Source organism: Streptococcus pseudopneumoniae, from assembly GCF_001073085.1.
In the GTDB taxonomy this organism is placed as follows: Bacteria; Bacillota; Bacilli; order Lactobacillales; family Streptococcaceae; genus Streptococcus; species Streptococcus pseudopneumoniae_M.
Genome location: NZ_JVFV01000033.1, coordinates 57,672 through 113,271, shown reverse-complemented (window position 1 = coordinate 113,271; position 55,600 = coordinate 57,672). Strand labels below are relative to the sequence as shown.

At 40.5% G+C, this 55,600-nt stretch carries 46 protein-coding genes and 3 pseudogenes (1 of these 49 running past the window's edge); 43 read left to right on the top strand and 6 right to left on the bottom strand.

Annotation, left to right across the window (positions count from 1 at the left end; translation table 11 throughout):
* The 13 genes and pseudogenes from ADH90_RS11475 to pyrE form a co-directional block, all read left to right on the top strand.
* Positions 1–183 (top strand): hypothetical protein (locus ADH90_RS11475; RefSeq protein WP_204373582.1); only part of this gene is annotated, 183 nt, incomplete at its 5' end.
* A gap of 77 nt (positions 184–260) precedes the next feature.
* A pseudogene (locus ADH90_RS11810) lies at positions 261–411 on the top strand (YSIRK-type signal peptide-containing protein); the annotation flags it as partial.
* A gap of 227 nt (positions 412–638) precedes the next feature.
* Positions 639–7,091, top strand: a pseudogene (locus ADH90_RS07530) (SIALI-17 repeat-containing surface protein); the annotation flags it as partial.
* Positions 7,092–7,843: 752 nt separating this feature from the next.
* On the top strand, positions 7,844–8,032 hold the full coding sequence (locus ADH90_RS11645; protein ID WP_049530711.1) for a hypothetical protein: 189 nt from the start codon (positions 7,844–7,846) through the stop codon (positions 8,030–8,032).
* Between the two features lie 32 nt (positions 8,033–8,064).
* A complete protein-coding gene (locus tag ADH90_RS07520; protein WP_049530700.1) occupies positions 8,065–8,652 on the top strand; it encodes an ATP-binding cassette domain-containing protein in 588 nt (195 codons plus the stop codon).
* Between the two features lie 3 nt (positions 8,653–8,655).
* Entirely contained in the window at positions 8,656–9,840 is a 1,185-nt protein-coding gene (locus ADH90_RS07515; RefSeq protein WP_049530699.1) for an ABC transporter permease, read from the top strand.
* Between the two features lie 205 nt (positions 9,841–10,045).
* Complete coding sequence (locus tag ADH90_RS07510) at positions 10,046–10,747, top strand: ABC transporter ATP-binding protein (RefSeq protein WP_049530698.1); 702 nt, start codon at positions 10,046–10,048, stop codon at positions 10,745–10,747.
* 1 nt (position 10,748) lies between these two features.
* Positions 10,749–13,454 (top strand): ABC transporter permease, encoded by a 2,706-nt coding sequence (locus ADH90_RS07505; RefSeq protein WP_049530697.1) that lies wholly within the window; start codon positions 10,749–10,751, stop codon positions 13,452–13,454.
* Between the two features lie 95 nt (positions 13,455–13,549).
* Positions 13,550–14,902: a UDP-N-acetylmuramoyl-L-alanine--D-glutamate ligase gene (gene murD, locus ADH90_RS07500; protein WP_049530696.1), complete on the top strand. Its 1,353-nt coding sequence runs from the start codon at positions 13,550–13,552 to the stop codon at positions 14,900–14,902.
* Between the two features lies 1 nt (position 14,903).
* Positions 14,904–15,962 (top strand): UDP-N-acetylglucosamine--N-acetylmuramyl-(pentapeptide) pyrophosphoryl-undecaprenol N-acetylglucosamine transferase, encoded by a 1,059-nt coding sequence (locus tag ADH90_RS07495; protein ID WP_049530695.1) that lies wholly within the window; start codon positions 14,904–14,906, stop codon positions 15,960–15,962.
* Positions 15,963–15,971: 9 nt separating this feature from the next.
* A complete protein-coding gene (locus ADH90_RS07490; protein ID WP_049530694.1) occupies positions 15,972–17,270 on the top strand; it encodes a cell division protein FtsQ/DivIB in 1,299 nt (432 codons plus the stop codon).
* Positions 17,271–17,510: 240 nt separating this feature from the next.
* The gene (gene pyrF / locus ADH90_RS07485; RefSeq protein ID WP_049530692.1) at positions 17,511–18,212 is read left to right on the top strand and encodes an orotidine-5'-phosphate decarboxylase; all 702 of its coding nucleotides are present in this window, start codon (positions 17,511–17,513) and stop codon (positions 18,210–18,212) included.
* 31 nt (positions 18,213–18,243) lie between these two features.
* The gene (gene pyrE, locus ADH90_RS07480; RefSeq protein WP_049530690.1) at positions 18,244–18,876 is read left to right on the top strand and encodes an orotate phosphoribosyltransferase; all 633 of its coding nucleotides are present in this window, start codon (positions 18,244–18,246) and stop codon (positions 18,874–18,876) included.
* Between the two features lie 71 nt (positions 18,877–18,947).
* Here the strand turns inward: pyrE and ADH90_RS11220 are convergent.
* A pseudogene (locus tag ADH90_RS11220) lies at positions 18,948–19,137 on the bottom strand (IS3 family transposase); the annotation flags it as partial.
* 624 nt (positions 19,138–19,761) lie between these two features.
* Between ADH90_RS11220 and ADH90_RS07475 the strand changes: the two are divergent.
* From ADH90_RS07475 to manA, 14 genes are all read left to right on the top strand, one after another.
* A complete protein-coding gene (locus ADH90_RS07475; protein ID WP_049530688.1) occupies positions 19,762–20,568 on the top strand; it encodes a hypothetical protein in 807 nt (268 codons plus the stop codon).
* Positions 20,569–20,589: 21 nt separating this feature from the next.
* Positions 20,590–21,837 (top strand): toxic anion resistance protein, encoded by a 1,248-nt coding sequence (locus ADH90_RS07470; protein ID WP_049530686.1) that lies wholly within the window; start codon positions 20,590–20,592, stop codon positions 21,835–21,837.
* A gap of 328 nt (positions 21,838–22,165) precedes the next feature.
* Positions 22,166–25,534 carry a type I restriction endonuclease subunit R gene (locus ADH90_RS07465; RefSeq protein WP_239682000.1) on the top strand — a complete coding sequence of 1,123 codons (3,369 nt, stop codon included), beginning with the start codon at positions 22,166–22,168 and terminating at the stop codon, positions 25,532–25,534.
* 158 nt (positions 25,535–25,692) lie between these two features.
* Positions 25,693–27,201: a hypothetical protein gene (locus tag ADH90_RS11640; protein ID WP_065427221.1), complete on the top strand. Its 1,509-nt coding sequence runs from the start codon at positions 25,693–25,695 to the stop codon at positions 27,199–27,201.
* Positions 27,194–28,423, top strand: a complete 1,230-nt coding sequence (locus tag ADH90_RS10630; RefSeq protein WP_065427219.1) for a restriction endonuclease subunit S — start codon at positions 27,194–27,196, stop codon at positions 28,421–28,423. Before ADH90_RS11640 ends, ADH90_RS10630 begins: the two co-directional genes overlap by 8 nt.
* A 61-nt stretch (positions 28,424–28,484) precedes the next feature.
* Complete coding sequence (locus ADH90_RS07450) at positions 28,485–30,086, top strand: type I restriction-modification system subunit M (protein ID WP_049530685.1); 1,602 nt, start codon at positions 28,485–28,487, stop codon at positions 30,084–30,086.
* Positions 30,087–30,499: 413 nt separating this feature from the next.
* Positions 30,500–30,895, top strand: a complete 396-nt coding sequence (locus tag ADH90_RS07445; protein ID WP_049530683.1) for a CopY/TcrY family copper transport repressor — start codon at positions 30,500–30,502, stop codon at positions 30,893–30,895.
* 10 nt (positions 30,896–30,905) lie between these two features.
* A complete protein-coding gene (locus ADH90_RS07440; protein ID WP_049530682.1) occupies positions 30,906–31,277 on the top strand; it encodes a cupredoxin domain-containing protein in 372 nt (123 codons plus the stop codon).
* Positions 31,278–31,286: 9 nt separating this feature from the next.
* Positions 31,287–33,509 carry a heavy metal translocating P-type ATPase gene (locus tag ADH90_RS07435; RefSeq protein ID WP_049530681.1) on the top strand — a complete coding sequence of 741 codons (2,223 nt, stop codon included), beginning with the start codon at positions 31,287–31,289 and terminating at the stop codon, positions 33,507–33,509.
* Between the two features lie 323 nt (positions 33,510–33,832).
* Entirely contained in the window at positions 33,833–35,608 is a 1,776-nt protein-coding gene (spxB, locus tag ADH90_RS07430; protein ID WP_049530679.1) for a pyruvate oxidase, read from the top strand.
* Between the two features lie 361 nt (positions 35,609–35,969).
* Positions 35,970–36,125, top strand: a complete 156-nt coding sequence (locus ADH90_RS11405; protein ID WP_162837481.1) for a hypothetical protein — start codon at positions 35,970–35,972, stop codon at positions 36,123–36,125.
* Between the two features lie 42 nt (positions 36,126–36,167).
* Positions 36,168–36,515 carry a VOC family protein gene (locus ADH90_RS07425; protein ID WP_049530678.1) on the top strand — a complete coding sequence of 116 codons (348 nt, stop codon included), beginning with the start codon at positions 36,168–36,170 and terminating at the stop codon, positions 36,513–36,515.
* A gap of 187 nt (positions 36,516–36,702) precedes the next feature.
* The gene (locus tag ADH90_RS07420) at positions 36,703–38,142 is read left to right on the top strand and encodes a 6-phospho-beta-glucosidase (protein WP_049530676.1); all 1,440 of its coding nucleotides are present in this window, start codon (positions 36,703–36,705) and stop codon (positions 38,140–38,142) included.
* Between the two features lie 120 nt (positions 38,143–38,262).
* Entirely contained in the window at positions 38,263–39,207 is a 945-nt protein-coding gene (gene manA / locus ADH90_RS07415) for a mannose-6-phosphate isomerase, class I (RefSeq protein ID WP_049530675.1), read from the top strand.
* Positions 39,208–39,249: 42 nt separating this feature from the next.
* On the opposite strand, the gene ADH90_RS07410 is transcribed toward manA, so the two are convergent.
* A complete protein-coding gene (locus tag ADH90_RS07410; protein WP_049530673.1) occupies positions 39,250–40,590 on the bottom strand; it encodes a sodium-dependent transporter in 1,341 nt (446 codons plus the stop codon).
* Between the two features lie 230 nt (positions 40,591–40,820).
* On the opposite strand from ADH90_RS07410, the gene ADH90_RS07405 reads away from it, so the two are divergent.
* A complete protein-coding gene (locus ADH90_RS07405; RefSeq protein WP_049530672.1) occupies positions 40,821–41,561 on the top strand; it encodes a MerR family transcriptional regulator in 741 nt (246 codons plus the stop codon).
* A gap of 120 nt (positions 41,562–41,681) precedes the next feature.
* Here ADH90_RS07405 and ADH90_RS07400 read toward each other — a convergent pair whose 3' ends face one another.
* From ADH90_RS07400 to ADH90_RS07385, 4 genes are all read right to left on the bottom strand, one after another.
* Positions 41,682–42,137, bottom strand: coding sequence for an 8-oxo-dGTP diphosphatase (locus ADH90_RS07400; protein WP_049530671.1), 456 nt, complete (start codon positions 42,135–42,137; stop codon positions 41,682–41,684).
* 10 nt (positions 42,138–42,147) lie between these two features.
* Complete coding sequence (locus ADH90_RS07395) at positions 42,148–42,669, bottom strand: DUF1697 domain-containing protein (RefSeq protein ID WP_049530706.1); 522 nt, start codon at positions 42,667–42,669, stop codon at positions 42,148–42,150.
* Between the two features lie 38 nt (positions 42,670–42,707).
* Positions 42,708–43,886: an NAD(P)/FAD-dependent oxidoreductase gene (locus ADH90_RS07390; protein WP_049530670.1), complete on the bottom strand. Its 1,179-nt coding sequence runs from the start codon at positions 43,884–43,886 to the stop codon at positions 42,708–42,710.
* Positions 43,887–44,113: 227 nt separating this feature from the next.
* Positions 44,114–44,959: a DegV family protein gene (locus tag ADH90_RS07385; RefSeq protein WP_049530669.1), complete on the bottom strand. Its 846-nt coding sequence runs from the start codon at positions 44,957–44,959 to the stop codon at positions 44,114–44,116.
* A 124-nt stretch (positions 44,960–45,083) separates the two neighbouring features.
* Between ADH90_RS07385 and ADH90_RS07380 the strand changes: the two genes are divergently transcribed.
* The 15 genes from ADH90_RS07380 to ADH90_RS07310 all read left to right on the top strand — a co-directional run.
* Positions 45,084–45,641, top strand: a complete 558-nt coding sequence (locus tag ADH90_RS07380) for a TetR/AcrR family transcriptional regulator (protein WP_000840875.1) — start codon at positions 45,084–45,086, stop codon at positions 45,639–45,641.
* Between the two features lie 18 nt (positions 45,642–45,659).
* Positions 45,660–46,127 (top strand): deoxycytidylate deaminase, encoded by a 468-nt coding sequence (locus ADH90_RS07375; RefSeq protein ID WP_000136981.1) that lies wholly within the window; start codon positions 45,660–45,662, stop codon positions 46,125–46,127.
* A gap of 86 nt (positions 46,128–46,213) precedes the next feature.
* Complete coding sequence (gene upp / locus ADH90_RS07370) at positions 46,214–46,843, top strand: uracil phosphoribosyltransferase (RefSeq protein WP_000517029.1); 630 nt, start codon at positions 46,214–46,216, stop codon at positions 46,841–46,843.
* 172 nt (positions 46,844–47,015) lie between these two features.
* Positions 47,016–47,606 carry an ATP-dependent Clp protease proteolytic subunit ClpP gene (gene clpP, locus ADH90_RS07365; RefSeq protein WP_000613459.1) on the top strand — a complete coding sequence of 197 codons (591 nt, stop codon included), beginning with the start codon at positions 47,016–47,018 and terminating at the stop codon, positions 47,604–47,606.
* A gap of 75 nt (positions 47,607–47,681) precedes the next feature.
* Positions 47,682–47,951, top strand: a complete 270-nt coding sequence (locus ADH90_RS07360) for a YlbG family protein (RefSeq protein WP_049530668.1) — start codon at positions 47,682–47,684, stop codon at positions 47,949–47,951.
* A gap of 87 nt (positions 47,952–48,038) precedes the next feature.
* Positions 48,039–49,199 (top strand): ABC transporter substrate-binding protein, encoded by a 1,161-nt coding sequence (locus ADH90_RS07355; protein WP_049530666.1) that lies wholly within the window; start codon positions 48,039–48,041, stop codon positions 49,197–49,199.
* A 115-nt stretch (positions 49,200–49,314) separates the two neighbouring features.
* Positions 49,315–50,184, top strand: a complete 870-nt coding sequence (locus ADH90_RS07350; protein ID WP_000941435.1) for a branched-chain amino acid ABC transporter permease — start codon at positions 49,315–49,317, stop codon at positions 50,182–50,184.
* 3 nt (positions 50,185–50,187) lie between these two features.
* Positions 50,188–51,144 (top strand): branched-chain amino acid ABC transporter permease, encoded by a 957-nt coding sequence (locus tag ADH90_RS07345; RefSeq protein ID WP_000662278.1) that lies wholly within the window; start codon positions 50,188–50,190, stop codon positions 51,142–51,144.
* The gene (locus tag ADH90_RS07340) at positions 51,144–51,908 is read left to right on the top strand and encodes an ABC transporter ATP-binding protein (protein ID WP_049503117.1); all 765 of its coding nucleotides are present in this window, start codon (positions 51,144–51,146) and stop codon (positions 51,906–51,908) included. The genes ADH90_RS07345 and ADH90_RS07340 overlap by 1 nt, the downstream gene beginning before the upstream one ends.
* Positions 51,908–52,618 carry an ABC transporter ATP-binding protein gene (locus ADH90_RS07335; protein WP_049530664.1) on the top strand — a complete coding sequence of 237 codons (711 nt, stop codon included), beginning with the start codon at positions 51,908–51,910 and terminating at the stop codon, positions 52,616–52,618. Before ADH90_RS07340 ends, ADH90_RS07335 begins: the two co-directional genes overlap by 1 nt.
* Positions 52,619–52,994: 376 nt before the next feature.
* A complete protein-coding gene (locus ADH90_RS07330; RefSeq protein WP_049530662.1) occupies positions 52,995–53,651 on the top strand; it encodes a CBS domain-containing protein in 657 nt (218 codons plus the stop codon).
* Between the two features lie 128 nt (positions 53,652–53,779).
* On the top strand, positions 53,780–54,070 hold the full coding sequence (gene rpsF, locus ADH90_RS07325) for a 30S ribosomal protein S6 (protein WP_049530661.1): 291 nt from the start codon (positions 53,780–53,782) through the stop codon (positions 54,068–54,070).
* Between the two features lie 11 nt (positions 54,071–54,081).
* Entirely contained in the window at positions 54,082–54,552 is a 471-nt protein-coding gene (gene ssbA / locus ADH90_RS07320; protein ID WP_049530660.1) for a single-stranded DNA-binding protein SsbA, read from the top strand.
* Between the two features lie 32 nt (positions 54,553–54,584).
* Positions 54,585–54,824, top strand: a complete 240-nt coding sequence (gene rpsR / locus ADH90_RS07315; protein WP_000068664.1) for a 30S ribosomal protein S18 — start codon at positions 54,585–54,587, stop codon at positions 54,822–54,824.
* A gap of 350 nt (positions 54,825–55,174) precedes the next feature.
* On the top strand, positions 55,175–55,600 hold the 5' portion of the coding sequence (locus tag ADH90_RS07310) for a GNAT family N-acetyltransferase (protein ID WP_049530705.1). The gene runs 78 nt beyond the window's last position; the window shows 426 of its 504 coding nt (coding positions 1–426); it begins with the start codon at positions 55,175–55,177; the stop codon falls past the right edge of the window.

The window sequence follows — 55,600 nt, the reverse complement described above, 5'->3', positions numbered from 1 at the left end:
CGCGGGGCTGGGACTACGAAATCGAGACTTTGTCTATCGATTTCTGTCCCACCGCCTTTTTTAGTAAAACCATTCACTAAATGTACATTCAGATTTTTAAACTTTTCTACAAATTATAGAAAAAAGAATCAAAAGTATGATTTTTATGCTGCCCGTATTGAAGTTTCTTATATTATTTTATAAAATAGAAGCAAAATACTACTGAAAAAGTAGAGCGCTTACACAAAAATGGAAGCGGTTACGAATATAAGGAGGATCTTATGGGAAAAGATCAATGGAATCGAAAAAGAGTGTATAGTATCCGAAAATTTACCGTTGGAACTTGCTCTGTAGTCATCGGTACTTGCTCAGTTTTATTTGGAGCAAGTGTAGCTGGTGCAAACCCAGTTTCAGCTGATGAAACTCCAATTGCAGTTGCTACAGAAAAAGTAGAGGATGATTCTCATAAAGAGGAACTTGGTGAAACAAGAAGTCCAGAACAGCCAGCATCAACCGAATCAGCTGCAAGTGAAGTTGCTACACCAGCTCATGAAGTTGAAAAAACACAGGATGACCAAACTATACAATCAGATTCTGACAAAAAAGAGGATTCCATGCTAGATAAGAAACCTCAAGCAATTACTCAAGATCAATCTGCTCAAACGGAAAAACCGGACCTAAAACCGGCTACCAGTGAGGAGGTAAATCAATTGGTTGAGGACCGTAAAGTAGAATTTAACCAAAACTGGCATTTTAAACTCAATGCTAATGCCAAAGACGCCATCAAACCAGATGCAGATGTATCAAGCTGGAAGAAATTAGACCTTCCTCATGACTGGAGTATCTACAATGACTTCGATCATGATTCACCTGCCCAAAATGAGGGTGGACAACTCAATGGTGGTGATGCTTGGTACCGCAAGACCTTTAAACTAGATGAAAAAGACCTTAACAAGAATGTTCGCCTAGTCTTTGATGGTGTTTATATGGATTCGCAAGTCTATGTAAATGGTCAGCTAGTTGGTCACTATCCAAATGGTTACAACCAATTCTCTTATGACATCACTGATTATCTCAATAAAGACGGTCGTGAAAATGTCGTAGCTGTACATGCGGTTAATAAACAACCAAGTAGCCGTTGGTACTCAGGAAGTGGTATTTACCGCGATGTTACCCTTCAAGTCACAGATAAGGTTCATGCTGAGAAAAATGGAACAACTATCTTAACACCAGACCTTGAAAAACAACAAAATGGTAAGGTTGATACTCATGTGACAAGTAAGATTGTCAATACAGATGACAAAGATCATGAAATTGTTGCTGAATACCAAATTATCGAACGAAATGGTCATGCTGTAACGGACGTGGTTCGTACAGATAGCCAAGTCTTGAAAGCTCATCAATCAACTAGTCTAAATGCTATTTTGCAAGTTGAGAAACCAAAACTTTGGACAGTCCTTAACGACAAGCCTGCCCTTTATGAGTTGGTGACTCGTGTTTATCGTGATGGTCAATTGGTCGATGCTAAGAAGGACTTGTTTGGTTACCGTTACTATAACTGGACACCAAATGAAGGCTTCTCTTTGAATGGTGAACGCATTAAATTCCATGGAGTTTCTCTTCACCATGACCACGGAGCTCTAGGAGCTGAAGAAAACTATAAGGCAGAATACCGTCGTCTGAAACAGATGAAGGATATGGGTGTGAACTCTATCCGTACCACTCACAACCCAGCTAGTGAGCAAACTTTGCAGATTGCTGCAGAACTAGGTTTGTTGGTCCAAGAAGAAGCCTTTGATACTTGGTACGGTGGTAAGAAACAGTATGACTACGGCCGTTTCTTTGACAAAGACGCCACTCACCCAGATGCTAAAAAAGGTGAAAAATGGTCTGACTTTGACCTACGTACTATGGTCGAAAGAGGCAAAAACAACCCTGCTATCGTCATGTGGTCTATCGGTAACGAAATCGGTGAAGCAGACGGGAAACCTCGTTCTCTAGCGACTGTTAAACGCTTGGTTCAAGTCATCAAGGCAGTTGATAAAACACGCTATGTCACTATGGGCGCAGACAAGTTCCGCTTTGGTGATGGTAGTGGTGATCATGAAAAGATTGCGAACGAACTTGATGCGGTTGGATTTAACTATTCAGAAGACAACTACAAGAAGCTTCGTGCGAAACATCCAAATTGGTTGATTTACGGTTCAGAAACTTCTTCAGCAACTCGTACTCGTGGTAGCTATTTCCGTCCAGAAAGTGAGCTAGTTCACAGTAACCAAGCATATCGTCATTATGAGCAGTCAGACTACGGTAATGACCGTGTTGGTTGGGGTAAAACAGCAACTGCATCGTGGACTTTTGACCGTGACAATGCTGGTTATGCTGGTCAGTTTATCTGGACAGGTACCGACTATATCGGTGAGCCTACTCCATGGCACAACCAAAACAACACACCAGTTAAGAGTTCTTACTTTGGTATCGTAGATACAGCTGGAATTCCTAAGAATGACTATTACTTGTACCAAAGCCAATGGGTTTCTGCTCAGAAGAAACCAATGGTTCACCTCCTACCTCACTGGAACTGGGAAGATTCTACCCTAAGAGAGAATGTAGCTGATGCAGATGGTAAGATTCCTGTTCGTGCATTTTCAAATGCTGCCAGTGTGGAACTATTCTTGAATGGTGAGTCTCTAGGTAAGAAAACCTTTAACAAGAAACAAACTAGCGATGGACGTACTTACCAAGAAGGTGCCAATGCCAAGGAACTTTACCTTGAGTGGAAGGTTGCTTATCAACCTGGAACCTTGGAAGCAGTAGCTCGCGATGAGGCAGGTAATGAAATTGCTCGTGATAAGGTTACGACTGCTGGTGAGCCTGCGGGTGTTCGCTTAGTTAAAGAAGAAAATGCTATCGCAGCAGACGGAAAAGATCTCACTTATATTTACTACGAAATCGTTGATAGCGCTGGTAATGTAGTTCCAACTGCTAATAACCTTGTGCGCTTCCAGTTGCATGGACAAGGTCAGATTGTCGGTGTGGATAACGGTGAACAAGCAAGCCGTGAGCGTTATAAAGAGCAAGCTGATGGTTCATGGATTCGCAAGGCCTTCAATGGTAAGGGTGTTGTCATTGTCAAATCAACTGAGCAAGCAGGTAAATTTACCTTGACTGCTCATTCTGATCTCTTGAAATCTGATCAAACTACAATCTTTACAGGTAAGAAAGACCAAGCTGAAAAAACTGTCTTGGGTACAGAAGTACCTAAAGTCCGTACTGTTATCGGTCAAGCACCGAAAATGCCTAAGAAGGTAGCATTTATCTACAGTGATGGTAGCCGCACAAAACTTCCAGTAGAATGGTCAGCAGTTGATGTCAATGAACCAGGAATTGTGACTGTTAAGGGTGTAGCAGATGGACGTGATGTAGAAGCGCGTGTTGAAGTCTTGGCTCTCGAAGCAGAATTACCTGTAGTCAAGAGAATCGCTCCAAATACAGACCTAAATTCAGTTGACAAATCTGTTTCCTACGTATTATCAGATGGTACTGTAGCAAGCTATGATGTTAATAAGTGGGAAATTGCAGCTGAAGACCAAGCTAAACTAGCAATCCCAGGCTCTCGCATCCCAGCAAAAGGTATTTTAGAAGATGAAGAAATCGCTGCGACCTTGGTAGTGGCAGAAGGTGAAGCTGCTAATCCAGTAGTTCCAAGTGTAACTGTGGCAGATCAAGCGGTTGAAGGTCTTTCAACTGACCAACCTGTAAAATATCACAAGCTTGCTTATGGAGCAGCCTTGCCAGAGGTCAAAGCTACGGCTGAAAATGCTCAAGTGACAGTTATTCAAGCTAATGAAGCAAATGGTCTGCGTGCAAGCATCCATGTTCAACCCAACGATGGTGGCCCACTACAAACCTATGCTATCCAATTCCTACAAGAAGCTCCACAAATTGAACGTTTGAGCCTAGAAGTTGAAAATGCAGCTACTTTGAAAGAAGACCAAACTGTCGGTATCAAGGTCTTGGCTCACTATCAAGACGGTACACAAGCAGTCTTGAAAGCTGATAAGGTTACCTTCTCAACTACAGGTGAAGGAGATGTAGCCGTTCGTAAAGGTCTGCTTGAATTGCACAAACCTGGTCAAGTAACTCTGAAAGCTCAATTTGAAGGAGCAGAAGGTCAGATTGACTTGAACATTCAAGCAAATACTGAAAGCAAAGTTGTCCAAGCCATCCGTCCAGTCAGTGTCGTGACAGGCTTGAACCAAGAACCAAGTCTACCTGCTACAGTAACTGTAGAGTATGACAAAGGATTTCCAAAGGTTCACAAGGTGACTTGGCAAGCAGTTGCTAAGGAAGACCTTGCTAAATACCATAGCTTTGATGTTCTTGGTAAAGTAGAAGGGCTCGAAAAAGAGGCACATGCTAAGGTATCTGTCGAAGGTATCATTGCTGTCGAAGAAGTGAGCGTAACTACTCCAGTTGCAGAAGCTCCTCAACTACCAGAGAGCGTTCGTACTTACCACTCAAATGGCCAAGTCTCTTCAGCTAAAGTAACTTGGGACGCAATTGAACCAAGCCAATACGCACAAGAAGGCAAGTTTACTGTGACAGGACATGTCGAAGGTACTCAACTACCAACCAAACTTCATGTTCGTGTATCTGCTCAGACAGAAACTGGTGCTAATATTTCTGACCAGTGGACTGGTTCAGAATTGCCACTTGCCTTTGCATCAGACTCAAACCCAAGTGATTCAGTAGCCAATGTCAATGACAAACTAATCTCATTTAATGATCAACCAGCAAACCGCTGGACAAACTGGAACCGTACAAGTGAAGCATCAGTGGGAATTCTCTTTGGTGATTCTGGTATCATGTCTAAACGTTCAGTGGATAACCTCAATGTAGCCTTCCACGAAGACCACGGTGTTGGTGCACCTAAATCCTATGTCATCGAATACTATGTCGGTTCAGCAACTCCAACAGTTCCTAAGAATCCAAGCTTCGTAGCACGCGAAGACCATGTCTTTAATGACGATAAAAACTGGAAAGAAGTAACAAATCTCAAGGCTCCAGATCAAGTCAGAGCTGGAGAAATGACCCACTTTAGCTTTGATAAAGTCAACACTTACGCAGTTCGTATCCGCATGGTTAGACCAGATGGTAAATGGGGTACTTCTATTACAGAAATGCAAATCTTCTCTAAACAAGTAGCTGCAGCTAAGAATGCTCAAGCACAAATCCAAGTAGATGGAAAAGATTTGCCAAACTTTAACCCAGGCTTGACTGACTACTATCTAGAAGCAAGCCAAGGAAAAGCTCCAGCTGTTACAGCAAGTGTCACTGAAAATGGTATTGCAACAGTTGTACCAAGCGTAGGTGAAGGAGATCCAGTTCGTGTTGTTGTCAAGGCTGAAAACGGAGATATCCTAGGTGAATACCGCCTACACTTCACAAATGATAAAGATTTGCTCGCAAGTAAACCTGTTGCTGTTGCCAAATCATCTCGCTTGGTTGCTAAAGGACAAACTCTTGAGTTACCAGCAAAAGTTCCTGTTTACTTCACAGGAAAATCTGACTATGAAGTGAAGGACTTGGCTGTTGACTGGGAAGCAGTTCCAGCAGAAAATCTAGCAAAAGCAGGTGAATTTACAGTTCATGGTCGCGTTTTGGGTACTGATTTAACTGCTGAAGTGGCTGTACGTGTGACAGACAAACTCGGTGAAAACCTTTCAGACAACCCAGACTTCGATGACGATAGCAACCGTTCATTTGCCTCAGCAACTAACGATATTGATCCAAACTCTCATGACCGTGTAGATTATGTTAACGATGGTTCAGATGATGAAACCCGTCGTTGGACCAACTGGTCTGCAAGTCCATCTGAAAATCCAGAAGTCTCAGTAGGGGTTATCTTTAGAGAAGCTGGTAAGATTGTTGAACGTACAGTAGCTGAAGGAAGCATTCGATTCTTTGCAGATGGTGGAACAGACGCCCCTTCTAAACTCGTCCTAGAACGCTATGTTGGCCCAGAATTTGATTCACCAGAATATTACTCTAACTACCAACCATACGATCCAGAACATCCATTCAACACTCCTTCTAATTGGGAGAAAGTTGAATACCGTGCTGATCAAGAGGTTCAAGCAGGAACTGACATCCATGTAACCTTTGCACCAGTCAAAGCTAAAGCTATGAGATGGCGCATGGATAGAAAAGCTGACAAGAAGGGTGTGGCTATCACTGAAATGGCCTTTATCGCACCAAGTGAAGCTCCTAAAGACAATACAGCTTCTAAACTTCTAGTAGATGGTAAAGAGCTTGCTGACTTCTCTGAAGCTCGTGTAGATTACCAAGTAACCTATAGTGGAACTCGTCCTAAAGTGACAGTGGAAGCTGGTGAAAACGTAGCGGCAACAGTTGTTGATAGTGGGGATGACAAACTTCCAGTCTTGGTACGTCTCGTTTCAGAAAGTGGTAAACACGTCAAGGAATACCGTATCCAATTGACTAAAGAAAAGGTTGAAACTGCTAAGACAGAACCAGCTGTACACGAAGTTCCAGAGTTCACAGGTGGTGTGAATGGAGAAGAGGCAACAGTTCATGAAGTTCCAGAATTCACAGGCGGTGTCAATGGAGCAGAAGTTGCTGTTCATGAAGTACCTGAATATACTGAAGCTACGGTAGAAGCAGGCAAGATTCCAGCACCAGTATTAGAAGTTCCAGAATTTACAGGTGGTGTCAATGGAGCAGAAGCTGCTGTTCATGAAGTGCCAGAGTTCACTGGTCATGTAAATGGTTCAGAAGGAACAACCCATGAAGTTCCACACTTTGAAGGTGGCGTTCCTGGTGGAGAAGGGACTAGTCACCAAGTTCCAGAATTTACTGGACGTGTGAATGGTTCAGCCCCAACTACAGTTGAAACACCAGCATACAGAGATGAGCAGTCACAAGTAGCTCTTGCTATGTCACAAGACAAGACCTACCAAGCGCCTGCAAGTCGTCAAAATATCCTCCCTGAAACAGGTACTAAGGAAAATGCAACCCTTGCAACAGCAGGTGTAGTAGGAGCACTTCTTGGTATGTTTGCAATGGGAAAGAAAAAAGAAGACCAATAAGATGATGAAAAGCATCTAAGTCATAGAGAGTGGGACAGAAATCGGTAATTCGTTAGAATTCGATTTCGTCGTCCCACCTCCGCACAGTTGAGTAGGGCTGTAAAAGCTGATGAAATCAGCGTAGTAGAGCCCACTCAACCACTGCGTCTTGCTCGACAATCCAAAGACAATTGAGAGGATAGGACTTTTGTTCCAGCCTCAATCATAAAAAGCGGACAAAACTAGTTTTCTGATCTACAGAGACTGGTCTTGTTCGCTTTTTTGGCTCATTGTCAACTGTAGTGAACAACAAGAAAGTATAATACTCTTCGAAAATCTCTTCAAACCGCGTCAACATCGCCTTGCCGTACTCAAGTAGATCCTGCGGCTAGTTTCCTAGTTTGCTCTTTGAGTATAAGACAGAGCTGGCTTCTTATTCATAAATTACCTTTCATTTGATAGCAGGTTCCCTTGAAGATGTTTAGTCAGCTAAACCAAGGCTAGTCTTAGCCTAAGCCATTTTATCAAATGAAATCACATCCCATATTTTCTCTATGCTAGTTAAACAATCTTATTTTTAGAAAGTATGACTAGCTAACTTCTACGTGTTATATATTATTAAAACAAATGGGAACTGTTGTATAAAAACGGGGAAAATGATATAATGAAAGCGTTTTAAATAACGGTGATATAAATGCAATGAAAAGTCAGCCAAAGTCGTTTTATTAGCTAGTTTGTTATCTATTGGTCTTTTTCAGTCCAGTGTATCTGCTGTGAGCGTTCTTAAAAGCTATTGGTATGATTGGAATACCTACTATAAGTCTTGTATGAATTACCACAGATATAGCTATATTAACATTCCGTCGTGGTTTCGTTATTACAGCTATTCAGAGTATAAAGTAGGTTCTGGCTGGTATTTCTATTGTTATGAGGTTATAAACTACTACAGCGGAGACTTTTAATCGTTAAAGAGTGAGAAAAAGGAGGGTTTGATATGTTAAGGCTTACTCATGTTACCTTAAAAACGCGACAAATCATTTTACAAGATGTAGATTTCACCTTTGAAAAAGGTAGGATTTATGGCGTTCTTGCTATCAATGGCTCTGGAAAGACGACACTGTTCCGCGCCATTAGCAACTTAATTCCCATAAGTAGTGGAAATATCGCAGTCCCTCCTTCTTTATTTTATTATGAAAGTGTTGAATGGCTGGATGGTAACCTAAGTGGGATGGACTACCTTCGTCTTATAAAAAATATCTGGAAGTCAGACCTGAACTTGAGGGATGAAATCGCCTACTGGGAAATGTCTGATTATATCAGCCTTCCCATTCACAAGTATTCCTTAGGCATGAAGCAACGCTTGGTGATTGCCATGTATTTTCTCAGTCAGGCGAAATGCTGGCTCATGGATGAGATTACAAATGGCTTAGATGAGTATTATCGACAGAAATTTTTTGATAGGCTAGCAGAAATCGATAGACAAGAGCAGCTGGTTCTTTTAAGTTCCCACTACAAAGAGGAACTAGTTGATGTCTGCGATAGAGTAGTAACCATTCGTCAGGGACAGATAGAAGAGGTTTAGTTTATGAAAGATGTTAGTCTATTTTTATTGAAAAAAGTTTTCAAAAGTCGCTTAAATTGGATTGTCTTAGCTTTATTTGTATCTGTACTCGGTGTCACCTTTTATTTCAATAGTCGGACTGCGAACTCAGTCAGCTTGGAGAGAGAGTTGGAAACTAGTCTTGTAGACCGTGAGAGAGTCATCAATGGATATGAAGAGAAACTCTCCCAAATATCTGACACCAGCTCGGAGGAATACCAGTTTGCTAAAGAAAATTTAGAATTGCAAAAAAATCTTTTGACTCAAAAGAAAGAAATTCTGGCTTTGTTAAAAGAAGGACGCTGGAAAGAAGCCTACTATTTGCAGTGGCAAGCTGAGGAAAAGAGTTATGAAATTGTATCGAAGCAACCGACTTCTAGCTCTGACTTAAAAATGGCGGTTGACCGCGAACGAAAGACTTACCAAGCCCTATATCCCTTGAACATAAAAGCGCACAATTTATATTATCCGACCCACGGGATTGATCAGATTGTCTGGATTTTAGAGGTTATCATCCCAAGCTTGTTTGTGGTTGCTATTATTTTTATGCTAACACAACTGTTCGCAGAAAGATATCAAAATCATCTGGACACAGCTCAGTTATATCCTTTTTCAAAAGTTTCATTTGCCATGTCCTCTCTTGGAGTTGGGGTGAGCTATGTAACCGTGCTGTTTATCGGAATCTGTGGATTTTCTTTTCTAGTGGGAAGTCTGATAAGCGGTTTTGGACAGTTAGATTACCCCTACCCGATTTATAACTTAACCAATCAAGAAGTAACTATTGGGAAGATACAAGATGTGTTATTTCCTAGCTTGCTCTTAGCTTTCTTAGCTTTTATCGTTATTGTGGAAGTCGTCTATTTGATTGCATACTTTTTCAAGCAAAAAATGCCTATCCTCTTTCTGTCACTTATTGGGATTGTCGGCTTATTGTTTGGTATCCAAACCATTCAGCCTCTTCAAAGGATTGCGCATCTGATTCCCTTTACTTACTTGCGTTCAGTGGAGATTTTGTCTGGAAGATTACCTAAGCAGATTGATAATGTCAATCTAAATTGGGGTACGGGGCTAGTCTTACTGCCTTGCACGATAATTCTTTTGCTATTGGGAATTCTATTTATCGAAAGTTTGGGAAATTCACGAAAAAAGAGTATGTTAAATAGGTGTTAGTTTTCCTATTTCCACTTGATAACTACTCCATGCAAATAATAATAAGAAAGAACATCCGAATTATTGTTAGCTATAAAAAACGAGGGAAAACGAATATCAGGAGACTCTCAAAATATGAGCCGTAAAAAAAGTCATCATTAGATGGCTTTTTTGCTATCAAAAGAGTTATAATAAAGATGAAAATAGGAGAAGAGGAGGAGATAGGATGGCTTATATTGAAATGAAAAATAGCTATAAGAGGTATCATACTGGAGATACGGAAATCGTGGCCAATCGAGATGTCAGCTTCGAGATTGAAAAGGGAGAACTAGTCATTATCCTTGGTTCATCTGGTGCAGGGAAGTCAACCGTTTTAAATATTCTTGGTGGTATGGATACAAACGATGAAGGGCAAGTCTGGATTGATGGGACCAATATCTCGAATTTCACTTCTCATCAGAGAACTAACTATCGTAGAGATGACGTTGGCTTTGTCTTTCAGTTTTACAATTTGGTTTCTAACTTGACTGCTAAGGAAAATGTTGAGCTAGCTTCAGAAATTGTTGCCGATGCCTTGGATCCTGAGCAGGTTCTCAAGGATGTAGGCTTAGGGCACCGTCTAAATAACTTTCCAGCTCAGCTGTCAGGCGGTGAGCAACAACGGGTATCCATTGCTCGAGCCGTGGCTAAAAATCCCAAAATTCTCCTTTGTGATGAACCAACGGGAGCTTTGGACTACCAGACTGGTAAGCAGGTTCTAAAGATTCTTCAAGATATGTCACGTAAGAAGGGGGCTACTGTTATCATCGTGACCCATAATGCTTCCCTAGCTCCAATAGCTGATCGGGTGATTCAGATGCATGATGCCAGTGTCAAGAGTGTTGTCCTCAATCCTCAACCACAGGATATTGATGATTTGGAGTACTAAGATGAAAAGAAAGACATATTGGAAAGACCTGCTCCAGTCTTTCACAGGTTCAAAGGGACGATTTTTATCCATCCTAACTCTGATGATGTTAGGTTCTTTAGCCGTGGTTGGTCTCAAAGTAGCCAGTCCCAATATGGAGCGAACAGCTTGGGCTTATCTGAAAGATACTAATGCGGCAGATATGACCGTCATAGCAGATTATGGTCTAGATCAGGCAGACCAGGAAGAATTACAAACTCTATCAGGAGCAGATGTCGAATTTGGTTATATGACAGATTTGACTCTGGCAAACAGTGAAGATGCCATACGGATCTTTTCAAATACTGAAAAGATTTCAAAATTTCAAGTAACGGAAGGGCGTTTGCCTGAAAAAGAAGATGAATTGGCTCTAGCTGATTTTTGGAAAGATCACTATCAAATTGGGCAAGTCATTCATTTGAGTCAAAAGAAGGGCAGCAATTCTCAGTTGAAGCGGGATAGTTATACCATTACAGGCTTCGTCCACTCTCCAGATATTTTCTCAAAAACGGATATGGGGAGTTCAGCCAGTGGTAATGGGAATCTAGCAGCCTATGGTGTCGTAACTGAAGAAAATTTTAAGAGCTCTGTTTACACGATTGCCCGCCTGCATTTTGCTAGTTTAACAGATGTCAATCCCTTCTCTAGTGATTACGAAAAGAAGCTAGAGGAAGAAGAGGCAACTCTCAAGGAACTAGTTGCTGATAATGGACAAGCGCGACTAGAGAAAATGAAAAAGGACGCTCAAGAGTCTCTTGATGAGGGCAAGAAACAGCTAGATGAGGCAGAGACCGACTTGACAGCTGGCAAGAAACGCCTACAGGATATCGAGAGTCGGCTTCAAGGTCAAGAGGCCCAGTTAGGTCAACTACCAGAACCACAAAAAAGTCAAGCATCTAGTCAGTTAGGAGAAGCAAAAGAACAACTAAAGCAAGAAAAGGAAAAGCTGAGCCAAGCCGAAACAGATCTTACTAAGGAAAAGGCTAAGTGGCAGGCTAGTCAGGATGAGGTCAATGCTCTAACAGAGCCAACCTATCATGTCTACAATCGCAAGAGTTCTCCTACTAGTCAAGGTTACCTCATGTATAGTAACTCGGCTATGAGTATTCGTGCCGTAGGGAATATCTTTCCAGTCGTTCTCTATGCCGTTGCAGCCATGGTTACCTTTACCACCATGACACGATTTGTAGATGAGGAAAGAACCAATGCTGGTATTTTCAAAGCTCTAGGCTACCACAGCAAAGACATCATTGCTAAGTTTGTGATTTATGGTCTGGTTGCTGGAACTCTTGGAACCCTTCTAGGAATCTTGCTTGGGCATTACGTCTTGGCACCTACAATCTCTCATATTATCACTGAGCGAATGATTGTTGGAGAGAGTCAGCAGAATTTCTATTGGACCTATAGTTGCTTGGCTCTGGGACTAAGCTTAATAGCTAGCGTTTTACCTGCCTACCTTGTATCTCGCAGAGAATTGCATGAAGAAGCAGCGCAATTATTACTACCCAAACCACCAGTCAAGGGCTCAAAGATTTTCTTGGAGCGGATAACCTTTATCTGGTCTCATTTGAGCTTTACCCAAAAGGTAACTGCCCGCAATATTTTCCGTTACAAACAACGCATGCTGATGACCATTTTTGGGGTTGCAGGTTCAGTAGCCCTCCTCTTTGCAGGGCTTGGCATTCAATCTTCTGTGGTAGGAGTTGCTGACAGACAGTTTAATGATCTGCAACAATATCAGATGATTCTCTCTGTCAATTCTCGAGCTTCAGATTCTGATAAGGCAAAGCTAGAAGAAAAATTGCAGAGTGATGAAGTTGAAAACTATCGTTTAATTTCTTCCAAACAGGTTGAGGAAAAGTATGCTGGCAAGGCAGGTGTTCAAACCGTGACCATCATGGTAACGGATCAAGATGACCTGGATCCCTTTGTCCATTTAGAAAAAAATGGGGAAAAACTGAGCTTATCTAACGGACTTGTTCTGACTGAAAAATTAGCCCAGTTGGCAGGAGTTTCCCTTGGTGACAACTTTACGATAGATGGAAAAACCTTTAAGGTTGGAGCCATTACCGAACACTACGTAGGCCATTTTGTTTATATGAATCAGGCGACCTATGAGGAGATATATGGTCAAGCTCCCAAGATGAACACCTATCTGGTCCAACTTAAGGATAAAAGTGAAGGGAATACTGAAAGAGTCGCAGGAGAATTTATGGATCTAGCTGCTGTCAGTGGCCTCGTTCAAAACGCCTCAACCATTCAGCTCTTTGAAAGTTTTGCCAATTCTCTGAATCATACCATGGCGATTTTGGTACTGGTATCGGTGCTATTAGCCATTGTGATTCTCTATAATTTGACCAATATCAATGTTGCTGAACGGATTCGGGAACTCTCAACCATCAAGGTTCTTGGTTTTCATAACAAAGAAGTGACCCTTTACATCTATCGGGAGACCATCCTATTGTCACTAATTGGAATGATTGTAGGATTGGTATCAGGCTTTTATCTCCATCAATTTCTCATTCAGATGATCGCACCCGGTACCTTCCGTTTTCAACCAAAGGTCGGCTGGGAAGTTTATCTCATTCCAGTTCTAGCCGTCAGTGTCATTTTGACCATCCTAGGAGTTTTTGTCAATCATTATCTCCGAAAGGTGGATATGCTAGAAGCCCTCAAGTCTGTAGAATAATTGGTAGAGGACAAAAACAAATAAGAAAGCCCTTTGTGGCTTTTTTATTTTCATAAAAATGGTAAAATAGTAAGAGTAGAAATGGAGTTCTAGATATGAAACGAATTGATCAATTTGAAAATAAGAAAGTATTAGTCCTAGGTTTAGCTAAATCAGGTGAGTCTGCAGCTCGTCTCTTGGATAAGTTAGGTGCCATTGTAACAGTTAATGATGGCAAGCCTTTTGAGGAAAATCCAGCAGCACAAAGTCTCTTGGAAGAGGGCATCAAGGTTGTAACTGGCGGTCATCCCTTGGAATTGTTGGATGAAGATTTTGCCCTCATGGTGAAAAACCCTGGTATTCCTTATAGCAATCCTATGATTGAAAAAGCGCTAGAAAAAGGCATTCCAGTCTTGACAGAGGTTGAGTTGGCCTACTTGATTTCTGATGCACCGATTGTTGGTATTACTGGTTCAAATGGTAAGACTACGACCACAACCATGATTGGAGAAGTTCTGACTGCAGCTGGGCAAAATGGCCTCTTATCAGGTAACATCGGTTATCCTGCTAGTCAAGTGGCTCAAACTGCCACAGATAAGGACACTCTTGTGATGGAACTTTCTTCTTTCCAATTAATGGGAATTCAGGAATTCCATCCTGAAATTGCTGTTATCACCAACCTTATGCCAACACATATTGACTATCACGGTTCTTTTGAAGCCTATGTCGAAGCTAAGTGGAATATTCAAAGCAATATGACAGCGGCTGATTACTTAGTATTGAACTTCAACCAGGAATTAGCTAAAGAGCTTGCTACAAATACAAACGCGACTGTAGTACCATTCTCAACCCTTGAAAAGGTTGACGGTGCTTATCTTGAAGATGGTCTTCTTTACTTCCGTGGTGAAAAAGTCATGGCAGCTGATGAAATCGGAGTTCCTGGTAGCCACAATGTGGAAAATGCTCTTGCAACCATTGCTGTAGCTAAACTTCGTGGTGTGGACAATGAAATCATCAAGGAAACCTTGTCAGCCTTTGGTGGAGTTAAACACCGTCTCCAGTATGTAGATGAAATCAAGGGTGTGAAATTCTACAACGATAGTAAGTCAACCAATATCTTAGCAACTCAAAAAGCCTTGTCAGGATTTGACAATAGCAAGGTTATCTTGATTGCTGGTGGGTTGGACCGTGGCAATGAGTTTGACGAGTTGGTTCCAGACATCACTGGACTGAAGAAAATGGTCATCCTCGGCCAATCTGCAGAGCGTGTCAAACGTGCAGCGGATAAGGCTGGTGTAGCTTATGTGGATGCAACAGATATTGCTGACGCAACTCGAAAGGCTTATGAACTTGCGGAAGAAGGAGATGTGGTTCTCCTCAGTCCTGCTAATGCTAGCTGGGATATGTATGCCAACTTTGAGGTACGTGGAGATCTTTTCATCGACACTGTAGCGGAGTTAAAGGGATAATATGAAAAAAATAGTATTTACAGGTGGGGGAACGGTTGGACACGTTACCCTAAACCTTTTGTTAATGCCTAAGTTTATCGAAGATGGCTGGGAAGTCCACTATATCGGTGACAAAAACGGGATTGAGCATCATGAAATTCTCAAGTCAGGTTTAGATGTCACCTTCCATTCTATTGCTACAGGGAAACTACGCCGTTATTTCTCATGGCAAAATATGGTTGACGTCTTTAAGGTTGCTTTTGGAATTCTTCAATCGCTCTTTATCATGCTTCGAGTTCGTCCACAAGCCCTCTTTTCTAAGGGTGGATTTGTATCTGTTCCGCCTGTTATTGCAGCGCGAGTATGCAGAGTACCAGTCTTCATCCACGAGTCTGATCTCTCTATGGGATTGGCCAATAAAATCGCCTATAAATTTGCGACTAAAATGTACTCTACTTTTGAGCAAGCGTCTAGCCTCACTAAAGTAGAGCATGTAGGAGCCGTGACCAAGGTTTCTGGACCAATTATGGAAGAGCCTGAAGAAATGGTGGATATCCGAACTTCTTTCAATGATAAGCTACCAACTCTTCTTTTCGTCGGAGGTTCTGCTGGTGCGCGTGTCTTTAACCAATTAGTTACAGACCATAAGGAAGAGCTGACTAGTCGTTATAATATCATCAACCTAACAGGGGATGCTAGCTTAAATGAACTAAGTTCAAACCTCTACCGTGTTGACTACGTGACTGAACTCTATCAACCGCTCATGAATATGGCTGATGTAGTCATCACTCGTGGTGGTGCCAATACTATTTTTGAACTTCTTGCTATGGCTAAATTGCATGTCATTGTCCCTCTAGGGCGTGAAGCTAGCCGTGGAGATCAGATTGAAAATGCGGCTTACTTTGTGAAAAAAGGCTATGCTGAGGAGTTGCAAGAGGGCGAATTGACCTTGTCTACTTTAGAAGAAAAAGTAAGCAAGCTTTTGACCCACAAAGAAGACTACCAGAACACGATGAAGAATTCTCATGAATTAAAATCTGTGGCGGATTTTTATGCGCTACTAAAAAAAGATCTATCATAAGGAAAATCGATGTCAAAGGATAAGAAACAAGAGCCAACTCAAGGCAAGGAATTGTCAGAGTGGCAAAAACGAAATCAAGAATATCTTCAAAAAAAAGCTGAAGAAGAGGCCCAACTAGCCAAAGAAAAGGCCCAAGCAGATACCAATAAAAAAGAAGTTGCAAAAGCTCTGGAAGAAGAAACCACTTTATCAGAGTGGCAGAAGCAGAACCGTGAATATCTGCGTAAAAAGGTTGAAGAAGAGACCAAGGAAGAACAAGAGTCAGACTTATCTGAGGACACTGAGGAGGAAGAGGATTCAGATTCTAATCCTGAAGAGCAGAAGGAAAGTGCAGAAGACCAGTCCTCGCTTGAAAATGAGGAGGAAACTACTGAGACAGAACAAGTAGAAGAAGAGGATGAAAAATCTGAAGAAAAATCTGAAGAAACAAAAGTAGAAGAAAAGAGAACTAAGTCTAAGGAAAAGATTGCTAAGCCTTCTATTCCAAGTGTTCATATCTGGCGTGCTGTTACGATTCTAATCCCAAGTTTGCTTGTCTTGTTCTTTTCCATCTATCTTTTGACGCCATACTCAACTTTGAAAAACATAGAGGTTACTGGTACGGTAGAGACCAATGCAGACCAAATCAAAGAGGCTTCAGGGATTCGTGATAGTGACTATACCTTTGGTCTGCTCCTCAATAAAGACAAACATGCTGAGATGATTAAGTCCAATCACTGGATTGAATCTGCTAGCATTCACTATCAATTTCCGACCAATTTCACCATCCAGGTCAAGGAATACGGGATTGTAGCCTATTATGTTTCTGGAGAGGACCATTATCCGATTCTTTCTAGTGGGACGGTGGAAACCAGTCCAGTTAGTCTAGTCAGTCTTCCAGAAACCTATATGTCCGTACTCTTTAACGATGAGCAGCAAGTCAAAACCTTGATTGAACAACTAGCTGAAATCAGCCCAGAGATTAAGCAGGCTATCAAAACGATTGAATTGGCTCCAACTAGTGTAACCAGTGATCTGCTCAAGATTACCATGTATGATACGGACGAAATTTTGGTTCCTTTATCAGAACTAGGTAAAAAATTACCTTACTATAGTAAGATTAAACCCCAATTAACAGTACCGAGCGGTATTGATATGGAAGTCGGGATCTATAGTTATAGCTTGACGGATAAGGCTTTAGAAGAAGCAAGAATCAAAGCTAAAGAAGAGGAAAAGAAAAAGCAGGAAGAAGAAAAGAAAAAACAAGAAGAGCAGGGGAATCAAACTCAGAGTCAAAATCAAACAACCCAACAATCACAGAGTCGTTAAGATTAAGATGATTCTGTTGACTTGATGATGAGTCATGTTTTCTATAAGTTCAATTACTGGTTTTTACTTGACAAGTACCGCTTTAAATAATAGAATAGTAAAAAACCTTTAAAGCAGTCCAGAGAGGCAGCTAAGGTTAGACGGTGAAAGGGTGGACTCTACCCATTTTTCGTGGAACCTTGCTGTAGGCAGGTTCCTTTTTTCATGCTCTCTAGCTCACAAAGGTAAAAGGAGAAAAGTATGCGCGAATCTCGTCCAGTTATTGCTCTTGATTTTCCAAGTTTTGAGGCAGTCAAGAAATTTTTAGCTCTTTTTCCAGCTGAAGAGAGCCTCTATCTAAAGGTAGGTATGGAGCTCTATTACGCTACAGGTCCGGAAATTATTTCTTATTTGAAAGGCTTGGGACATAGCGTCTTTCTGGATCTCAAACTCCATGATATACCTAATACGGTCAAGTCAGCCATGAAGGTTTTGTCTAATCTGGGCGTTGACATGACCAACGTTCACGCAGCAGGTGGTGTTGAAATGATGAAGGCTGCGCGTGAAGGCTTTGGAAAAGAAGCCAAATTGATTGCTGTTACCCAGTTGACTTCAACTTCTGAAGAACAAATGAGAGACTTTCAAAATATTCAAACCAGCCTTCAAGAATCTGTTATTCACTATGCCAAGAAAACTGCTGAAGCCGGTTTGGATGGTGTGGTTTGTTCGGCTCAGGAAGTGAAACTCATCAAAGAAGCTACCAACCAAGACTTTATCTGTCTGACACCAGGTATTCGTCCATCAGGAGCTGCAGTTGGAGACCAAAAACGAGTTATGACACCTGCAGATGCTTATCAGATTGGTAGTGACTATATCGTTGTCGGACGCCCAATCACTCAAGCCACTGATCCAGTAGCAGCTTATCATGCTATCAAGGATGAATGGACACAAGACTGGAAATAAGAATATAGTTTAAATTACAAAGGAGAATCCCATGACACTTGCTAAAGACATTGCTAGCCATCTATTGAAAATTCAAGCCGTTTACCTCAAGCCAGAAGAACCTTTTACTTGGGCATCAGGCATTAAGTCACCAATTTATACGGACAACCGTGTGACGCTTGCATACCCAGAGACACGTAGCTTGATTGAAAATGGTTTTGTGGAAGCCATCAAGGCAGAATTCCCAGAAGTAGAAGTAATTGCAGGAACAGCGACTGCAGGCATTCCGCATGGTGCCATCATCGCTGACAAGATGAACTTGCCATTTGCCTATATTCGTAGCAAACCAAAAGATCACGGTGCTGGAAATCAAATCGAAGGCCGTGTAGCCCAAGGTCAAAAAATGGTCGTTGTTGAAGATTTGATTTCAACAGGGGGATCAGTTCTCGAAGCCGTAGCAGCTGCCAAACGTGAAGGAGCAGATGTTCTGGGTGTTGTAGCTATCTTCAGCTATCAATTGCCAAAAGCGGACAAGAACTTTGCAGATGCTGGTGTCAAACTAGTAACACTTTCAAACTACAGCGAGCTCATTCACCTAGCCCAAGAAGAAGGCTATATCACACCAGAAGGACTTGACCTCCTAAAACGCTTCAAAGAAGACCAAGAAAATTGGCAAAAAGCTTAAGACATAGAAAATCAGGTAGTCAAAATGAACTGCTCCCTGTCAAGTGGACAATGAAATAATAAAAGATTAAGCACTCGGGCTTTGTTCCTCATTTCAAGAGGAGAAAGGCCCGTGTTGCGCCTTTGAAAACGAAAAGTAGATATCGGCAACAAGTTCCTCAAAAGTCTTATACTTCTTCAAATTGTCACTCTCTGTTTTAAAGTATTCCAAGAAGCGATTAATCGGAGCATTACCAATTTATATACCAACTCTAGACATAGAGCAGTGGTGACCATCTAGTATTCTCGTGGTGTATACTATGAATCAGCGGAGTTGCGCTGGATTAGCCTCCATAGCTTTTCCATGACTAAGGGATTATCGTATACAGCTTCTTCCTTGAATTAAGTAATGTTGATGATATAAATCCGGTATGATATAATGTTTTAGCCCCCTCAATTTAAGGAAGGGAGGTGTTACATATGTTAGAAACTTTACTCACAGTGTTTCTAGCTCCGTTACTGATTAATGTGTTATCTGAGCTTTTTAAGTTATGGCTGAAGAAACGTAAGAAGTAATGGTTAACCCTTTTAGAGGGTAGCAAAAAACCCCATCGGTAGCACGGTGGGGCTTTTTTAGTTACATATGCTGTAACTTTACTCACATTGTAAGTTCATTTTAACACAAATCTATCGATATTTCAAGCTTTTGTTTTTATATTTCATCAATGTTCATTCAACAATTTTAGAACACTGAAGCCTGTGGTTTGAGTCTGCTCCACTGAAATTAGCATACGCGCTACTAGCTTCCATTTTACAATAAAGAAATCAACTCTTTTCTAGGGATTTCCGCCCTCATTTTTGTCTTTTGTGCTAAAATAGACTTATAAATTGAAAATAAGGAATGTTTATGAAATCGGGTAATGGTTTTTGGAAAGGCTGTCTCTATTTTTGGGGCTTCTTGTTCTTACTGGGCCTTTTGGTTCAATATGCTCTCCCACTTGCGGCTTGTGTCCTACTGGGTTATGGCGGTTACCGTCTCTACAAACGTTGGCGCTATCCTCTTTTGCAGGATCGTTCGCTCGACGATCGGATTGAGCTTTTAAAAGCTCGGATTCGTCAGGCGGATAAAGATATTCAGCAATTGGAGGGAACTTTAGTAGAAAAAGGCTCAGAGGCCTATAAGAGTCTGGCCAATCAAGTATTGATTGAACTGCGGGAAATCCATCAGGAGGCAGATCGTCTCAAGTCCTATATTGATGATGATGTCTACAATCGTATTGACAAAAAGGTTCGTACAGTAAGGGCAAACATCGATGTTCAGCTAGAACGTTTGGATAGAGAAAGTCAGGTAGATCTTGAAAATGCGGAGCCAGAGGAATTAGCTCCAGAATTGTCCCAGACCTTGGCCAATATTGCCGTTGACCATCAGGCCATTTTAGACAAGATTGCTACCTCTGCTGAGGGGGATAAGGAAGAGTTGACTGCCATTCATAGTTTGAAGATGGAGAAATTCCAAACGATTCTAGAAGGCTATTTAAAGATTAAGGCCAATCCTAAAAACTATAATCGAGCAGAAGAACGCTTGCAACAAGCTAAAGCAGCTATCGAACAATTTGACCTTGAGCTGGACCAGGTATTGAGAGAACTCAATGAAACAGATATGCGTGATTTTGATATCAGTCTGCGTATCCTAGAAAAAGATCGTAAAGAATAGGTTAGAAACAAAGGAGTAACCATGACAGAATTTAATTTTGATATTGACCAGATTGCCAATAATACGGTAGCTAAGGTGGATAAAACAACCCAAATCATCGAGACCAACACTGGCTCAGACAAGACCTTGACCTTCCTTGAAAAGTTGAGCCCTGAGCAGCAAGAGGGGATCAAGGCGCACGTGCCCCAGTTGGTAGACCAGTTTGTCACCAATCAAAATGCTCTTTTGGATTTTGGACAATCTGCTGTAGAAGGTGTGAACAATACGGTTAATCGTATCTTGTCAGAACAAAAGAAACTGCAGATTCCCCAAGTGGATGATCTACTCAAGACTACCAACCGTGAGTTGCAAGGCTTTGTCGTCAAATACAAGAACGCTGAAATTGCTGAATTAGAAGAAAAGCCAAACTTTTTGCAACGCTTGTTTAACAAGAGCAAGAATACCCTCCAGGAATTTTACTTTGACTCAAAAACAGTGGAGCAAAAGCTAGATGGCATGGCTGCCGCAGTGGTCAAGCAAGAAGATGTGCTAGCTCGAAATATCGTCTCTGCTGAAATGTTGATTGAGGACAATACCAAATCCATTGAAAATCTAGTGGGAGTGATTTCTTTTATCGAAGCTAGCCAGACAGAAGCTGGCAAGCGCGCTGTAGAACTGAAAGCTCAAGTTGACCAACTCGATACAAGTACGGTAGAATACCAGACCAAGTCTCAAGAATTGGCCCGCATGGCAGAAGTGGTCAATACCCTTGAACAACAGCACACCGAGTATGTCAGCCGTCTCTATGTTGCCTGGGCAACAACACCTCAGATGCGCAATCTTGTGAAGGTGTCATCTGATATGCGCCAAAAATTGGGCATGCTTCGTCGCAATACCATTCCAACAATGAAGCTTTCCATTGCCCAACTTGGTATTTTGCAACAATCAATGAAATCAGGTGTCGTGGCAGATGCCATTGTCAATGCCAATAATGCTGCCCTTCAGATGCTAGCTGAAACCAGCAAGGAAGTGATTCCGCAGATGGAACGAATTGCCCAAAGCCCGACAGTCGCTGTCGAATCTGTTACCAAACTGGCTGAAAGTCTGGTCGCTCAAAACCAGGGTATCGTCGCTGCCATTGAATTGGGACGCCAGAAACGTGCCCAACTAGAAACAACCATCGTCAAGTCCGCAGAAATGATCAACGATTCTGTCAAACTACGCGATGAGAAAATCGTCCAAGCCCTTCTAGACCAAGGAAAGGCCGCTCAGAAAGAAGTACAAGAATAACACAAGTCCCTTGTAAGTATAGCTTGCAAGGGATTTTGCTTGTTTTAGTAGAAGTTTGAAGGTCAGGGAATTATTGCCAGATTTAGAGAGAATACCCTAGAAAACCTTTTCACTACTAGTCTTTTATGATACAATGGAAGGAAGTAAAGGCGTTGTTTTTCAATCTTATCAACTCCTTGGATGAATGAAAAGGAAGAGTCCCTATGGTTTTCAGATTTAAGCAAATAACTAGCTTATATATATATATATATATAAACTCGCGTTTTCATACCCATTTTCAAAACCTACCAATCTTTTTGGTAGGCTTTTTGCGTTGTAGAAATGGGGTATGAACATGGCTTATACCTTATCAAAAGAATTAGAACAAGAACTTATCGTTTCAGCACCCGAGTTGCAGGCTAGTTATACTGCCATCGTAGAATACCTAGAAGCTATCAGCCAGAAAGAAGCATCTGGAAGCAATTCTCAGGAACTCCAGAATCAGCTTGTTATTCAGCTGAGACGTTTAGAAGATTTAGTACAGGGTTATATCCAAATAAAGAAGAACCCACATCACTACCTAGATGCAGATAAAGATCTGACAGCAGCCTATCAAGCTATAAAAGGGACAGAGCAAGATCTTCTCAAAAAATTGCAACATCTCAACCAAGCAGCCTTGCAGGATTTCCATATCAGCCAAAGACTATCCCCTAAAGACGAGACTGCTATCCCTGTAGCAGGAAAAGCCAAAACCAAACAGGAATTGGCTATCGAGCGGGATTTAATCAACCAGCTGACAAAGGGAGAAAGTCAATGGGTGTATCGACCTGAGTTAAATACAGAAGACCTCCTATGGGGAAACTTTTTTGCCAAGCTAGAAGCCAATAATGTCCGCATTTTGCAAGACCATCCCCTTACAAATTCAGAGAAAAATCAAATCAAAAACCAGCTTAATTTCGTTAACTTCTATGAAGCAGCCAAGTGGATAGCGGGAGAAAATGGCATTGCTAAGGTGCAGGTTCAACGAGAAGATGCTAGTTTAGGCACCGTTCGCTTGGAAGTCTTGTGGAGAAACAATGTCGCTGGTGGCAAATCCAGCTATGAGGTTGTCAACCAAGTCATCACAGGCGGAGAAGGGATTCGCCAGCGCCGTGGGGATGTGACTTTGCTGATCAATGGTCTGCCTATGATTCAAATCGAACTGAAAAGCCGTTCTCATCCTTATATGGATGCCTTCCGTCAGATTAAGAAATACGACCAAGAAGGACAGTTCAGAGGTATTTTTTCAAGTCTTCAGATGTTTGTTGTCTCTAATGTCACAGACACTCGCTACATCGCAGCCGCCAAAGCCAACAAGCTAAATGAGCGCTTCTTGACCAAGTGGGTCGATAGTGAAAATAGACCTCAACCTCAACTATTTGACTTTGCAGAGTCTGTCTTGTCGATACCGAGAGCCCACGAGATGGTCATGCAGTATTCTGTCATCGATGATGACAAGAAGGCCTTGATTTTATTGCGCCCCTATCAGGTTCATGCCATTGAGGCTATCCGTGAAGCCAGTCGCAAGCGCCAGTCGGGCTATATTTGGCATACGACTGGTTCAGGAAAGACCCTGACCTCTTATAAGGTTTCGCGCAATCTGCTCCAGATACCATCTATCGAAAAGACAATCTTTGTGATTGATAGGACAGACCTTGACCAGCAGACGACTAGTTCCTTTCAGTCTTACGCAGAGAACGATATGATCGATATCGACGAGACCGATGATACACAGGAATTGGTTAAAAATCTGGCTTCTGATGACCGTCGTGTCGTTGTGACGACCATCCAGAAAATCAATGCTATGATTCGTCAGTTTGATGAAGGGCGTCACCAAAAGTTCTACAATCGTATCAAACAACTCAAACTAGCCTTTGTCGTCGATGAATGCCATCGCGCAGTGACTCCTGAACGCCAGCGCCACCTAGAGCACTTCTTTACCAATTCTCTCTGGTATGGTTTTACAGGAACACCTATCTTTACAGAAAATAAACGTGAACAAAAAGGAGACCTTGCTCAGACGACCGAAGAGCAGTACGGTGACTGCCTCCACCAATATACCGTCAAAGAAGCCATCCATGACAAGGCGGTTCTCGGCTTTAATGTGGAGTATCAGACAACCATGCCTGGGTGGGCAGAAGATGATATTGACGAGGAGCGCTATGATGACGAAGGCCACATGCTTGCCGTTTTAGATGCTATTCTCAATCGCTCAAGACGCAAACTCGGCTTCCAAAATGGGGTAGGAAAAACCTATGAAGCCATTTTGACCGTTAAAAGCATTGCCCGTGCGCAGGCCTATTATAACCTGATTAAGCAAGTCAAAAATGGAGAGAAGTCTCTAAGCATCTCGGAAAATGTTAAAAAGGTCTTACCAGACTTTCCTAAGGTTGCCATCACCTATTCTGTGACAGAGAATGAAGCAGACTCCTATGTCAACCAAGCCTACATGGAGGAGAGTCTAGAAGACTACAATGCCATGTTTGGCACTCACTTTAGCCTAGCCACCATTGCTTCCTACAATAGCGACCTTAACGACCGTTTGGCCCGTAAGAAAGAACGCTTTGCCTTCCGTGAAGAGCAGTTGGACCTGGTTATCGTGGTGGACCGCTTGTTGACGGGCTTTGATGCCCCTTGCCTATCGACCCTGTTCATGGATCGTCAGCCCATGAAACCCCAGCATATCATTCAGGCCTTTTCACGAACCAATCGCCTCTTTGATGAAGGAAAGAAATTCGGTCAAATCGTTACCTTCCAAACGCCTGACCGCTTTAAAGAAAAAGTGGATGAAGCTCTGAGCCTCTACTCAAATGGTGGTGAAACCAGTGTCTTAGCCCCAGAATGGCAGGAGGAGAAGGCCAAGTTTCTTGAGAAGGTTCATCAACTACTAGACATCGCTCCAAGTCCAGAGCAGGTGCCTGATTTGGATACAGCGACAGATGCAGAATTAAAACGTTTTGCCAAGGCCTTCCAAGAATTTGACAAGCTCCTATCCTCTATCCAAGTCTATTCTGACTATGATGAGAAAGTCATTCTCAGAGAGATTGGTCTCAGTCTAGAGGACATCGAGAACTTTGCCGGCCAATATCAAAATGTCATCGAAGAACTCCGCAGACGTAGACCAGAAAATCAAGGAGAGGACGGCGTCCTCGTAGATATAGAGTACGAGCTTGAATCCATCCGCACCGATGAGATAAACTATCACTATATCCTCTCTCTCATCCAAGCCCTGATTGAAAATCGGGAAAACCTCATTGGTAAAAAGGAAAAGAGTCTGGTAGATAACTATATCGAAGATTTGAACAAATCCAATCCTAAGTTATCCAACCTCATCTCCCAACTCTGGCAGAATGTTCAAGCTGATGCCAAGAGCTATCAGGGACAGTCTGTAACCCATAAGTTGGATGAGATGATTGAACTAACAACCCAGAAAAAGATTCGTGAAACGGCAGATTATTGGCAGATAGGAGAGGATGAACTCCAGTTCGTAGTGGACAACTACCGCATCGGACGAGACAAGCAAAATGGTGAAAAAGCCATCACTGAGTCTCAGGACTATCTGGCCTATAAGGAAGCCCACGGAGACAAGGCACTACCAAAACTCAAATACAAAAAAGCCCTCAAAGAGGACTATATGCGCATGATTTCAGAGGATATCCTACCGCTAAGGGGGAGATAACATACTAGAATAATTGTTCTTATTTGCTAGATTTTTAACTTTATCTTGGCGAATCAGCCCTTCTATTGTTTCAAAATAGGCAAAATGGAAGAATAGAAATCAAAAAAGAAAATCTAAAGTGTAGAAATAAGAAAATGGAGTAATAGAAAGGGAGTAATATGACAAAAATTGGTTTTTTATTTGGGGCTGGAGCTGAGATTGCTTATGGTATGCCCAATGGTGGGAAATTTGCTTTAGATATTTTCAGGAGAGATACTAGTCAAGCTAAGGAAAAGTTTAAAGAAAATCGTGATAGAATTTTAAATTATTCTCAATATGCAAGCACATGGCTACCGCAAGATTATAATTCCAAGAGAGTTACTACATTTCGAGAAAGTGTGTATGAAAATATAATCAAGGATACTGTAGTAAATAATCGTAACGATATAGTAAAGAGAATTAACAATTTTGATGATGTTGCAGATTCGATAGTTGCTTCTTTTCCTAACTTTAAAAATATTGTACAAGATGAGTTAGGTAGAGAATATCAAAACATTAATGTTAGTCAGCAATTAAAATATAACGATTACTTACAGGATGGGAATCTTTTATTTACGAGTAAGATTTTTTCAATTTTATTAACATATTATAAAAACTTTGAATTTTCGAATGCTTCTGATAAAGAATTGCTTGGTGATATTGTAAAGTCTATTTTACAGTTGCATATAGGGGCAATGAGTGAAAATCTTTCTAGAAACCTACAAGAAAATATTTTTTCTACACATGAATTAGAGTTAGATATTTTTGATGATTTAGGAAGCAATCTTTCTGTTAATTATCAAGCAGCGGGTGTTAAGGGGTTGGAGCTTTTATCGAGGAAGGAACCTGATGATGCTCACCCTATTGTTAAACTTGCTTTTAAAATAATAGAAGAAATTTATGCTGGAGTTTTGGATTATAAATCTGTAATTGATAGTAATTGGCATTATCTATACATTCCTAAACATGAGTGGAGTAAGTTTTGCAACATTAGCATCTTTCTTCATTCAGTACGTGAATATATAGAATCTTGTAATTTTAATGACCAAAACGCAGGATATTATGATGATTTAAATAGTCAAGATATTTTTGAAATAGAAACTATTGCGACATCTAATTATATCAATAATCTGATAGGAGCTAAATTACCAGGCAAGGATATTATTTTTCTAAATGGCAGTATAGATGAATTTTATGATCCGTATATGAATACGACAATCAGTAAAGAAGAATTTGATATCTATGAACGTTTTGCTGTTCCTTTGATATTTACACAAAGTGGTACGAAACCAATGACCTCTATTGATATGTCCATAAAATATGTTGATTATTATTCAAAGTTGAGCGAATCTGATTTTATCTGTTCTATTGGTTTTGGATTTAACACCGATGATGAACATATAAATGGTATTATTCGAACAGCTATTGAAAGAGATGGAAAGCATCTTGTGGTTATTGGACCAAGGAAGTATGGTTCTTTAGAATCTATAGTTCAAAAATTAGCAAATCAATTAAAAGTAAGTCGAGTGGAGAATATTCACTATGTCATCGTAGATAATGAGCGAAAAGTAGATAGTGGGACGTTATGGACAGAATATATTGTATCATCTGATTTCTTAGAAAGTATAGAAGAGGTGTCGCATGATTAAGATACCAGATTATCGTTTTAAAAACTATGCTGAATCTTGGGAAGAAAAGAAGTTGGGAGAATTGGTGGAAAGAGTTACGAGGAAAAATAAAAATTTGGAATCTGATTTACCTTTGACTATTTCTGCCCAATATGGATTGATTGACCAACAAACTTTCTTTAATAAAAAGGTTGCGAGTAAAGACGTTAGTGGATATTATTTATTGAAAAAAGGAGAATTTGCGTATAATAAATCTTATTCGTCAGATTATCCATGGGGTGCAGTTAAAAGATTGGATAATTATGAAATGGGAGTATTATCAACATTATATATAGTTTTTAGGCCCAATTCTATAGATTCAGATTTTTTAGCTGTATATTACGATTCTCCAAAATGGTATAAGGAAGTTTCTATGCGAGCAGCAGAAGGAGCCAGAAATCATGGTCTTTTAAATATTTCGCCACAAGATTTCTTTGATACGGAGCTAATTTTTCCTGTTAATCAGTCCGAGCAAACTGCCATTGGTTCTTTCTTCCAAGATATTGACCAGCTCATCAGCCTTCAACAGCGTAAGTTAGAGGTTCTCAAAGAGCAGAAGAAAACCTACCTCAAGCTCCTCTTCCCAGCCAAAGGACAAACCAAACCAGCCCTTCGCTTCGCAGGATTTGAAGATGAGTGGAAGGAAAAGTATTTGTATGAAGTTTTAAAAGTTTCTAAAGATAGAAATGTGGATTTAGCATATGATAAAAATCAAGTATTGTCTGTATCACGTGAAGCAGGCGTGGTTAATCAAATCGAATATCAAGGAAGATCATTTGCTGGAGCAGATTTATCTAACTATAAAGTAGTAAATAAAGAAAACTTAATTTATACAAAGAGTCCATTAAAAGGCGCTCCCTATGGAATTTTCCAGATATCATATACTACAGGGATAGTATCTCCGTTATATGCTGTATTCAAATCTACAAAACAAATTTTTGCTCCATTTGTTGGCTTATCACTTATGGACGATAATAAAGCTTCTAAGTATTTATCTCCTATTGTTACAAAAGGAGCCAAGAATACTATTAATATAACGGATGAAGGTAGCCTTCAAGGTAAATTACTATTTCCTAGTATGGAGGAACAAAGGATAATACATACTTTTTTTCAAGACCTAGACAAGTCTATTGCCAAACAAGAGGAAAAAGTCAACCAGCTCAAAGAAAGCAAACAAACCCTACTTAGAAAAATGTTTATCTAAGATACCAAGACAGTAAAAAGTTACACTAAATGAATGAAAGTAGAAATTGATAGGAGACCTTATGTCACAAACAGATTTATCAAGAGAACTCTACCAATCCCTCTGGAATGCCGCAGATATCCTGCGTGGCCAGATGGAAGCCAATGAATACAAGTCCTACCTCTTGGGCTTGATTTTCTACAAGTACCTATCCGACAAGATCCTCCAAGCCGTCTGTGATAACTTGGACGAGACCTTTGAGTCCTTCCAGCAAGCGCAGCTTCTCTACGAGGAAAACTTTACGGATGCAGATGTCCGTGAAGACCTCATTGAGGTCTTAAATGACGAGCTGGGCTATGTGATTGAGCCTTCTCTAACCTTTACCAAGCTGGTTCAGTCTATCCATGAAGGAACCTTCCAGCTAGAGTCCCTAGCCCAAAGTTTCCGTGATATCGAGCAGGCCAATGAAAAATTTGAAAATCTCTTCGAAGATATCGACCTCTATGCTAAAAAGCTAGGTAATACCCCACAAAAGCAAAACAAGACCATCTCTGAGGTTATGAAACAGCTCAACGACCTCAATGTGTCTGGTCATGCTGGTGATATCTTGGGTGATGCTTATGAGTACTTGATTGGTCAGTTTGCCAGTGATTCTGGGAAAAAGGCTGGAGAGTTTTATACACCTCAAGCAGTTTCACACCTCATGACTCAGATTGTCTTTGCAGGTCGCGAGCATCAAAAAGGGATGTCGGTTTACGACCCGACCATGGGTTCTGGATCTCTCTTGCTCAATGCCAAGCGCTATAGTAAGGAAGCTTCGACTATTTCTTACTACGGTCAAGAGTTGATTACTTCGACCTTCAACCTTGCTCGTATGAATATGATGCTTCATGGGGTTGCGATTGAGAACTATCACCTCAGCCACCACGATACCCTAGACGAAGACTGGCCGACTACGGAGCCGACAGACTTTGATGGGGTTTTGATGAACCCACCCTATTCACTGAAGTGGTCAGCAGATAGTGGCTTCCTACAAGATCCTCGCTTCTCAAGTTATGGAGTTCTTGCACCTAAGTCCAAAGCAGATTTTGCCTTCCTCCTTCACGGTTTTTACCATCTCAAGCATAATGGTGTCATGGCCATTGTCCTTCCTCACGGAGTTCTCTTTCGAGGAGCAGCCGAGCAAAAGATTCGCCAGCACCTGCTAGAAGAAGGCGCTATTGATACAGTTATCGGCTTGCCAGCAAATATCTTCTACAACACCTCTATCCCGACAACTATTATTATCCTTAAAAAGAATCGCACCAATAAGGATGTCTTCTTTATCGATGCCTCAAAAGAGTTTGAAAAAGGGAAAAATCAAAACAATATGACCGAAGACCATATTGCCAAGATTTTGGAGACCTATCAAAAACGCGAGAATGTCGAGAAGTTTGCCTATCTAGCCAGCTTTGAAGAGATTGTCGAAAATGACTACAACCTCAACATTCCACGCTATGTCGATACCTTTGAAGAAGAACCCATTGTTCCCCTAGCCGACCTTGCAGACCAACTCGCAGAGATTGATAAAGAGATTGGAGAAGTCGAAGCCAGACTCGCACACATGCGCAGCCAACTAGTAGGCACAACACCAGAAGCCCAAGCAGAATTAACCGCCTATCTTGAAAAATTGAAAGAGATTTAGAGAGTGGGACAGAAATCGGTAATTCGTTAGAATTCGATTTCGTCGTCCCACCTCCGCACAGTTGAGTAGGGCTGTAAAAGCTGATGAAATCAGCGTAGTAGAGCCCACTCAACCACTGCGTCTTGCTAGACAATCCAAAGACAATTGAGAGGCTAGGACTTTTGTCCCAGCCTCTTTTGAATTTTGCTATATTACACATCATGTATAATATAGGTGAAAAATGATGCTAAATGATAAAAAATTGTAGCTTTAAAAATCTCTTTTGAATAATATGTATTTTTTATCACAATGATAGTCAAAATCTATTGGAAAGAGAAATTTAAAAATTTTTAGGAAATTTAGTTGACAAATGTAGATTTTAAGAGTATACTGATAATTGTGATTGACAATTGTAGATTTTGGAGGAGATAACCATGCAGATTTCGGATGCAGAATGGCAAGTTATGAAGATTATCTGGATGCAGGGAGAGCAGACTAGTACCGATCTCATCAAAGTATTAGAGAAAAGGTTTAGCTGGTCCAAGTCCACGATTCAGACACTCTTGGCACGTTTGGTGGAGAAAGAATGTTTGACTCGGGAAAAGCAGGGCAAGTCCTTTACTTATTCAGCTCTTTTAACGCAGGAAGATAGTAGGAAGTTACTTGTCCAGGATATCAAAGACAAGCTTTGTTCTCGCAGAATGAAACAGTTACTGGCTGATTTGATTGAAGAATGTGACTTTACCCTAGCTGATTTGGAAGGCTTGGAAGAAGTGATTGCTGAGAAAAAAGCAAGTGCTGTGGCAGAAGTAAGATGTAATTGTATGTAAAGGAGACGCTATGTTAAATCTATTTGTATCTATTATTGTTTTAGGAATGATTGCTTTTATCCTCTTTTGGTTTTTCAAAAAACCGCAAGAAGATGCTAAGAGAGCCCAGCAAAAAAATGGCTATCAGGAGATTCGAGTGGAGGTCATGGGAGGATATACTCCAGAAACCATTATCCTCAAAAAATCGCAACCTGCTCGCATTATTTTCGATCGAAAAGATCCTTCACCTTGCTTGGACCAAATCGTTTTCCCAGACTTTGGTGTGCATGCTGATCTGCCTATGGGAGACCAATATGTGGTTGAAATTACTCCTGAAAAAGCAGGAGAATATGGTTTCTCTTGTGGCATGAATATGATGCACGGTAAGATGATTGTAGAATAGGAGAATGATATGACTGAAATTGTAAAAGCAAGTCTTGAAAATGGTGTTCAAAAAATCCGTATCACGGCAGACAAAGGCTACCATCCAGCCCACATTCAACTGCAAAAAGGGATTCCTGCTGAGATTACCTTTCATCGTGTGACACCTTCAAACTGTTATAAAGAGATTCTCTTCGAAGAAGAAGGGATTCTAGAACCAATCGCTCAAGATGAGGAAAAAATTATTCGCTTTACGCCTCAAGACCTGGGTGAGCATGAATTTTCATGCGGCATGAAGATGCAAAAGGGAACCTATACCGTTGTTGAAAAAACTAAAAAAACTCTAAGCCTTTTACAGCGTTTTTGGATTACTAGTATCTTTACTGTGCCTCTTGTGATTCTCATGATTGGGATGTCTACAGGAGGAATTAGTCACCAAGTCATGCGTTGGGGCACCTTTTTAGCCACAACACCCATTATGCTGGTAGCTGGAGTTCCATATATCAGAAGCGCCTGGGCTAGTTTTAAAAAGCACAATTCCAACATGGATACCTTGGTTGCTCTGGGAACCCTAGTGGCCTATTTCTATAGCTTAGTTGCCCTCTTCACTGGTCTGCCCGTTTACTTTGAAAGTGCTGCATTTATCCTCTTCTTCATTCTTTTGGGAGCAGTTTTTGAGGAAAAAATGCGAAAAAATACTTCGCAGGCAGTCGAAAAATTATTAGACCTACAAGCAAAAACAGCAGAGGTTTTGCGTGATGATGTTTATGTTCAAATCCCTCTAGAACAAGTCAAAGTTGGGGATCTCATTCGCGTTCGACCAGGTGAAAAAATTGCCGTTGATGGGACTGTGTTAGAAGGTGAAACGAGTATTGATGAATCAATGGTGACTGGGGAAAGTATTCCAGTCGATAAATCAGTTGGAGATGCTGTCATTGGTTCAACCATCAATAATAGTGGTACGATCATTTTTAGAGCCGAAAAAGTGGGCTCTGAGACTATGCTGGCTCAGATTGTGGACTTTGTGAAAAAAGCGCAAACGAGCCGTGCTCCTATTCAAGATTTGACAGACAAGATTTCTGGGATTTTTGTACCAGCAGTTGTCATTTTAGGACTTCTTACTTTTTGGGTCTGGTTTGTTTTACTTGGAGATAGCTTTGTGACTTCACTTCTCTACGGAGTTGCTGTTTTGATAATTGCCTGTCCTTGTGCACTAGGACTCGCGACACCGACAGCACTCATGGTTGGAACAGGACGAAGTGCCAAGATGGGGATTCTTCTCAAAAATGGTACAGTTTTACAGGAAATCCAAAAAGTCCAAACGGTTGTTTTTGATAAGACAGGAACCTTGACCGAAGGGAAGCCAGTAGTGACAGATGTTATCGGTGATGAAAGAGAAGTGCTAAGTTTGGCTGCTTCACTGGAAGATGTATCTCAACACCCGCTAGCTCAAGCTATTGTTAATCGTGCATCTGAACTAGGAATTAGCCTTTACCCAGTGGAAAACTTCCAAGCCTTGCATGGAAAAGGTGTGACTGGGATTATTAATAGTAAACAAGTCTTGCTTGGGAATGCCAAACTCTTAGATGATCTTGCTATTCCACATGATTATCAAGAACGATTTGATTTGCTTGAGAAAGAAGCGAAAACAGTTGTCTTCTTATCAGTAGATGGTGAACTAAAAGGCTTAATTGCCTTGCAGGATGTCCCTAAGGAAAATGCTCAAGAAGCTATTGCTAAATTGAAAAAACGTGGTCTTAGAACGGTCATGCTTACCGGAGATAATGCTGGAGTAGCGCATGCGATTGCAGAGCAAATTGGAATCGAAGAAGTGATCGCAAATGTCTTGCCAGAGGAAAAGGCACATGAAATTCACAAGCTTCAAAAGAATGGCAAATTGGCCTTTGTTGGAGATGGTATCAATGATGCGCCGGCCCTCAGTGTAGCGGATGTCGGAATTGCCATGGGCTCTGGGACAGATATTGCCATTGAATCAGCAGATCTTGTCCTTACAACTAACAATTTACTAGGATTGGCACGTGCTTTTGATATGAGTAAGAAAACCTTTAATCGTATTCTACTCAATCTTTTCTGGGCTTCTATCTATAACCTCATTGGTATTCCGATTGCAGCAGGAGTCTTTTCAAGTCTTGGTTTGGTGCTCAATCCAGAACTTGCAGGATTAGCTATGGCCTTTAGTTCAGTCTCTGTTCTGATCAGCTCTCTTATGCTTAATTTTACTAAAGTCGATTAATACTCTTCGAAAATCAAATTCAAACCACGTCAGCTTCACCTTGCCGTACTCAAGTACAGCCTGCGGCTAGCTTCCTAGTTTGCTCTTTGATTTTCATTGAGTATAAAAAGGCGGTCTTAACCGCTTTTTTGCTATTCTAACACAGATTTTCAAAACGTTTTCAATCTGTACTGTAATAGATAATGAAGTTTTGTGAGCACATTCTTATGAAACTATAAGTAAATGTGATAAATTAGGAGTGTAAATTTACTGAATCGTTTTCAAAAAACATATAAAAGCGCTTTTATTATTCATCAAATTAACTTTTAAGGAGAGTTATCATTATGACTCAAGGGAAAATTACTGCATCTGCAGCAATGCTTAACGTATTGAAAACATGGGGCGTAGACACTATCTACGGTATCCCATCAGGAACACTCAGCTCACTTATGGACGCTTTGGCTGAAGACAAAGATATCCGTTTCTTGCAAGTTCGTCACGAAGAAACAGGTGCTCTTGCAGCAGTTATGCAGGCTAAATTTGGCGGTTCTATCGGTGTTGCAGTTGGTTCAGGTGGTCCAGGTGCGACTCACTTGATCAACGGTGTTTACGATGCAGCTATGGATAACACTCCATTCCTCGCTATCCTTGGATCACGTCCTGTTAATGAACTCAACATGGATGCCTTCCAAGAATTGAACCAAAACCCAATGTACAACGGTATCGCTGTTTACAACAAACGTGTAGCTTACGCAGAGCAATTACCAAAAGTGATCGACGAAGCTTGCCGTGCTGCCGTTTCTAAAAAAGGTCCAGCCGTTGTTGAAATTCCAGTAAACTTTGGTTTCCAAGAAATCGACGAAAACTCATACTACGGTTCAGGTTCTTACGAGCGTTCATTCATCGCTCCTGCTTTGAACGAAGTTGAAATCGACAAAGCTGTTGAAATTTTGAACAACGCTGAACGTCCAGTTATCTACGCTGGTTACGGTGGTGTTAAAGCTGGTGAAGTGATTACTGAATTGTCACGTAAAATCAAAGCACCAATCATTACAACTGGTAAAAACTTCGAAGCTTTCGAATGGAACTACGAAGGTTTGACAGGTTCTGCTTACCGTGTTGGTTGGAAACCAGCCAACGAAGTGGTCTTTGAAGCAGACACAGTTCTTTTCCTTGGTTCAAACTTCCCATTTGCTGAAGTATACGAAGCATTTAAAAACACTGAAAAATTCATCCAAGTGGATATCGACCCTTACAAACTTGGTAAACGTCACGCCCTTGACGCTTCAATCCTTGGTGACGCAGGTCAAGCAGCTAAAGCTATCCTTGACAAAGTGAACCCAGTTGAATCTACTCCATGGTGGCGTGCAAACGTGAAGAACAACCAAAACTGGCGTGATTACATGAACAAACTCGAAGGTAAAACTGAGGGTGAATTGCAATTGTATCAAGTTTACAATGCTATCAACAAATACGCTGATCAAGACGCTATCTACTCAATCGACGTAGGTGACACTACTCAAACATCTACTCGTCATCTTCACATGACACCTAAGAACATGTGGCGTACATCTCCACTCTTTGCGACAATGGGTATTGCCCTTCCTGGTGGTATTGCTGCTAAGAAAGACAATCCAGATCGCCAAGTATGGAACATCATGGGTGATGGTGCCTTCAACATGTGCTACCCAGACGTGATCACAAACGTTCAATACGACCTTCCAGTTATTAACGTGGTCTTCTCAAATGGTAAATATGCCTTCATTAAGGACAAATACGAAGACACAAACAAACACTTGTTTGGTTGTGACTTCCCTAATGCTGACTATGCGAAAATCGCTGAAGCGCAAGGTGCTGTAGGATTTACAGTTGACCGTATCGAAGACATCGATGCAGTTGTTGCAGAAGCTGTTAAATTGAACAAAGAAGGTAAAACTGTTGTTATCGATGCTCACATCACTCCACATCGTCCACTTCCAGTAGAAGTACTTGAGTTGGATCCAAAACAACACTCAGAAGAAGCTATCAAAGCCTTCAAGGAAAAATACGAAGCTGAAGAGCTTGTACCATTCCGCCTCTTCTTAGAAGAAGAAGGGTTGCAATCACGCGCAATTAAATAATTCCTCTCATCGAAAATCAAATGTAAACATTGTAGATTTTATGCATTGATTTTCTTAGAGAGAAACTTAAAAAGATCGGAGCAATCCGGTCTTTTTTTTATATAAAGCAATCACATATAAATAATTGACAACGCTTTCCTAAAATCTTATAATAAAAATGTAATAATAGAAAATGTGACAGATATAGAAAAGAGGATTTTTTTAATAGGTGTGGTAAGTAGATTTTCTTATTTCATTAGAAATAAAGGATGATTATAACATTCAGTTCATTACTCTTTTTTATGGCTTTGAGAAGTCACATAATGACCAATGAAACTTGGGATTGAAAGTATCTCAATAAGTAGATATTAGGAGGAAAGATATGGAAAAAAAGGATATTTATCTAATCTGTATTACCATGATTATCTGTTCAATTATTCTAGGATTGATTATAGGAAGTTTTATTTTTCATGGTCTTGAACTTATTGCTCAAATAATTTCTAACGGCTTATTTACCATCAATCAATCGATTCATTGATAAGGAGTATTCGTTTTCTAATATTTTTATAGAGGAGAGTAAATGGATTTAAATCAATTAGATATTATTGTTTCAGATGTTTCCCAAGTGTGTTCTGACTTTGAGCGACTTTTGGATAAAAAGGCTGACTATGTTGATAACAGTTTTGCTCAGTTCACGATTGGCAGTCACTGTCTTATGTTGTCTCAACATCATTTGATTCCTTTGGAAGATTTTCAGTCAGGAATCATTCTTCACATTGAGGTTGAGGATCTAAATCAGAATTACCAACGTTTAAAAGAGATTGATGTCGAGATTTTACACGGTCCTTGTGAAACGGATTGGGGAACAGAGTCCTTATTAGTTAGAGGCCCTGCTGGTCTAGTAATTGATTTTTATAGAATGAAATAAGGGCGCTTAGTCATTTGAAGTTAACCTTAATGATTCTTAAAACAGAATGTGAGAATATAAACTATTGAAAGATCGGAGTCATCCGGTCTTTTCTTTATTTTTTTCGATATGAAGGGGTTATCAAGTTTCAGATTCATTTAAAAATTTAGTGGTATAATAAAAGTAGTAAATCAAGTGAGGTAAAGTGATGACAGAAATACTACAATTTCCAGAGGGGTTCCTCTGGGGTGGTGCTACGGCAGCTAATCAATGTGAGGGGGCTTATAATTTAGACGGTCGTGGATTGGCCAATGTTGATGTCGTCCCCATCGGTAAGGATCGTGAAGCCATTATCACAGGTCAGAAAAAGATGTTTTCATTTGAGGAGGGCTATTTTTACCCAGCCAAGGAAGCTATTGATATGTACCATCATTACAAGGAAGATATTGCGCTTTTTGCAGAAATGGGCTTTAAAACTTATCGGCTTTCCATTGCTTGGACAAGAATATTCCCCAAAGGAGATGAAGCAGAGCCAAATGAAGCTGGTTTAGCTTTTTATGAGGATTTGTTTAAGGAATGCCAGAAGTATGGAATCCAACCTCTGGTAACTATCACGCATTTCGACTGTCCTATGCACTTGATTGAAAAATACGGCGGTTGGCGCAATCGTCGGATGTTGGACTTCTATGAAAAACTTTGTCGCACACTCTTTACCCGTTACAAGGGTTTGGTCAAATACTGGCTAACATTTAACGAAATCAACATGATTCTCCATGCCCCCTTTATGGGAGCTGGGCTCAGTTTTGAAGAAGGAGAAAATCAAGAACAGGTTAAATACCAAGCGGCTCACCATGAGTTGGTAGCTTCAGCTCTTGCGACTAAGATTGCCCACGAAATTGACCCAGAAAACAAGGTTGGATGTATGTTGGCAGCAGGGCAGTATTATCCTAACACAGCTCATCCGAGAGACTATTGGGCTGCTATGGAAGAAGACCGTAAGAGTTACTTTTTCATCGATGTTCAAGCGCGTGGGGAATATCCAAATTATGCCAAGAAGCAGTGGGAGCGTGAAGGAATTGAGATTGAAATGACGGCAGAGGATCTAGACTTGTTGAAGAATTACACTGTTGACTTTGTTTCCTTCTCTTACTATGCAAGTCGAGTGGCCTCAGGTGATCCAGAAGTTAAAGAATTAACAGCTGGAAATGTTTTTGCCTCTCTCAAAAATCCTTATCTAGAATCCTCAGAATGGGGGTGGCAGATTGACCCATTGGGGCTTCGTATCACCCTCAATGCCATCTGGGATCGTTACCAAAAGCCTATGTTCATCGTAGAAAATGGGCTAGGCGCTATGGATACGCCAGATGAAAATGGCTATGTAGAAGATGACTATAGGATTGCTTATCTAGAAGCCCACATCAAGGCTATGCGAGATGCTATTTACCAAGACGGGGTTGACTTGCTTGGTTATACGACTTGGGGCTGTATTGATTTGGTGTCAGCTGGAACAGGTGAAATGAATAAACGCTATGGCTTTATCTATGTGGATCGTGATAATGCTGGTCATGGAACCCTAAAACGGAGCAAGAAGAAATCCTTCTACTGGTACAAGGACGTCATTGCCAGCAATGGTGCAAGCATTGAGTAGAACACATTTATTCACTATTTTTACAAAATCTTCTCCCTACTTTATAAGATATGAAAAAGAGTTCAATTAGACCTAGCTTTTTGCTATAATGAGGGGAGAAAAATCAGACAGGAGATCAAGATGTCAGAACCATTATTTTTACAATCAGTTATGCAAGAAAAAATCTGGGGTGGGACTAAACTACGTGATGAGTTTGGCTACGACATTCCAAGTGAAAAGATTGGTGAGTATTGGGCAATCTCAGCTCATCCAAATGGAGTTTCTAAGGTAGCCAATGGACGCTATCAAGGAACAGACCTCGCTACTTTATATGCGAAACACCGTGAGTTGTTTGGCAACCGTCCAGAACCAGTATTTCCACTTTTGACCAAAATCCTTGATGCTAATGACTGGCTCAGTGTTCAAGTTCATCCAGATGATGCTTATGGACTAGAGCATGAGGGCGAACTCGGAAAAACAGAGTGCTGGTACATCATCGCCGCAGATGAAGGATCAGAGATTATTTACGGTCACAATGCCAAGTCAAAGGAAGAACTCCGCCAGCAAATTGAAGATAAAAACTGGGATGCCTTGCTGACAAAGGTTCCTGTTAAGGCTGGGGATTTCTTCTATGTTCCAAGTGGAACCATGCACGCTATCGGGGCAGGTATCTTGATCCTTGAAACGCAACAGTCTAGTGATACAACCTACCGTGTTTATGACTTTGACCGTAGGGATGATAATGGCAACTTGCGTGAGCTTCATCTTGAAAAATCCATCGATGTTTTAAATATCGGTGAGCCTGCAAATAGCCGTCCTGTGACTGTCAAAGCAGATGATTTACGTTCAACTTTACTTGTCTCTAATGATTTCTTCGCAGTTTACAAGTGGGAAATTACTGGAAAAGTTGACTTTGAAAAAACAGCTGATTACAGCTTGTTAAGTGTCTTGACTGGTCAAGGTCAGCTCATTGTAGACGGTAAGGAATATCCAATCCAAAAAGGTAGCCACTTTATCTTGCCAAGCGATGTTGAATCATGGACTTTGGAAGGTCAAGGTCTAGAATTGATTGTTAGTCATCCATAAAAAGAAAGGGCCTGAGTTCATTACTCAAGTCCTTTTTTGTATTTACATAAATTGGGCGATAAAGACCACAATGATGATAATTGGGATGATGAAACGAAGAAGGAAGAGCCAGACTTGGAAAAGTCCTTGTTTCCAAGGTGTTTCATCAAGATGGAGTTCCTCCATTGCCAGTGCCTTTTTGAAAATATAGCCTGTAAAGAGAGACAAGCAGAGGGCGCCGAATGGCATGAGGAGGTTGGAAACCAAGAAATCCATAGCATCAAAGAAGGTTTTCCCAAAGATTTGAACATCAGTCATAAGACCATAGGATAGGGCCGAAGGGATACCAAAGATAAAGGTCAAGATACCTAAAATAAGACTCCATTTATTACGTTTTTCGTTATCTTGGTCAGTGATATTTCCAACATTAATTTCCAGCATAACGACAGAAGAAGTGACCGTCGCAAAGAGGAAAAGTAAGAGGAAGAGAATATAGAAAATACTTCCAAAAGGCATCTTGTCAAAGAGTTGGGGTAGAACGATAAAAAGGAGACTAGGGCCACCTTCAGACTGAATATTGAAGGCTGACATAGCTGGGAAAATAGCTAGTCCTGCCATGATCGATACAGAAATGTTCATGGTAACGATAGACATACCTGATTGGACCAGATTGGTTTTCTTATCTAGGTAAGAAGCATAGGTCAACATGGCCGTAACCCCGAGGGACAAAGCAAAGAATGACTGTCCTAGAGCATAGAGGAGACCAGCACTTGTCAGTTTTGAAAAGTCAGGTTTGAGGAAGTATACGACACCTTCCATAGCATTTTGCAAGCTAAGAGAGCGCCCGATAATAATGATAAAGATGATAAAGAGCAGGGGCATCATAACTTTCGATGCTCTTTCAATTCCTTTTTGAACTCCCTTAGATACGATAAAAATGTTGAGGAAGATAAAGAGGGCTTGGGAACCAAGGGCAATCCATGGATTAGAAATAATATCTGTGAAGAGCTGGGCATAATCACTGCTAATCCCAACTTGGAAGGCTTTAGCAATAGCGATACCTAGATACACTAAAACCCATCCCCCAATAACACTATAAAAGGATAAGAGGATGAAAAGGGCAAAGGCACCGATCCAACCGATAAAATTGTACTTGTTATTGTTGCCAAGTTTTCCAAAGGTTTTGATTGCTGACACGCCAGCGCTCCGACCGAGGGCAAATTCAGCCAAGAGAAGTGGAAATCCAATCAATAGTGTCGAGATGAGAAAGACCAGTAAAAACCCTCCCCCACCATTGGCAGCGGTCATATAAGGGAACTTCCAAACGGCTCCAAGACCAATAGCAGAACCAGCAGATGCAAGGATAAAGCCCAGTTTTGAGCCCCATTGCGATTTTTCAGACATTGTTAAACTCCAATCTAGTTTTCTAAATAAGAAAAGGCTACTTGAGTTGTCAAATAGCCCTCTCTCAATTGCTCTTTATGAGCTTTTTATTTGATTGATAGACTTGATTATCCTATCATGATTTTTCAAGTCTGTCAAGAAAGCGATTTTCATGTTTTTATAAAAAAATGATAAAATACTTGACTCTCCTCAAAGGGGAGGGTATATACTATTTATGTGAGGAGGAAATCATGTACCATATCAAAGAAGCTGCGCAACTTTCAGGTGTCTCCGTCAAGACCCTCTACCATTATGATAAGATAGGACTCTTGGTTCCGTTAAAGTCAGAAAATGGCTATCGAACCTACAGTCAAGAGGATTTAGAACGACTTCAGGTTATCCTCTATTACAAGTATCTAGGCTTTTCTTTAGAAAAAATAGCAGAGTTATTGAAGGAAGATACGACAGATATATTGTCACATTTAACTAGACAGTTGGATTATTTAACCCAGGAGAGGCAACATCTAGACACCTTGATTTCAACCTTACAAAAAACCATTCAAGAACAAAAAGGAGAAAGAAAAATGACTATTGAGGAAAAATTCACTGGATTTAGCTACCAAGACAATCAAAAATACCACCAAGAGGCGGTAGACAAATATGGCCAAGAAGTCATGGATCAAGCCCTTGATCGTCAAAAAGGACGAGAGGATGAAGCTACAACAGCCTTTAATCAAATCTTTCAAGCCTTGGCTCAAAATCTCAAAGATGGTCTACCTGCAACAGCATCTGAAAATCAAGAGGAAGCAGCCAAGCTCTTACAAGCTATTCGTACTTATGGATTTGACTGCTCTATGGAAGTCTTCGGTCATATCGGAAAAGGATATGTCTATAATCCAGAGTTTAAGGAAAATATTGACAAATTTGGGCCAGGAACAGCACAGTACACATCAGATGTCATTGCCCACTATGTAGGCACACAAACTCGATAAAACTCAAAGACCAAGCTAGAACTGAAAAAGCCAGTAACAGAATTTTAATTGGAGGACACAGACCTAGCTTGAAGATTAGACAAGCTAAAAATCGGCGGAGATACCTCTGCCGATTTACTGTTATTTGAGTTGGTAAGACCAGTCTTCCCCATCCTTATAGTAAAAGAACTCACTGAGATCTTCTTCAAGAAAAACACGAAGCATATCAGACATATCCTCAGTAGCTAATTTTAGATGAGATAGATTTTCAAAATCCTCCCACCAAACTTTTCCTTCGTCTGAAGATTGGAGCTCACCAGTAAAGTGTTCTGTTTTGTAAAAGAGGACAACATAGCGATAATCTGCATCATCATACCAGTCTTTGATACCACAGAGTTGGGTTTTAGAAATGGTTAGACCAGTTTCTTCTTTCACTTCACGAATGACAGCATCGACAAAGGATTCGCCACGTTCAACATGGCCACCAGGAAAAGTAATGCCAGGCCAGTTAGGACTAACTCGGTCTTGAACTAGGACCTTGTCTCCATTTTTAATCAAGCACATGTTGACAAATTCGACTGATTCTCTTCTGCTCATATTATTTTTCCTATTTTGTTAGTAATTTTTCTACCACGTTTAACTTTCGCATGGTCAGATCAACGCCGAACAGCTTTTCAAGATAGTTGGTATTAAGTTTTTTTCGTTTTGCAGTTCTAGGGAGATAGAGGTAAAGACAATGGTTGCCGATACAAATTTCTTCTTCACCATAGTCACCATCCAATTTTTCTAATGGTAGACTTTGGATATCATTTTGAAAAAGGATCACATGTATTCGGTCAACAAGATAGTGTTTTCCAAATGGGTTTTCTTGGACAATTTTTGCAAAATCATTTTTGTTCTTGATTACCATTTTTAAATCAGCACCAATTTTTTCCTTTATTAGAGTGTGAACCTGTTCTCGTATTTCTTCCAGAGATAAGTTACTTTCAAGAATGATATTCCCACTTTGAATATAGGTTCGAACTTGTTGAAAATCAGCCTCTATCAAGATATCTACTAGATAAGACATTTTAGGGATAGCATTTTTTCCATTAGGAGTAACTCCCCTTAGTAAGATAATATGTTCCAAAGTAGTTCCTTTCTTATCTAACATCCTTAGATACTAAATCATTTATAGATTAAGTTTGAGCCTGCCACCCAGCCAGTACAGAGGGCAGAAGTGATGTTAAAGCCACCCGTGTGGGCGTTGATATCTAGGACCTCTCCTGCAAAGTGAAGGCCAGGAACCAGTTTACTTTCCAGCGTTTTAGGATTGATTTCCTTGAGACTAACACCTCCTTTGGTAACAAAGGATTTAGCCAAGGACATTTTTCCTGTCACAGGGATTTTGAGTGCCTTGATAGACTGGAGAAGTTGATCGCGTTCTCTTTCAGTTAGTTGTTTGACTTTTTCAGGATATCCTTGCACAAAAAATTCTGCCAAGCGTTCAGGGAGTATAGCTTTTAAGGCATTTTTCAAGGATTTTTCACGGTTCTCTTCTAAAAAGTCAACTAAGTCACCTTCTGAAAGTTGTGGCAAGACATCTAGAGAGGGAATTTCCCCACCCTTGACAAAGCTAGACATGCGTAGCGCAGCAGGACCTGACAAACCAAAGTGGGTAAAGAGTAGGTCATGAGTGATGACATGCTTGCCATAGCTTAGGGTCACATCGTCTAGGGAAATCCCCTGCAAGGCCTTATGCGGGAAATCAGTCAACAATGGACTTTCAGCAGCCTCAAGCTCGGTAATGGTGTGTTTGAAATGGCGAGCAATCTCATAACCAAAACCAGTAGAGCCAGTAGAAGGATAGGATTTTCCACCTGTTGTGACAATGAGTTTATCACAAGTGAAGGTTTGATCTGTAGACTTCAGGACAAACTGGTCGTCAATCTTTTTAACCGAAACAATCTCTGTTTGAGTGGCAACTTGCCCACCTAGCTCCATGATTTTCTTTTCCAGTGCTTCGATAATGGTCCGAGATTTGTCACTGGCTGGAAAGACGCGGCCATGGTCTTCGACCTTGAGTTTTACGCCATTTTCAGTAAAAAAGTTGATGATATCATGGTTGTCAAACTGGGAAAAGACACTGTATAGAAAGCGGCCATTTCCGGGGATGCCAGCTAATAGGTCATCCAGAGTTCCATTGTTGGTCACGTTGCAACGACCACCACCAGTACCAGCTAATTTTTTTCCAAGTTTTCGATTTTTTTCGATGAGAAGTGTTTTCTGCCCATAAAAGCTACTTGAAATCGTAGCCATCATACCAGCCGGGCCTCCCCCGATTACAATAGTGTCAAAATATTTCATAAAAGTATTGTACCATAAAAAAGACGGAGGGACAGAAATCGATAGATCAAGTTTTGCATGATAGTACCTAGCCCCGTGAATCTTTATCAAACCGGTGGCTTCTTCAAACTTATGTATTGACAAGATGAAATTATCAGTACAAAAGTCTACTCAGCTACAGTAGAAAAGATAATTGCTGATAAAAATTGAGGTCGGGACATTGAATCCCGACCTCTGTCTTATATAAATTAGTCAATTTCATATCCCATGAGGAGTCCACCTTCTTCAGCATAAAAACTGCAGAGTCCAGAGGTTGGGATAATTTTGATTTCAGCTTGTGGGAATTTTTCACGTAAGAGCTCTGAGAGCTGTTGGCAGAATTTATCATTACTGCGGTGAGCCATAACGATACGTCCACCAGCATAGCCGGCTTTAATTAATTCTTCATAGGCAGCTTGAAGAGATTTTTTAGCACCACGAGCCTTTTGGAGAAGTTCCAAGGTTCCAGTTTCACTTGCTTCCCCAACCATACGAATATTGAGGAGCCCAACAACTGTACCGATCAGTTTACTCAAGCGACCATTCTTAACCAGATTATCAACCTTAGCGAGAACGAACAATAACTTAGTTTTTTCTTGGTAAGCAGTAATAGCATTAACCACTTCTTCAAAAGAAAGTCCTTGGTCAATCAAATCATTGATTTTCTCAACGATTAGATCAACTTCCCCACCAGCAGACAAGCTGTCAATAACATGAATCTGAGTATCAGGATGTTCTTCGAGATAGAGATTCTTAGCTAATTGAGCGCTGTTTTGACTACCAGAAAGAGTTCCGGTAATGGTCACTACAAAAATATGTTTTGCCCCTTCAAATGCTCGCAAGTAATCATCAGGGCTAGGACAGGCTGATTTTGAAGCTTCAGAAGTTGCATACATGGTTTCCATCATTTTGTCAATATCAAGACTAGCATCGTCAATAAAGACTTGATCAGCCACTTGAATGGTTAAGGGAACACTGATGAATTCAGTATCAATTGCTGGATTTGCCAGTTGACGATAATCACAACCAGAGTCAGCTACAATCTTCCAAGTCATAGAAATTCTCCATCTTTATCACTTATACATTGACAAAGGTTCTGTCTTTTTTTACAATTATATCATGAAAAATCTTAAAACAAAAGTCTCGTCACTCTGTTGTCACAAGTAGAAAGGAAGTGTTATGGCCGAACGAAGAATTTCTGAAAATTCACTTGAAAATCTCAGAAAATCCAATCAAGAATCCAATTTACTGACCAGAGAAGCTATTGAAACAGCTCTCTTGCAACTTTTGGAGAAAAAGGAATTGACAAAGATTAGCATTTCCGAATTGGTCAAACGTGCTGGTGTTTCCCGTGCAGCCTTTTATCGAAACTATGACTCCAAAGAAGAGATTTTAGAAAGTGTCTTTAAACGAAGCGTCCATAACATTATGGAGCAATTGAGTCATTACGATGTTAAAACGGACCTCTATCTGGTTTGGGTTCGCCTCTTTAGAGAAGCCAAGAAAGAGGCGAAGGTTATTCAGCTTGCCTTGGACTACCACTTGGAAAAAATCTTTGTGCAAGCCATGCAAGAATTTTTAGAAAAATACTATGGAAAATCAAAAGGAGTCAGCTCTTACCTGCATTCTTTTTGGAGTTCGGCCATCGTATCAGTTTTGCTTAAGTGGATCAAGGATGGAATGAAGGTTCCGGCTGAAAAAATTGCAGATTTACGCCTACCATTTTTCAAAAAATAAACCAAGAGGAGAGAAGATATGACAGAAAAAAGACTGGCTTGGGATGAGTATTTTGCTGCTCAAGCTCTATTGATTGCCAATCGTTCAACCTGTAAACGCGCTAAGGTAGGAGCTGTTTTAGTCAAGGATAATAAGGTGATTTCAACAGGATACAATGGTTCTGTATCAGGAACGGAGCATTGTATTGACCATGACTGTCTGGTGATTGAGGGCCACTGTGTACGCACTCTTCATGCAGAGGTAAATGCTATACTACAAGGGGCAGAACGTGGCGTTCCAAAAGGATTTACAGCCTACGTTACACATTTTCCATGCCTCAACTGTACCAAGCAATTGCTTCAGGTAGGTTGTGAACGTGTCGTTTATATTAATCAGTACCGTATGGACGACTACGCCCAGTATCTCTATCGTGAAAAAGGGACAGAGTTGACCCATTTACCACTTGAGACAGTACAAGCAGCTCTTCAAGAAGCTAACTTGATTTAAAAATTAAAAAAAAGATGGTTTAGAAGGATTTTTAAACCATTTTTTGATATAATAAGAAGAGTAAATTGAAAGAAGGAATTCAAAAAATGGGAAAACTTGAAGTCATTAATCATCCGCTCATTCAACACAAATTGTCAATCTTGCGTCGCACAGACACTTCTACAAAAGCTTTTCGTGAGTTAGTAGATGAAATTGCTATGTTGATGGGATATGAAGTGCTTCGTGATCTTCCGCTTGAAGACGTTGAAATCGAAACACCCATCACAAAAACAGTCCAAAAACAATTGGCTGGTAAAAAATTGGCAATTGTTCCAATCTTGCGTGCGGGTATCGGGATGGTCGATGGGCTGTTGAGCTTGGTTCCAGCAGCCAAAGTTGGACATATTGGTATGTACCGTGACGAAGAAACTCTTCAACCAGTAGAATACTTGGTTAAATTACCTGAAGATATCGACCAACGTCAAATTTTTGTGGTTGACCCTATGCTTGCAACAGGTGGTTCTGCAATCTTGGCTGTTGATTCCCTCAAAAAACGTGGAGCCTCAAACATCAAATTTGTCTGCCTTGTATCTGCTCCAGAAGGTGTAAAAGCTCTTCAAGAAGCTCACCCAGATGTAGAAATCTTTACAGCAGCTTTGGATGAACGCTTGAACGAACATGGCTATATCGTTCCAGGTCTTGGTGACGCTGGAGACCGTTTGTTCGGAACTAAGTAGAATTCTAAGCTTACCCTAAAACTGTCCATTAGTTTTAGTCTAGAAAGGAGGTTGAATTTTTGTGTCTGTTTTTAGGATAGAGCAAAAATTTGACCTTTTTTGACCAAAAAGATATAATAGTCCTGTATCAAGTCGCTTGACTAGGAAATTTAGAAATCAGAAGGAGAAATGAATGATTCCTGTAGTTATTGAACAAACAAGTCGTGGAGAACGTTCATATGACATTTACTCACGTCTTTTAAAAGATCGTATCATTATGTTGACTGGACCAGTCGAAGACAATATGGCCAATTCAGTTATCGCCCAATTGCTTTTCTTGGATGCCCAAGATAGTACAAAAGATATCTACCTTTATGTAAATACTCCAGGTGGTTCTGTATCAGCTGGTTTGGCAATCGTTGATACTATGAACTTTATCAAGGCAGATGTCCAAACCATTGTTATGGGGATGGCTGCTTCAATGGGAACAATCATTGCTTCAAGTGGAGCAAAAGGCAAGCGTTTTATGCTTCCAAATGCCGAGTACATGATTCACCAACCGATGGGTGGTACAGGTGGTGGTACACAGCAAACAGATATGGCGATTGCTGCTGAACACTTGCTTAAAACTCGTAAGACTTTGGAGCAAATTCTTGCAGATAATTCTGGTAAATCAGTTGAGCAAATCCATGCAGATGCTGAACGTGATTACTGGATGAGCGCTCAAGAAACACTTGAATATGGTTTCATTGATGAAATCATGGCTAATAATTCTTTGAATTAATCTTTTGAAGCAAACTCGACTGAGTTTGCTTTTTTTGATATAATAGTAAGAAGATTTTTAGAAGGAAGTTGTAATATGTTTCAAAAAGAGAATCGGTCTGGTCTGATTATCTACCTATACTATAATCGTGATGCAAAAAAACTCGATAATTATGGTGATATTTGTTACCACTCTAAAAAACACCGTTATCTGCAACTTTATGTCCCAACAGAAGAAGTGGAAGAACTGGTTAGCCGTTTAGGAAAAGAGAAATTTGTCAAAAAAGTGAGACAATGTCATATCCAAGAATTGGAAACTCCCTTTGTTGGTAGTCTCTACAGAAATAGCGAAAACGTTATCATGTAAAAATTTAGATAAATGTGTTGACAATTTTCAGATAATTCGGTATATTCTTAACATGCTATTTATTTAAGAAAAAAGGAGACAAAAAAGATGAAGAAAAAATTTGCCCTATCGTTTGTGGCGCTTGCAAGTGTAGCACTTCTTGCAGCCTGTGGAGAAGTGAAGTCTGGAGCGTCAAACGCTGCTGGTAACTCAGTAGATGAAAAGACAATCAAAATCGGATTTAACTTCGAAGAAACTGGTGCCGTAGCTGCCTACGGAACATCTGAACAAAAAGGTGCCCAACTTGCCGTTGATGAAATCAATGCCGCAGGTGGTATCGATGGAAAACAAATCGAAGTAGTTGATAAAGATAACAAGTCTGAAACAGCTGAGGCAGCTTCAGTTACAACTAACCTTGTAACCCAATCTAAAGTATCAGCAATCGTAGGACCTGCGACATCTGGTGCAACTGCAGCTGCGGTAGCGAACGCTACAAAAGCAGGTGTTCCATTGATTTCGCCAAGTGCGACTCAAGATGGATTGACTAAAGGTCAAGATTACCTCTTTATCGGAACTTTCCAAGATAGTTTCCAAGGAAAAATCATTTCTAACTATGTTACAAACAAGTTGAACGCTAAGAAAGTTGTTTTGTATACTGATAACTCAAGCGACTACGCTAAAGGAGTTGCAAAATCATTCCGTGATTCATTCTCAGGCGAAATCGTAGCAGATGAAACGTTTGTATCAGGTGACACTGACTTCCAAGCAGCTTTGACAAAAATCAAAGATAAAGACTTTGATGCAATCGTATTACCAGGTTACTACACAGAAGCTGGTAAGATTGTAAACCAAGCTCGTGGTATGGGAATTGATAAACCAATCATTGGTGGTGATGGATTCAACGGTGAAGAGTTTGTACAACAAGCAACTGCTGAACGCGCATCAAATATCTACTTCATCTCAGGTTTCTCAACTACTGTAGAAATTTCAGCAAAAGCAAAAGCCTTCCTTGATGCTTACCGTGCTAAGTACAATGAAGAACCATCAACATTTGCAGCCTTGGCTTATGATTCAGTTCACCTTGTAGCAAACGCAGCAAAAGGTGCTAAAAACTCTGGTGAAATCAAGGATAACCTTGCTAAAACAAAAGACTTTGAAGGTGTAACTGGTCAAACCAGCTTCGATGCAGACCACAACACAGTCAAAACTGCTTACATGATGACTATGAACAATGGTAAGGTTGAAGCAGCAGAAGTCGTAAAACCATAATTATAGATATTGTAAATGGGGAATGAGCTTCTACTCACTCCCTGTTTCGGTATTTATGAAAGGATTATTTTTTTTAAAAAAATCCTAAAAATAATAATTAGAAAGAGTGAACCATATGCTTCAACAACTTGTCAATGGTCTAATCTTGGGTAGTGTCTATGCGCTACTAGCCCTAGGTTATACTATGGTTTATGGAATTATCAAGCTCATTAACTTTGCCCATGGTGATATTTACATGATGGGTGCTTTCATGGGTTATTTTTTGATTAATTCCTTGCAATTAAATTTCTTTGTTGCCTTGATCTTATCGATGATCGGTACAGCGATTCTCGGTGTTATCATTGAGTTCCTAGCTTATCGTCCATTACGTCATTCAACTCGTATCTCTGTATTGATTACAGCTATCGGGGTATCCTTCTTACTGGAGTATGGAATGGTCTATCTGGTAGGTGCCAACACACGTGCCTTCCCTCAAGCAATCCAAACAGTGCGTTATGACTTAGGACCAATCAGTCTAACAAATATTCAATTGTTGATTTTGACTGTCTCACTTGTTTTGATGGTTCTTCTACAACTCATCGTACAAAAAACCAAGATGGGGAAAGCTATGCGTGCTGTTTCTGTAGATAGTGATGCTGCTCAGCTGATGGGGATTAACGTGAACCGTACAATCAGTTTCACCTTTGCATTGGGTTCAGCTCTAGCTGGTGCAGCGGGTGTCTTGATTGCGCTTTACTATAACTCTCTTGAACCATTGATGGGAATGACTCCAGGTATAAAATCATTCGTGGCTGCCGTTCTTGGTGGTATCGGAATTATCCCTGGTGCAGCTCTGGGTGGCTTTGTTATTGGTCTTTTGGAGACATTTGCTACCGCCTTCGGAATGTCAGATTTCCGTGATGCCATTGTGTATGGAATCTTGCTCTTAATCTTGATTGTTCGCCCAGCTGGTATCCTCGGTAAGAATGTGAAAGAGAAGGTGTAAACAATGAAAGAAAATTTAAAAGTTAATATTCTATGGTTATTCCTTTTGTTGCTTGGATATGGTTTGATTAGCCTATTGGTTTCTGTAGGAGTCTTGAACCTTTTCCATATTCAGATTATTGAACAAATCGGTATCAACATTATTCTAGCAGTAGGTCTTAACCTTATCGTTGGGTTTTCTGGTCAGTTTTCACTTGGACATGCTGGATTTATGGCTATTGGTGCCTATGCAGCAGCCATTATCGGATCAAAATCTCCAACCTATGGTGCATTCTTTGGAGCTATGTTGCTCGGTGCAATCATTGCTGGTCTGGTTGCCTTGGTCGTTGGAATTCCTACCTTACGCTTGAAAGGGGATTATCTTGCGGTTGCGACACTTGGTGTTGCTGAAATTATTCGTATCTTCATTATTAATGGTGGAAGCCTTACAAACGGTGCAGCTGGTATTTTGGGGATTCCTAACTTTACAACTTGGCAAATGGTATATTTCTTTGCTGTGATTACAACGATTGCTACTCTCAATTTCCTTCGTAGTCCTATCGGGCGTTTAACTTTATCTGTTCGTGAAGATGAGATTGCTGCTGAGTCAGTAGGGGTAAATACTACAAAAATCAAAATCATCGCTTTTGTTTTTGGTGCTGTTACTGCAAGTATCGCTGGTACTCTTCAGTCAGGATTTATCGGATCAGTCGTACCAAAAGATTATACGTTCATCAACTCTATCAATGTATTGATTATCGTTGTATTTGGTGGTTTAGGATCCATTACAGGGGCAATTGTTGCTGCAATCGTGCTTGGAATCTTGAACATGCTCCTTCAAGACGTGGCCAGCGTTCGTATGATTATCTATGCTTTGGCCTTAGTACTCGTTATGATCTTCAGACCAGGTGGTCTTCTTGGGACATGGGAATTGAGCCTATCACGTCTCTTTAAAAAAGGTAAGAAGGAGGGACAAAACTAATGGCATTGCTTGAAGTAAAAAATTTAACCAAACATTTTGGTGGTCTGACAGCCGTTGGGGACGTCACTCTCGAATTGAACGAAGGTGAACTTGTTGGTTTGATTGGACCGAATGGTGCTGGGAAAACAACCCTCTTCAACTTGTTGACAGGTGTTTATGAACCAAGCGAAGGAACAGTAACCTTGGATGGTCACTTGTTAAATGGCAAGCAACCCTATAAAATCGCATCTCTTGGTTTAGGGCGTACCTTCCAAAATATCCGCCTTTTTAAAGACTTGACAGTTTTGGATAACGTTCTGATTGCATTTAGCAATCATCATAAACAACATGTTTTTGCAAGTTTCTTGCGCTTACCAGCTTTTTATAAGAATGAAAAAGAATTGAAAGCTAAAGCCTTAGAATTACTAAAAATCTTTGATTTGGATGGAGATGCTGAAACTCTAGCTAAAAATTTAGCCTATGGTCAACAACGTCGTTTGGAAATTGTTCGTGCTCTTGCTACAGAACCTAAAATCCTCTTCTTGGATGAGCCTGCAGCGGGTATGAATCCACAAGAAACTGCAGAATTGACTGAGTTGATTCGTCGTATTAAGGATGAATTCAACATTACTATCATGCTGATTGAACATGATATGAACTTGGTTATGGAAGTTACGGAGCGTATCTATGTTCTTGAGTACGGTCGTTTGATTGCTCACGGGACACCAGATGAAATCAAGAGCAATAAACGTGTTATCGAAGCTTATCTTGGAGGTGAAGCCTAATGTCTATGTTAAAAGTTGAAAACCTCTCAGTACACTATGGTATGATTCAAGCTGTACGTGATGTGAGCTTTGAAGTCAATGAAGGAGAAGTTGTTTCCCTTATCGGTGCAAACGGTGCTGGTAAAACAACTATCCTTAGTACCTTATCAGGCCTTGTTCGTCCAAGTTCTGGTCGAATTGAATTTTTGGGACAAGAAATCCAAAAGATGCCTGCACAAAAAATTGTGGCATCAGGACTTTCTCAAGTACCAGAAGGACGTCACGTCTTCCCTGGTTTGACAGTTATGGAAAACTTGGAAATGGGAGCCTTCCTTAAGAAAAATCGTGAAGAAAATCAAGCAAATCTGAAAAAAGTATTTTCACGTTTCCCGCGTTTAGAAGAACGTAAAAACCAAGATGCAGCTACTCTATCAGGTGGTGAACAGCAGATGCTTGCTATGGGACGTGCGCTTATGTCAACGCCTAAACTTCTTCTCTTAGATGAACCATCAATGGGGCTTGCTCCAATTTTTATCCAAGAAATTTTTGATATCATCCAAGATATTCAAAAACAAGGTACGACCGTTCTTTTGATCGAGCAAAATGCCAATAAAGCACTAGCTATCGCAGATCGAGGCTATGTTCTTGAAACAGGAAAGATTGTCCTATCAGGAACAGGTAAAGAGCTCGCAGCGTCAGACGAAGTCAGAAAAGCATATCTAGGTGGCTAAAACAATTCAGTGGATTGTTTTAGTCGGCGGATAAGGATTGCCTAGTAATCTTCGTATAGTCTGGGAGACTAGTTTAGGTTGCGAATAAAGATTGCAAAGCAATCCACATTAGTCTGGGTGACCTTTTTAGTCGGTGGATAGAGATTGTTTGACAATCATCAAATCCAGTGGATTGTTTTAGTCGGCAGATAAAGATTGTCTTAGTCTGCGGGAAAGATTGCCAAACAAATTACATAATCATAAGATTGAGGGCCCTAATATAGGGCTCTTTTTATAGTATTTCAGAGTTTTCAGAATCTTGAAAAAGAGATGAAAGCGTTTGATTGATTTTCGCAAAAAGTGTATAATAAAGCTATAAACATAAAGGAGAGTTCCTATGGCAGTTAAAGATTTTATGACACGTAAGGTCGTATATATTAGCCCAGATACGACTGTAGCACATGCAGCAGACTTGATGCGCGAGCAAGGTTTGCATCGTCTTCCTGTTATTGAAAATGATAAATTAGTTGGTCTAGTAACAGAAGGAACAATTGCTGAAGCCAGTCCATCAAAAGCAACGAGTCTTTCAATCTTTGAGATGAATTACTTGCTTAATAAAACAAAAGTAAAAGACGTCATGATTCGTAATGTTGTAACTGTCTCCGGTTATGCAAGTTTGGAAGATGCAACCTACCTTATGCTGAAAAATAAGATTGGAATCTTGCCAGTTATTGATAATGGACAAGTCTATGGTGTCATTACTGACCGTGATGTATTCAGAGCATTTCTTGAAATTTCTGGTTATGGCGAAGAGGGAATCCGTGTTCGTTTTATCACAGAAAATGAAGTTGGGGTACTTGGTAAGATTGTTTCTTTAATCGTTGAGGAAAATCTAAATATTTCTCATACTGTTAATATTCCACGTAAAGATGGTAAGATTGTTATCGAAGTTCAAATTGAGGGAACGGTTGATCTAGCTACCTTTAAACAGAAATTTGAATCTGAGAATATTCAAGTTGAAGAAATTACACAAACTTTAGCAAAAAAACTGTAAAAAATAAAATAGAAGCAGTTTTTACTTGCTAAAAAAATTTTTTTCTAGTATAATAATTTATTGTGAGCAAACCTCACTTACCCCTTGCAATGTCTTGGGGTCATTAGACCAAAAGGAGGAACATATCAATGGCTAAATACGAAATTCTTTATATCATTCGTCCAAACATTGAAGAAGAAGCGAAAAACGCTTTGGTAGCACGTTTTGACTCTATCTTGACTGACAACGGTGCAACTGTTGTTGAATCAAAAACATGGGAAAAACGTCGTCTTGCATACGAAATCCAAGATTTCCGCGAAGGACTTTACCACATCGTTAACGTTGAAGCAAATGATGATGCAGCTCTTAAAGAGTTTGACCGTCTTTCAAAAATCAACGCTGACATTCTTCGTCACATGATCGTCAAACTTGACGCGTAAGAAGGTAGATTATGATTAACAATGTTGTACTTGTAGGGCGTATGACTCGTGACGCTGAGTTGCGTTATACCCCATCAAATGTAGCAGTTGCGACTTTTACTCTTGCAGTAAACCGTACATTTAAGAGTCAAAATGGCGAACGTGAGGCTGATTTTATCAATGTCGTTATGTGGCGCCAACAGGCTGAGAATCTTGCTAATTGGGCTAAAAAAGGCTCACTTATCGGGGTGACAGGTCGTATTCAGACTCGTAGTTACGATAACCAGCAAGGACAACGTGTCTACGTGACGGAAGTCGTGGCTGAGAATTTCCAAATGTTGGAAAGCCGTAGTGTGCGTGAAGGACATACTGGTGGATCTTATTCTGCACCAAGTTCAAACTATTCAGTACCTACTCAATCAGTACCTGACTTTTCACGTGATGAAAATCCATTCGGAACAACGAATCCTTTGGATATTTCAGATGATGATTTACCATTCTAATGGACAATTAATACTATAAAGGAGAAAAAAACATGGCTCAACAACGTCGTGGCGGATTCAAACGCCGTAAAAAAGTTGATTACATCGCAGCAAACAAAATTGAATATGTTGATTACAAAGATACTGAGCTTCTTAGCCGTTTCGTTTCAGAACGTGGGAAAATCCTTCCTCGTCGTGTAACAGGAACTTCAGCTAAAAACCAACGTAAAGTAACAACAGCTATCAAACGCGCTCGCGTAATGGCTTTGATGCCTTTCGTAAACGAAGATTAAAAAAGAGGTCCGGGGGACCTCTTTTTCATGAGCTTGAAAACAAGAAAGCGAATTACGACCCGGGTGGGTCTTTTTTTCATGAGCTTTGAAAAGGGAGAGCGAGTTGAGGTCCAGTGGCCCTCTTTTTCATGAGCTTGAAAATAAGAAAGCGAATTAAGATCCCGATGGGTCTTTTTTTCACGAGCTTTGAAATGAGGGAGCGAGTTTGGGTCCAGTGGCCCTCTTTTTCATGAGCTTGAAAACAAGAAAGCGAATTAAAACCCGGTTGGATCTTTTTTCACGAGATAGTTTTTTTCTGACCTTGGCGTGCTATAATGGTAATAGAAAGAGTAAAGGTGGGTAAGTCAAAGATGAATTGTACGATTAGAAATATGATTAAGTCTGATATTGAATCCTTATCTCATGGATTTATGAATCAAGGTTGGCCTGGTAGAGAGGATATTTTGGCTAGATATTTTCTGGAACAGGAAAGTGGGGAGAGAGAAGTCTTAGTTGCAGAGATTGATGGTGCTGTAGCGGGCTACGTTACCATTTTGCCCTCTGCTAAACATGGTCCTTTTGCAGAAGTCTATCCAGAATTATCAGATTTTAATGTGTTTGAGCCTTTTCGAAATCAAGGGATTGGGAATCAACTGCTAGAAGAAGCAGAAAAACGAGTCAAGTTTGTTTCGAGTAAGGTCACTCTTGGTGTAGGTTTGCACTTAGGCTATGGCCCTGCCCAGAGATTGTATATCAGACGGGGCTACATTCCAGATGGGACAGGTGTCTGGTATCGA

Coding starts and splice junctions, on each gene's coding strand:
- pyrF (WP_049530692.1), top strand. CDS start 17,511: ATGCGCGAATCTCGTCCAGTTATTGCTCTTGATTTTCCAAGTTTTGAG.
- upp (WP_000517029.1), top strand. CDS start 46,214: ATGGGAAAACTTGAAGTCATTAATCATCCGCTCATTCAACACAAATTG.
- rpsR (WP_000068664.1), top strand. CDS start 54,585: ATGGCTCAACAACGTCGTGGCGGATTCAAACGCCGTAAAAAAGTTGAT.
- ADH90_RS07515 (WP_049530699.1), top strand. CDS start 8,656: ATGAAAGATGTTAGTCTATTTTTATTGAAAAAAGTTTTCAAAAGTCGC.
- ADH90_RS07410 (WP_049530673.1), bottom strand. CDS start 40,590: ATGTCTGAAAAATCGCAATGGGGCTCAAAACTGGGCTTTATCCTTGCA.
- ADH90_RS11640 (WP_065427221.1), top strand. CDS start 25,693: ATGACAAAAATTGGTTTTTTATTTGGGGCTGGAGCTGAGATTGCTTAT.
- ADH90_RS07435 (WP_049530681.1), top strand. CDS start 31,287: ATGACTGAAATTGTAAAAGCAAGTCTTGAAAATGGTGTTCAAAAAATC.
- ssbA (WP_049530660.1), top strand. CDS start 54,082: ATGATTAACAATGTTGTACTTGTAGGGCGTATGACTCGTGACGCTGAG.
- ADH90_RS07420 (WP_049530676.1), top strand. CDS start 36,703: ATGACAGAAATACTACAATTTCCAGAGGGGTTCCTCTGGGGTGGTGCT.
- ADH90_RS07445 (WP_049530683.1), top strand. CDS start 30,500: ATGCAGATTTCGGATGCAGAATGGCAAGTTATGAAGATTATCTGGATG.
- ADH90_RS07360 (WP_049530668.1), top strand. CDS start 47,682: ATGTTTCAAAAAGAGAATCGGTCTGGTCTGATTATCTACCTATACTAT.
- ADH90_RS07385 (WP_049530669.1), bottom strand. CDS start 44,959: ATGACTTGGAAGATTGTAGCTGACTCTGGTTGTGATTATCGTCAACTG.
- spxB (WP_049530679.1), top strand. CDS start 33,833: ATGACTCAAGGGAAAATTACTGCATCTGCAGCAATGCTTAACGTATTG.
- ADH90_RS07340 (WP_049503117.1), top strand. CDS start 51,144: ATGGCATTGCTTGAAGTAAAAAATTTAACCAAACATTTTGGTGGTCTG.
- murD (WP_049530696.1), top strand. CDS start 13,550: ATGAAACGAATTGATCAATTTGAAAATAAGAAAGTATTAGTCCTAGGT.
- ADH90_RS07355 (WP_049530666.1), top strand. CDS start 48,039: ATGAAGAAAAAATTTGCCCTATCGTTTGTGGCGCTTGCAAGTGTAGCA.
- ADH90_RS07450 (WP_049530685.1), top strand. CDS start 28,485: ATGTCACAAACAGATTTATCAAGAGAACTCTACCAATCCCTCTGGAAT.
- ADH90_RS07330 (WP_049530662.1), top strand. CDS start 52,995: ATGGCAGTTAAAGATTTTATGACACGTAAGGTCGTATATATTAGCCCA.
- pyrE (WP_049530690.1), top strand. CDS start 18,244: ATGACACTTGCTAAAGACATTGCTAGCCATCTATTGAAAATTCAAGCC.
- ADH90_RS07470 (WP_049530686.1), top strand. CDS start 20,590: ATGACAGAATTTAATTTTGATATTGACCAGATTGCCAATAATACGGTA.
- ADH90_RS07380 (WP_000840875.1), top strand. CDS start 45,084: ATGGCCGAACGAAGAATTTCTGAAAATTCACTTGAAAATCTCAGAAAA.
- ADH90_RS07405 (WP_049530672.1), top strand. CDS start 40,821: ATGTACCATATCAAAGAAGCTGCGCAACTTTCAGGTGTCTCCGTCAAG.
- ADH90_RS07390 (WP_049530670.1), bottom strand. CDS start 43,886: ATGAAATATTTTGACACTATTGTAATCGGGGGAGGCCCGGCTGGTATG.
- ADH90_RS07440 (WP_049530682.1), top strand. CDS start 30,906: ATGTTAAATCTATTTGTATCTATTATTGTTTTAGGAATGATTGCTTTT.
- ADH90_RS07490 (WP_049530694.1), top strand. CDS start 15,972: ATGTCAAAGGATAAGAAACAAGAGCCAACTCAAGGCAAGGAATTGTCA.
- ADH90_RS10630 (WP_065427219.1), top strand. CDS start 27,194: ATGATTAAGATACCAGATTATCGTTTTAAAAACTATGCTGAATCTTGG.
- ADH90_RS07465 (WP_239682000.1), top strand. CDS start 22,166: ATGAACATGGCTTATACCTTATCAAAAGAATTAGAACAAGAACTTATC.
- ADH90_RS07400 (WP_049530671.1), bottom strand. CDS start 42,137: ATGAGCAGAAGAGAATCAGTCGAATTTGTCAACATGTGCTTGATTAAA.
- manA (WP_049530675.1), top strand. CDS start 38,263: ATGTCAGAACCATTATTTTTACAATCAGTTATGCAAGAAAAAATCTGG.
- ADH90_RS07475 (WP_049530688.1), top strand. CDS start 19,762: ATGAAATCGGGTAATGGTTTTTGGAAAGGCTGTCTCTATTTTTGGGGC.
- ADH90_RS07495 (WP_049530695.1), top strand. CDS start 14,904: ATGAAAAAAATAGTATTTACAGGTGGGGGAACGGTTGGACACGTTACC.
- ADH90_RS07350 (WP_000941435.1), top strand. CDS start 49,315: ATGCTTCAACAACTTGTCAATGGTCTAATCTTGGGTAGTGTCTATGCG.
- ADH90_RS07505 (WP_049530697.1), top strand. CDS start 10,749: ATGAAAAGAAAGACATATTGGAAAGACCTGCTCCAGTCTTTCACAGGT.
- ADH90_RS07345 (WP_000662278.1), top strand. CDS start 50,188: ATGAAAGAAAATTTAAAAGTTAATATTCTATGGTTATTCCTTTTGTTG.
- ADH90_RS07335 (WP_049530664.1), top strand. CDS start 51,908: ATGTCTATGTTAAAAGTTGAAAACCTCTCAGTACACTATGGTATGATT.
- rpsF (WP_049530661.1), top strand. CDS start 53,780: ATGGCTAAATACGAAATTCTTTATATCATTCGTCCAAACATTGAAGAA.
- ADH90_RS07510 (WP_049530698.1), top strand. CDS start 10,046: ATGGCTTATATTGAAATGAAAAATAGCTATAAGAGGTATCATACTGGA.
- clpP (WP_000613459.1), top strand. CDS start 47,016: ATGATTCCTGTAGTTATTGAACAAACAAGTCGTGGAGAACGTTCATAT.
- ADH90_RS11405 (WP_162837481.1), top strand. CDS start 35,970: ATGGAAAAAAAGGATATTTATCTAATCTGTATTACCATGATTATCTGT.
- ADH90_RS07375 (WP_000136981.1), top strand. CDS start 45,660: ATGACAGAAAAAAGACTGGCTTGGGATGAGTATTTTGCTGCTCAAGCT.
- ADH90_RS07520 (WP_049530700.1), top strand. CDS start 8,065: ATGTTAAGGCTTACTCATGTTACCTTAAAAACGCGACAAATCATTTTA.
- ADH90_RS07425 (WP_049530678.1), top strand. CDS start 36,168: ATGGATTTAAATCAATTAGATATTATTGTTTCAGATGTTTCCCAAGTG.